Source organism: Arthrobacter humicola, assembly GCF_039531445.1.
GTDB classification, from domain to species: domain Bacteria; phylum Actinomycetota; class Actinomycetes; order Actinomycetales; family Micrococcaceae; genus Arthrobacter; species Arthrobacter humicola.
The window spans coordinates 57672-115342 of record NZ_BAAAQB010000030.1 but is presented as its reverse complement, the minus strand read 5'-3'; the positions used below and the strand labels follow the sequence as shown (position 1 = coordinate 115342).

General features: G+C 63.2%; 39 protein-coding genes, 2 tRNA genes and 2 pseudogenes (1 of these 43 only partly in view). 12 read left to right on the top strand and 31 right to left on the bottom strand.

Going from position 1 to position 57671, the window contains the following annotated elements; translation table 11 throughout:
- The 3 genes in view from ABD243_RS11325 to ABD243_RS11315 are tightly spaced (at most 2 nt apart) and all read left to right on the top strand, a layout consistent with a single transcriptional unit that may run on beyond the window.
- A protein-coding gene (locus tag ABD243_RS11325) for an SDR family NAD(P)-dependent oxidoreductase (RefSeq protein ID WP_344365535.1) crosses the window boundary here: on the top strand, positions 1 to 803 show its 3' portion. It extends 106 nt beyond the left edge of the window; only the last 803 of its 909 coding nucleotides appear in the window; its start codon lies beyond the left edge, outside the window; the stop codon is at positions 801 to 803.
- Positions 800 to 2008: an aminotransferase class I/II-fold pyridoxal phosphate-dependent enzyme gene (locus ABD243_RS11320; RefSeq protein ID WP_344365533.1), complete on the top strand. Its 1209-nt coding sequence runs from the start codon at positions 800 to 802 to the stop codon at positions 2006 to 2008. Before ABD243_RS11325 ends, ABD243_RS11320 begins: the two co-directional genes overlap by 4 nt.
- Positions 2009 to 2010: 2 nt before the next feature.
- A complete protein-coding gene (locus ABD243_RS11315; protein WP_344365531.1) occupies positions 2011 to 2796 on the top strand; it encodes a spermidine synthase in 786 nt (261 codons plus the stop codon).
- Here the strand turns inward: ABD243_RS11315 and rsmD are convergent.
- The 5 genes and pseudogenes from rsmD to ABD243_RS11290 all read right to left on the bottom strand — a co-directional run.
- Positions 2793 to 3383: pseudogene (gene rsmD / locus ABD243_RS11310) on the bottom strand (16S rRNA (guanine(966)-N(2))-methyltransferase RsmD); the annotation flags it as partial. The gene ABD243_RS11315 and the pseudogene rsmD overlap by 4 nt on opposite strands.
- A gap of 30 nt (positions 3384 to 3413) precedes the next feature.
- On the bottom strand, positions 3414 to 5666 hold the full coding sequence (locus ABD243_RS11305) for an ATP-dependent DNA helicase RecG (protein WP_344365529.1): 2253 nt from the start codon (positions 5664 to 5666) through the stop codon (positions 3414 to 3416).
- On the bottom strand, positions 5656 to 6672 hold the full coding sequence (locus ABD243_RS11300; RefSeq protein ID WP_344365599.1) for a DAK2 domain-containing protein: 1017 nt from the start codon (positions 6670 to 6672) through the stop codon (positions 5656 to 5658). Before ABD243_RS11300 ends, ABD243_RS11305 begins: the two co-directional genes overlap by 11 nt.
- Before the next feature lie 22 nt (positions 6673 to 6694).
- Positions 6695 to 7765, bottom strand: a complete 1071-nt coding sequence (gene thiL, locus ABD243_RS11295) for a thiamine-phosphate kinase (protein ID WP_425547184.1) — start codon at positions 7763 to 7765, stop codon at positions 6695 to 6697.
- 119 nt (positions 7766 to 7884) lie between these two features.
- On the bottom strand, positions 7885 to 10494 hold the full coding sequence (locus ABD243_RS11290; protein WP_344365527.1) for a zinc metalloprotease: 2610 nt from the start codon (positions 10492 to 10494) through the stop codon (positions 7885 to 7887).
- Positions 10495 to 10704: 210 nt separating this feature from the next.
- Between ABD243_RS11290 and ABD243_RS11285 the strand changes: the two genes are divergently transcribed.
- The 3 genes from ABD243_RS11285 to ABD243_RS11275 all read left to right on the top strand — a co-directional run bounded on the left by ABD243_RS11285 (position 10705) and on the right by ABD243_RS11275 (position 15676).
- On the top strand, positions 10705 to 11292 hold the full coding sequence (locus ABD243_RS11285; protein WP_344365525.1) for a YdcF family protein: 588 nt from the start codon (positions 10705 to 10707) through the stop codon (positions 11290 to 11292).
- 492 nt (positions 11293 to 11784) lie between these two features.
- On the top strand, positions 11785 to 12927 hold the full coding sequence (wecB, locus tag ABD243_RS11280) for a non-hydrolyzing UDP-N-acetylglucosamine 2-epimerase (protein ID WP_344365523.1): 1143 nt from the start codon (positions 11785 to 11787) through the stop codon (positions 12925 to 12927).
- 70 nt (positions 12928 to 12997) lie between these two features.
- Positions 12998 to 15676, top strand: coding sequence for a heparinase II/III domain-containing protein (locus tag ABD243_RS11275; RefSeq protein WP_344365521.1), 2679 nt, complete (start codon positions 12998 to 13000; stop codon positions 15674 to 15676).
- A gap of 21 nt (positions 15677 to 15697) precedes the next feature.
- On the opposite strand, the gene ABD243_RS11270 is transcribed toward ABD243_RS11275, so the two are convergent.
- The 9 genes from ABD243_RS11270 to ABD243_RS11230 form a co-directional block, all read right to left on the bottom strand.
- Positions 15698 to 17902, bottom strand: coding sequence for a heparinase II/III domain-containing protein (locus ABD243_RS11270; RefSeq protein ID WP_344365499.1), 2205 nt, complete (start codon positions 17900 to 17902; stop codon positions 15698 to 15700).
- A gap of 358 nt (positions 17903 to 18260) precedes the next feature.
- Positions 18261 to 22649 carry a glycosyltransferase gene (locus ABD243_RS11265; protein ID WP_344365497.1) on the bottom strand — a complete coding sequence of 1463 codons (4389 nt, stop codon included), beginning with the start codon at positions 22647 to 22649 and terminating at the stop codon, positions 18261 to 18263.
- A gap of 48 nt (positions 22650 to 22697) precedes the next feature.
- Positions 22698 to 23942 carry a UDP-N-acetyl-D-mannosamine dehydrogenase gene (gene wecC, locus ABD243_RS11260; RefSeq protein WP_344365495.1) on the bottom strand — a complete coding sequence of 415 codons (1245 nt, stop codon included), beginning with the start codon at positions 23940 to 23942 and terminating at the stop codon, positions 22698 to 22700.
- 14 nt (positions 23943 to 23956) lie between these two features.
- The gene (locus ABD243_RS11255; RefSeq protein WP_344365493.1) at positions 23957 to 25807 is read right to left on the bottom strand and encodes a CgeB family protein; all 1851 of its coding nucleotides are present in this window, start codon (positions 25805 to 25807) and stop codon (positions 23957 to 23959) included.
- Positions 25808 to 25869: 62 nt separating this feature from the next.
- The gene (locus tag ABD243_RS11250) at positions 25870 to 26694 is read right to left on the bottom strand and encodes an ABC transporter ATP-binding protein (RefSeq protein WP_425547183.1); all 825 of its coding nucleotides are present in this window, start codon (positions 26692 to 26694) and stop codon (positions 25870 to 25872) included.
- A gap of 49 nt (positions 26695 to 26743) precedes the next feature.
- Positions 26744 to 27640 (bottom strand): ABC transporter permease, encoded by an 897-nt coding sequence (locus ABD243_RS11245; protein ID WP_344365488.1) that lies wholly within the window; start codon positions 27638 to 27640, stop codon positions 26744 to 26746.
- Complete coding sequence (locus tag ABD243_RS11240) at positions 27637 to 29376, bottom strand: glycosyltransferase family 4 protein (protein WP_344365486.1); 1740 nt, start codon at positions 29374 to 29376, stop codon at positions 27637 to 27639. The genes ABD243_RS11245 and ABD243_RS11240 overlap by 4 nt, the downstream gene beginning before the upstream one ends.
- On the bottom strand, positions 29373 to 30632 hold the full coding sequence (locus tag ABD243_RS11235; protein WP_344365484.1) for a glycosyltransferase family 4 protein: 1260 nt from the start codon (positions 30630 to 30632) through the stop codon (positions 29373 to 29375). Before ABD243_RS11235 ends, ABD243_RS11240 begins: the two co-directional genes overlap by 4 nt.
- A 9-nt stretch (positions 30633 to 30641) precedes the next feature.
- Positions 30642 to 31067 carry a hypothetical protein gene (locus tag ABD243_RS11230; RefSeq protein ID WP_344365482.1) on the bottom strand — a complete coding sequence of 142 codons (426 nt, stop codon included), beginning with the start codon at positions 31065 to 31067 and terminating at the stop codon, positions 30642 to 30644.
- Positions 31068 to 31488: 421 nt separating this feature from the next.
- On the opposite strand from ABD243_RS11230, the gene ABD243_RS11225 reads away from it, so the two are divergent.
- Positions 31489 to 31989, top strand: coding sequence for a DUF3515 family protein (locus tag ABD243_RS11225; protein WP_344365480.1), 501 nt, complete (start codon positions 31489 to 31491; stop codon positions 31987 to 31989).
- 48 nt (positions 31990 to 32037) lie between these two features.
- Here the strand turns inward: ABD243_RS11225 and ABD243_RS11220 are convergent, their stop codons facing one another.
- From ABD243_RS11220 to murA, 4 genes are read right to left on the bottom strand one after another with little or no spacing between them, the layout of a single operon-like run.
- Complete coding sequence (locus ABD243_RS11220; RefSeq protein WP_425547180.1) at positions 32038 to 33168, bottom strand: D-alanine--D-alanine ligase family protein; 1131 nt, start codon at positions 33166 to 33168, stop codon at positions 32038 to 32040.
- Between the two features lie 17 nt (positions 33169 to 33185).
- Positions 33186 to 34268: an NAD(P)H-dependent glycerol-3-phosphate dehydrogenase gene (locus ABD243_RS11215; RefSeq protein WP_344365476.1), complete on the bottom strand. Its 1083-nt coding sequence runs from the start codon at positions 34266 to 34268 to the stop codon at positions 33186 to 33188.
- Positions 34265 to 35011, bottom strand: a complete 747-nt coding sequence (locus ABD243_RS11210; RefSeq protein WP_344365474.1) for a lysophospholipid acyltransferase family protein — start codon at positions 35009 to 35011, stop codon at positions 34265 to 34267. Before ABD243_RS11210 ends, ABD243_RS11215 begins: the two co-directional genes overlap by 4 nt.
- 10 nt (positions 35012 to 35021) lie before the next feature.
- Complete coding sequence (gene murA / locus ABD243_RS11205) at positions 35022 to 36347, bottom strand: UDP-N-acetylglucosamine 1-carboxyvinyltransferase (protein WP_091253277.1); 1326 nt, start codon at positions 36345 to 36347, stop codon at positions 35022 to 35024.
- Positions 36348 to 36967: 620 nt separating this feature from the next.
- Between murA and ABD243_RS11200 the strand changes: the two genes are divergently transcribed.
- Positions 36968 to 39532 carry a galactose oxidase family protein gene (locus ABD243_RS11200; protein WP_344365468.1) on the top strand — a complete coding sequence of 855 codons (2565 nt, stop codon included), beginning with the start codon at positions 36968 to 36970 and terminating at the stop codon, positions 39530 to 39532.
- A gap of 293 nt (positions 39533 to 39825) precedes the next feature.
- On the opposite strand, the gene leuD is transcribed toward ABD243_RS11200, so the two are convergent.
- Both leuD and leuC read right to left on the bottom strand, forming a co-directional pair.
- Positions 39826 to 40428 (bottom strand): 3-isopropylmalate dehydratase small subunit, encoded by a 603-nt coding sequence (leuD, locus tag ABD243_RS11195; RefSeq protein ID WP_344365466.1) that lies wholly within the window; start codon positions 40426 to 40428, stop codon positions 39826 to 39828.
- 92 nt (positions 40429 to 40520) lie between these two features.
- Positions 40521 to 41975: a 3-isopropylmalate dehydratase large subunit gene (gene leuC, locus ABD243_RS11190; RefSeq protein WP_344365464.1), complete on the bottom strand. Its 1455-nt coding sequence runs from the start codon at positions 41973 to 41975 to the stop codon at positions 40521 to 40523.
- A gap of 130 nt (positions 41976 to 42105) precedes the next feature.
- Between leuC and ABD243_RS11185 the strand changes: the two genes are divergently transcribed.
- Both ABD243_RS11185 and ABD243_RS11180 read left to right on the top strand, forming a co-directional pair.
- Positions 42106 to 42825 carry an IclR family transcriptional regulator gene (locus ABD243_RS11185; protein WP_026266447.1) on the top strand — a complete coding sequence of 240 codons (720 nt, stop codon included), beginning with the start codon at positions 42106 to 42108 and terminating at the stop codon, positions 42823 to 42825.
- Positions 42826 to 42838: 13 nt separating this feature from the next.
- On the top strand, positions 42839 to 43381 hold the full coding sequence (locus ABD243_RS11180; protein ID WP_344365461.1) for a DUF1697 domain-containing protein: 543 nt from the start codon (positions 42839 to 42841) through the stop codon (positions 43379 to 43381).
- A 6-nt stretch (positions 43382 to 43387) separates the two neighbouring features.
- Here the strand turns inward: ABD243_RS11180 and ABD243_RS11175 are convergent, their stop codons facing one another.
- The 4 genes from ABD243_RS11175 to ABD243_RS11160 all read right to left on the bottom strand — a co-directional run bounded on the left by ABD243_RS11175 (position 43388) and on the right by ABD243_RS11160 (position 47621).
- Entirely contained in the window at positions 43388 to 45799 is a 2412-nt protein-coding gene (locus ABD243_RS11175) for an FG-GAP repeat domain-containing protein (RefSeq protein ID WP_344365594.1), read from the bottom strand.
- A 227-nt stretch (positions 45800 to 46026) separates the two neighbouring features.
- Complete coding sequence (gene galE / locus ABD243_RS11170) at positions 46027 to 47046, bottom strand: UDP-glucose 4-epimerase GalE (protein WP_344365458.1); 1020 nt, start codon at positions 47044 to 47046, stop codon at positions 46027 to 46029.
- A gap of 302 nt (positions 47047 to 47348) precedes the next feature.
- Positions 47349 to 47421: transfer RNA gene (locus ABD243_RS11165), tRNA-Glu, on the bottom strand.
- Positions 47422 to 47549: 128 nt separating this feature from the next.
- Positions 47550 to 47621: transfer RNA gene (locus ABD243_RS11160), tRNA-Gln, on the bottom strand.
- A 347-nt stretch (positions 47622 to 47968) separates the two neighbouring features.
- Between ABD243_RS11160 and ABD243_RS11155 the strand changes: the two are divergent.
- Both ABD243_RS11155 and ABD243_RS11150 read left to right on the top strand, forming a co-directional pair.
- Positions 47969 to 48151, top strand: a pseudogene (locus ABD243_RS11155) (hypothetical protein); the annotation flags it as partial.
- Between the two features lie 52 nt (positions 48152 to 48203).
- Positions 48204 to 49364, top strand: a complete 1161-nt coding sequence (locus ABD243_RS11150; protein WP_344365455.1) for a hypothetical protein — start codon at positions 48204 to 48206, stop codon at positions 49362 to 49364.
- A 21-nt stretch (positions 49365 to 49385) separates the two neighbouring features.
- Here the strand turns inward: ABD243_RS11150 and ABD243_RS11145 are convergent, their stop codons facing one another.
- The 7 genes from ABD243_RS11145 to ABD243_RS11115 form a co-directional block, all read right to left on the bottom strand.
- Positions 49386 to 49760, bottom strand: coding sequence for a hypothetical protein (locus ABD243_RS11145; RefSeq protein ID WP_344365453.1), 375 nt, complete (start codon positions 49758 to 49760; stop codon positions 49386 to 49388).
- Positions 49761 to 49837: 77 nt separating this feature from the next.
- A complete protein-coding gene (locus ABD243_RS11140) occupies positions 49838 to 50344 on the bottom strand; it encodes a hypothetical protein (RefSeq protein WP_344365451.1) in 507 nt (168 codons plus the stop codon).
- An 85-nt stretch (positions 50345 to 50429) separates the two neighbouring features.
- Positions 50430 to 51149, bottom strand: a complete 720-nt coding sequence (locus ABD243_RS11135) for an HAD family hydrolase (RefSeq protein ID WP_344365449.1) — start codon at positions 51147 to 51149, stop codon at positions 50430 to 50432.
- A gap of 15 nt (positions 51150 to 51164) precedes the next feature.
- Positions 51165 to 52520: a UDP-glucose dehydrogenase family protein gene (locus ABD243_RS11130; RefSeq protein WP_344365447.1), complete on the bottom strand. Its 1356-nt coding sequence runs from the start codon at positions 52518 to 52520 to the stop codon at positions 51165 to 51167.
- Positions 52521 to 53298: 778 nt separating this feature from the next.
- Positions 53299 to 55440 (bottom strand): glycosyltransferase, encoded by a 2142-nt coding sequence (locus ABD243_RS11125; protein ID WP_344365444.1) that lies wholly within the window; start codon positions 55438 to 55440, stop codon positions 53299 to 53301.
- Positions 55437 to 55880: a hypothetical protein gene (locus ABD243_RS11120; RefSeq protein ID WP_344365442.1), complete on the bottom strand. Its 444-nt coding sequence runs from the start codon at positions 55878 to 55880 to the stop codon at positions 55437 to 55439. Before ABD243_RS11120 ends, ABD243_RS11125 begins: the two co-directional genes overlap by 4 nt.
- A 667-nt stretch (positions 55881 to 56547) precedes the next feature.
- A complete protein-coding gene (locus ABD243_RS11115; RefSeq protein ID WP_344365440.1) occupies positions 56548 to 57375 on the bottom strand; it encodes a glycosyltransferase family 2 protein in 828 nt (275 codons plus the stop codon).
- Positions 57376 to 57671: the final 296 nt, after the last annotated feature.

Here is a 57671-nt window from a genome sequence, read left to right as displayed (position 1 = left end):
TGGGCATGGGCCGGCTGTACGCCCTCCGCGCCGCCCGGGAAGGCGCCGCGGTGGTGATCCTGTGGGACATCGACGCCGACGCCCTGGCCAGCACCGCCGCCGAAGTCACCGCCCTGGGCGCCCGCGCCGTCCCCCGGACAGTGAATCTGGCGGACCCCGCCGCGATCGCCGGGGCCGCCCGGGAGGCCCGGGCCGAAGGGCCGCTGGCGCTTCTGGTGAACAACGCCGGGATCGTCCGCGGCGCGTACTTCTGGGACCACACCCCGGACCGTGACATCGCCCTGACCATGGACATCAACGCCCTGGCACCCATGTATGTCACCCTCGAATTCCTGCCGGACATGATGGCCGACGCCGGCCGGCCCCGCCGGATCCTCAACGTCGCCTCCGCCGCCGGCACGGTGTCCAATCCGCGGATGAGCGTCTATGCCGCGTCCAAATGGGCCGTCATCGGCTGGAGCGATTCGCTCCGGCTCGAGCTGGAGCAGCAGGGCTACCGCCACCTGGCCGTCACCACGTTTTGCCCCAGCTACATCTCCACCGGCATGTTCGAAGGGGCCCGCGGTCCCCTGCTGACGCCGCTCATGACACCGGAGGATGCCGTGGACCGGGCCTGGCGGGCCACCGTCGCCGGGCAGCCGCAGCTGATCGCCCCCGGGATGGCCAAACTGGGCAAGGTGCTCAAGGGCATCCTGCCGGTGCGGGCCTGGGACTTCGTGGGCGGGAAGGTCTTCGGGATCTACTCCACCATGGACAAGTTCACCGGCCGCGCCGTCCCCGACACGAAGGCGGGCCCCCGATGACCGCGCCGCTCCCCCTTCCGTGGCAGCGCGCCGCGACGGGCGCCAACCTGCTCTCCCCGGACGGTTCGCTGGGCGTGACGATCTTCGAGGAGATGACCACCCTGGCGCTCAGCACGGGTGCCATCAACCTCGGCCAGGGCTTCCCGGACGAGGACGGCCCCGTGGAGATCAAGGAGGCCGCCCAGGCCGCCATCGCCGCCGGCGCCAACCAGTACGCGCCCGGCAAGGGCATCCTGCCGCTGCGGGAGGCGATCGCCGTCCACCAGCAGCGGTTCTACGGGCTCGCTCCGGACCCCGAGACGGAGATCATCGTTACCACCGGCGCCACCGAGGCCATCGCCGCCTCGCTGCTCGCCCTGGTGGGCCCCGGCGATGAGGTGCTGACGTTCGAGCCGTTCTACGACTCCTACGGCGCCATCATCGGGCTCGCCGGCGCCACCCATGTCACGGCCCCGCTCCTGGCCCCGGACTTCATGCCGGACCCCGCCGCGCTGGAGGCCGCGTTCAGCGCGCGCACCAAGGTGGTGCTGATCAATAATCCGCACAACCCCACCGGTGCCGTGTTCCCCCGCGAGGTGCTTCAGCGCGTCGTCGAACTCGCCGAGAAGCACGACGCCGTCATCATCACCGACGAGGTCTACGAGCACCTCACCTTCGGCGCCCGGCACATCCCTGTCGCCACGCTGCCCGGAGCGGCCGAACGCACTCTGACCATTTCCTCCGCCGGCAAGACCTTCTCCTTTACCGGCTGGAAGATCGGCTGGCTCTCCGGGCCGGAGCATCTGGTGGCCGCCGCCCGGACCGTCAAGCAGTTCCTGAGCTACAGCTCCGGCACGCCCTTCCAGACGGCCATCGCGGTGGGGCTGGGCCTTCCGGACGAGTTCTACACCGGCATCGCAGACACCCTCCGGTACAAGCGCGACATCCTCAGCGAGGGACTCCGCGCGGCCGGCCTTGACGTCCTGACGCCGCAGGGGACGTACTTCGTGAACGTGGACACCTCTCCGCTGGGCATCACCGATTCCGTGGAGCTGGCCCGCAGGCTCCCGGCCCTCGTGGGTGTCGCCGCGATCCCGGTGCCGGTCTTTTGCCACGCCGACGGCGCCGAGCGCACCCGCAGCCTGCTGCGCTTCGCGTTCTGCAAGCAACTGCACGTGCTGGAGGAAGCGGCCGAGCGGCTGGCGACCCTGCGCGACAGGCTGTGAGGATGACCGAGCAGCAGCCCGGCGCCTCACGGTTCCTGCGGACCACGGGACAGCACGCCGAGATCGAATCGGATCCTTTTACCGACGGCGGCTTCGTGCTGAGCATCGGCGGCGCGGAGCAGTCCCACGTCAACCTGGCCGATCCCGGGGACATCTTCTACGAATACCTGCGTAGGATCGGGCACGTGGTGGACCTCGCCGCTCCGTGGGGCGAGCCGATCACGGCGCTGCACCTGGGTGCGGGCGCCCTGACGCTGGCCCGCTACATCCAGGCCACCCGCCCAGGCTCGGTCCAGTACGCCGTGGAACTGGAGCGGGAGTTGCTGGACTTCGTGCTGGCGCAGCTACCCCTGCCGGAGGGAACGCAGCTGCACACGGTGATCGGCGATGCCCGCGAGGCCCTCGCCGGGCTTCCGGCGGAGCTGCGCTTCGACGTCGTGATCCTGGACATCTTCTCCGGGCCGGAAGCACCGGAACATATCGCGTGCACCGAGTTCTATGAGGAGGCTGCAGCACGGCTGACGCCGCGCGGCGTCCTGATTGTCAACGTGGGCGACGAACCCGGGCTGACCCTGGTCCGCAGCCAGGTCGCGGCCCTGCGCCGTGCCATGTCGGACGTCGCGGCCTTCGCGGAGGCCGGGATGTTCACCGGCCGGTACCCCGGCAACATCATCCTGACCGGGACGCAGGGCCCGTGGCCGGAGGTCTGGACGGCGGCCCTCACGGCCCGCGGTCCGCATCCGGCCAAGGTCCTCGCCGGCGTCGAACTGGACGTCCTGTCCGATTAGTCCCCAGCCGCGACGCCGGGTTCGGCGAACCACAGGCGGGTTTCCCCGTACTTCTTCTCGGCAAATCGTTCCACGCCGTCGGGCCACTCCGGTTCGGGGCTCCTGGAGGAGCGTTCCACCACGACGACGGCCCCCTCGCCCAGGTGCGGCACCAGCTTGGCCAGCACGGCGGCGAGGGCCGGCTCATCCAGCGGGTACGGCGGGTCCAGGAACACCAGGTCCCAGAGCACGGCGTCGGCGGTCCGTTCCAGGAACGATTCGACCTTGGACCGGTGGACGAAGACCACCTTGCGGTGTGCCACGGTGTTGACCAGGTCCGCGTTCTTCTGGCAGACGGCGCTGGCCTTGGCGTCGAATTCGACCAGGTCCACAGAGTCGGCGCCACGGCTGCCGCTCTCCACGCCGAGTGAGCCGGAGCCCGCGTAGAGATCCAGCACCCGGGCACCGGCAATGACGTTGAAGGCGTCCAGCCGGGAAAACAGCGCTTCCTTGACGCGGTCCGTCGTGGGACGCGTCATGTTCCCGGGGACGCTGGTCAGGGGGCTGCCGCCGGCCGCGCCGGCGATGATGCGGCTCATGCGCGATCCCCCGTGGACCTGTTTGCCTGGCTCGTGGTGCTAGCCGCGTTCAAGGAACGCCTCCTTCTCGGGGTTCAAGTATTCGTCGATGGCCGCGGCGAGCAAGGGCTGGCCCGCCAGCGTGGGATCGGCGGCCACGATCCGCTGGGCGTCCTGCCGGGCCCGGGCAATCACGTCCTCGTGTTCGAGCACGCGCAACAGTTTCAGTGTGGAGCGCCCGCCGGACTGCGAGGCGCCCAGGATGTCGCCCTCCCGGCGCAGTTTGAGGTCCTCCTGGGAGAGCTCAAAGCCGTCCGTGGTGGCCGCCACGGCGTCCAGCCGGCGGCGGCTCGGATGACCCGGCTCCAGGGTGGTGACCAGCAGGCAGGTCCCGGGCAGGCCGCCGCGGCCCACCCGGCCCCGCAACTGGTGGAGCTGGGAGATGCCAAAACGGTCCGCGTCCAGGATCACCATGAGCGTGGCGTTGTGCACGTCCACGCCGACCTCGATCACGGTGGTGGAAACCAGCAGCTTGGTCCGGTTGGCTGTGAAGGAGGCCATGGTCTCGGACTTCAGGGCGGGGTCCTGCCGGCCGTGCAGTGGCGCGACCGGCACCCCGGCCAGGGCCGGCTCGTCCCGGAGGTGTTCCACGACGCCGGTGACGGAGGCGAGCTCCCGCGCGCCGTTCTCGCCTTCCAGGTCCGCGGCGGACGGTTCGGCCTCGCCCGGGGTGAAGTCGCCGTCGTCGTCCTCGCCGATCTTGGGGCACACCACGTAGACCTGGTGGCCGGCGTCGATCTCCTCCCGCGAGCGGGACCAGATGCGGCCGGCCCAGGCCGGGTGCTCGGCGAGCCCCACCACGTGGGTGGAGATCGGCGCGCGGCCCGCGGGGAGTTCGTCCAGGACCGAGGTTTCGAGGTCCCCGAATACGGTCATGGCCACGGTCCGGGGAATCGGAGTGGCGGTCATGACCAGCAGGTGCGGGGGTTTGCTCGCCTTGGCCCGGAGGGCGTCGCGCTGCTCGACGCCGAAACGGTGCTGTTCGTCCACCACGATCAGTCCGAGGTCGTAGAAGGACACGGTCTCGCTGAGCAGGGCGTGGGTGCCTATCACGATTCCGGCTGTCCCGGAGGCCGCGTCGAGCATGGCCTGCTTCCGCGCCGCGGTGGGCATGGAGCCGGTGAGGAGCGTGACCTGGACGGCGTCCGGACCGAACCCGCCGAGCATCCCGTCCCGGGAGAGCGGTCCGAGCGTGCGCCGGATGGATTCGTAGTGCTGGGCGGCAAGGACTTCCGTGGGGGCCAGCAGGGCCGCCTGACCCCCGGCGTCCACCACCTGCAGCATGGCGCGCAGGGCCACGATGGTCTTGCCCGAACCCACCTCGCCCTGGAGCAGCCGGTTCATCGGCGAGTCCTGCGCGAGCTCCTCGGAGAGCGTCTTGCCGACGGCGGCCTGCCCGGCGGTCAGCGTGAACGGCAGCTGGCGGTCGAAAGCCGGCAGCAGCCCGTCCGGTGCCGGGCGCCGGGCCGTCGCTTCCTCGGCGGCCAGCTGGGCCCGGCGGCGGGCCAGGGCCGACTGGAGGACCAGGGCTTCCTGGTAGCGGAAGCGGTCCCGGGCGCGCTGCCAGTCGGCCGGGGTTTGCGGTGTGTGGATCAGCCGGTAGGCGTCCGCGACCGGCAGGAATTTCTCCCGCGCCGCGATCTCCGCGGGCAGCGGGTCGCCGAGGGCCTCGAGCTCGAGGGTGTCCAGCAGGGTCGAGATGACCTTCTGGATGGACCAGCTCGTGAGTTTCGCCGTGGCCGGGTACACCGGGATCGGCATGGCCGCGAGCTTCTCCGGGTCCAGGCCCGGGGTGTCGGGGTCCTCGTCGAGCAGCAGGAAATCGGGGTTGGTCAGGCCCAGGGAGCCGCCGTAGCGCGTGACCTTGCCGGAAAACATGGCGCGCCGGCCCGGTTGGAGCTCGGCCTTGGCCCGGAACCCGTTGAAGAAGCTGACCTTGAGCGTGCCCGGCAGTCCGCCGCCGGCCCGTCCGGAACCGGCGGTCCCGGCGTCGTCGGAAATCACGACGTCGGTGAGTGAACCGCGCCGGGCGCGCATGGCCCGGGTGCTGTTGGAGATCACCCGGGCGATCAGGGTCACTTCCTCATCCAGCGGGACCTCGCTGATGGGTGTCAGCTCGCCGCGGCTGAGATAGCGGCGCGGGAAGTAGTTCAGGAGCCCGCCGACGGTGGTGATGCCGAGGTGCTTTTCGATGACAGCCGCGGAGCGCTTACCGATCCGGCGTTCCAGGCCCAGTTCAAGTTCAGCGTGCATATCCGTCGGGGTTTCGGGTTTCAGCGGCCAGGACCGGGGCCACGGCGGCAGCGGTGACGGCGGCCTCCGTCTCCGGGTCGCGCGGCAGGGCGAGCTCGCTCACGGAGATGTCCGTGGGCTCGCCCAGGGATCGGATCAGCGCAACGGCAGGTTCGGCATCCAGGACGTGGACGTGGACGCGCCAGCGGTAGTGCCCGGCAGCATCCACGGCGCCGCCCACCTGGCTCATGATCACGGAGTCGCCCATTTCGTCGAGCCGCTGCCGCATCATGGCGGCGTCCAGCGGGGACAGGGAGATGGTGCACATGAGTTCGACGCCGTCGTCGCGGGGCATGCCGACGTGGATGTGCGGATCCTGGACGTCGTAGCCGTGCAGGCCGTCCAGCAGTTCGCTCTGAAGCTCCTCGCCCAGCACGGCGGAGCGGAGGCAGTCCAGGATCAGGAGCATGCCCACGCCGCCGGCGTCCACCACATGGGCGGCGTGCAGGGCAGCGAGCTGGTCCTCCGTGTGCACCACGGCGGCCAGGGCTGCCTCGACGGCGGCGTCCAGGGCCAGGCCGAGGGTCTGGTTGCTGTCATCGCCGTCGTGCGCGGAGTCCACGGCGGCCACGGCGCGGGCAGCGGCTTCCATCACGGAGAGCATGGTGCCGGGCACGGGATCACTCAGCGCGGACCAGGCCCGGAGCTGGGCCCGGTTCAGGGCCGCAGCCAGCAGCGGCGAGCTGATCCGGGTGTGTCCGGCCAACGGTTCGGCGGCGGCACAGAGGAACACGGCAAACAGTGTTCCCGAGTTGCCGCGGGCCTGTTCCATGGCCGCCTGGCCGGCCTGCGCCAGGACGGCGCCGACGTCGGGCTGGGCGGGGTCAGCGGCACGGGCCGCAGCCCGGGCGGTCAGGTAGAGGTTGGTGCCGGTGTCGCCGTCGGCCACGGGAAAGATGTTGATGGCGTTCAGGCGGTCGCTGTGGTTTCCGAGCGTTGTCTCCGCCTTGCTCAACCACCGCTTCATCGCTTGCGCGTTGGCGGCAATTTTAGTCTGCAAAGTGATCCCATCCCACAGCGTCAGCGGGCCTGCCCGCGATCTTTACTCCCGTGCTTTCAGTTGGTGCAGGGGTCTCTACCGAGCCTATCGCAGTGAAACCGGCAGGGAGCTGAACCCCCGCGGGGAATGTGGCCAACAGCCCGTGGTCTTCGCCCCCGCCCAGGACCCAAGGCATCGGGTCTGCCCCCAGCAGCTCCGAGGCCGGCAGCAGCGGAACAGCGAGTTCCTTCAGTGCGGCGGCGTCCAGGTTCAGCACGGCATGGCTGGCCGCGGCCATGCGGTTGCCGTCGCGGACCAGGCCGTCCGAAATGTCCATCATGGCCGACGCGCCGGCGTCACGGGCCGCAGGGCCCGCGGCGAGCGGCGGCAGCGGCCGGCACTGGGTGTCCATGAGGGCTCGCTGTGCGGCCGTCAGCTCCACGACGCTGATCTCCGATTCCAGCAGCGCCAGACCGGCGGCGGCGCGGCCCACCGTTCCGGCCAGGGCCACCGTGTCCCCCGGCCGGGCCCCGGAGCGCAGGACCGGCTCCTTGCCGTCCAGGGTGCCCACGATCGCCACGCTGACCGCCAGTTCGCGGCCGCGGCCCAGGTCCCCGCCAGCCACCGTGCAGCCGCGAGCGCCCAGCTCCCGGATGCCGGCGGTGAGGCCGTCCGCGAAATCTTCCACCCAGGACACCGGGGTTTCCGGCGGCATGGTCAGGCTCACCACAAGGGACGTGGACCGGGCACCCATGGCGTTGATGTCGCTGAGGTTTTGCGCGGCGGCCTTCCAGCCGACGTCGTACCCGCTGGTCCGGTAGCCGTTGTTCCATTGCAGCCGGAAGTCCTGGTCAGCCACCTGGGTGTCGATGCTCAGGATCGTCCGCCCGTCCGGCGCCGCGACAATCGCGGCGTCATCCCCCGGCCCGAGCAGCAAGGACGTGGGCGCCTCCGGCCCGCCGGCGGGCTCCGGAACAATGAGCCGCGGGAAGATGCGCTCCAGCAGCTGCGACTCCGAGAGCCCGGCGACGGTCAGGCCGGCGTCGGCCGGCAAGGGTTCGGGCGCGGGAAGGTCGGACACGGAAGTTACAGGCACGGGTGATTCGGGCGCGGGAGTTTCAGGCACAGCCCTACGCTACCGCGACGGGCTGACACCGCCGAACGGCGGCGCCGGTCCGTACAGTCGCTGCCCCGCGCCTGCTAGAAGGTCGTCTTGAGGCAACCAAACTGGGTATTGCCCGTCGACATCCCCGCTACGCCCAGCCCCCACGCGCACACGGTGTACGTGCCGCGTTTGGTGACCGGCATGACAACCCGGTAACCGTGGTTGCCGGAGACCTGGAACACCGAGTTCACGTCTGCCCTGTACTGGTTGGCCACGTAGGCCGTTCCCTTGGTGGTGCCGTCTGGGGACGTGACGTACAGGTGGACGGGAATGCTCGCCTGCGTCATGCCCGGGTCCATGCCCCAGCCGCTCGCCACCAGTGCGGATCCCGTTCCGCCAAGCTGGACCTTGAGGGACTCCAAGTATCCGATGGGTGCGGGAGTGGCTGCGACACGCACCGTCGAGCAGCCCAGGAAGCTGTTACCCAGCGGGAAGACGCTGACGGCCAGACCGTAGGCACAGATCTTGTAGTCGCCTGGCGCCTTGACCGGCAGCGCCACCTTATAACCGTGGTTTCCGGTGGTACCCATAACCTGGTTGACGTCCGCTCGGGCCTGGTTGGCGGTGTAGGCGGACCCGGTGGTCACTCCGCCTGGGTCGGTGACGTAGAGGTGGACCGGGATGGAGGCCGCCGGAGTTCCGGGATCCAGGGTCCACCCGGTCGCAGTGATCGTCGCGGTTGTCGCGTCCGTCTTGGCAACTGTGCTCTCCAAGTAGCCGGCCGGCGCCGGTGTTGCCCGTGGCGTCAGGTATTTGCAGCCCAGCAGGCTGTTGCCTTGGCTGAACGGGCTGACAGCCAAGCCGTAGGCGCACACCTTGTACTCACCGCTCAGCGTCACCGGGATGTCTGTGGTGAAACCGTGGCTTCCAGTCACGCCCATCACCAGGTTGACGTCTGAGCGGCTCTTATTGGCGGTGATGGCCTGGGACGTCGTCTTCCCCGCCGGATCCGTCACGTAGAGGTGGACGGGAATGGACGCGGCAGGCGTCCCGGGATCATAGCTCCAGCCGGCGGCGCGCAGCACCGTGATCCCGCTGGCCTTGGTGAGCGTCAGGGACTCGAGATAGCCGGCCGTGGGTGCTGTCGCGGCAAGGGTCAGTGACTGGCAGCCCAGGTCCGCGTTCTCAGAACTGCCCACGGCGGTCACGCAGACCTTGTATACCCCGGCAGCGGTGAGATTGAAGGACCGGGTGAACCCGTGGTTGCCGGTGACCTGCATGACCTTGTTGACGTCGGCGCGGGCCTGGTTGGCTGCCACGGCGTAGCCCGTTGCGGCACCGCCGGGCGGGGTCACGAAGATCTGGACCGTGGACGATGCTGAAGGCTGAGCGGCGTCGTACGCCCAGCCGGCGATGTCGAGGCTGGCCTTGGCGCCGGAGCGGTTGATGGCCAAGGACTCGACGTAGCCCACGGCGGGCGCTCCGGGCGGTCGGATGGTCACGGTGGCAGCGGTGTCGCTGACGGAATCGATGCTCACCTTGGTGCCCGCGTGGGTGCTAAAGGTCTGTCCGGCCTGCCAGGCCTGGGTGTTGCTGTAGTAGCCGTTAAAGGCGGTCGCACGGGTATCGGGCGGCAGCAGGATCGAGGAGTTGCCGCCACCCTGCTGGGTGATTTTCACACCGCGGTTTCCGTTTTGCGCGACGACGGCGTCGTACCCCACCGGGGCCCGGAGTTCCAGGAAATAGACTTCGCCGGATTTAGGGTCCGTGAACTTTGCCGCCCGGTTGGCACCGGTTCCGGCCCACGGTGTGAGGGTCACCGTCCGTGGGGTAGACACTGTGCCAAGGTTGGCGATCTCGTTGCCGTTGCCGAACCGGCCCATTTCCCAGAAGCTGGCGCTGATCTCCGGCATGATGTCCCAGTGCGAGATGCCCATCAGGTCCAGGTTGTCGCCGTAGGGCTTGATGCTGCAGGAGGGATCCGCAAACCCGGCGAACGGCCCGGCTGCCACGTCCATGGCGCCGCTGCCGCACAGCAGGCTGTTGGCGTGGTCCATGCCCAGGGCATGCCCGAATTCGTGTGTCAGCACCGGAGTGGAGAGCCGGCTGTTCTGCGGCATGAGGATGCGGCCACCAATGTTGCCGTTGCTGTAGGTCATGCCCGCGGCGCCATTGGTGAGATAGGAACCGGGGATGAAGATCACCAGTGCCGTGTAGGAGCTCTGCGTCCAGCCCAGCTCCTGGGAGACGGTGTCCACGATCTGCGACGGCGACTGGGTGGATGTCGCCGCTGACTTATGAAGCAGGCGTGAGGAGCTCAGTGCAATGTCCACGCGGCCCGCCGTGGCGGCGGCCCAATAGCGGTTGGCGGCGCTGAGGGAGGCTTTCGCGGCGGCCATCGGCACCGCGGCGTCCGTTTCGGCTGCAGTCTTGTCGGCCAGCTGCACGGTCACGAGGGTGGTTTTCATGGTGCCCGCGAGCGGCGCGCTCACGTAGGTGTATTCGGACTTCGCGCGGCCCGCGGGGGGCTCCGGGCGCACAAAGTCGTCCACTCCCGGCGCCGGGCTGGGGTCCGCGACTGCGGCGACGGCAGTTGGAGCTGCCGCGTCAATCTGCGTGGCGACCGCGGCTACAGCCGCCTGGGGCAACGCTGCTGCCAGCATCACGGCGGCAATCACTGTGGCCGCTATGTTCAGTTTTCGCAAGATTGCTCGCTTAGGTGTGAGACCGCAGGTGGAGACCTTGTGGTGGGAGCGACGTAAGGTGCCTATAGCATAAACGCCAATTCACGCCTGTCACTCCACTAGCTTTGATCCCAAAAATCACAACTGCATCACGCATTTTTCTTTGCAAGTTTTTGCGCAGTAGTGGCGCACCATTTCGCCACCTGAAAACCGCGTGCCAAACTCTTAGCCGTGCCTCCTTCCGTCGCCGCGGTGAATACCGCCACCCGCAGGGTGCTTGCCTTCGCCGTCGGAAGCCTCCTACTGTTGCTGATCATTGCCGTCCAGATGTTCGTCAACGTGGATCCGCTCAGCGTTCACCGGACGGACGCGGTCATCATGCTGGGCGGCGCAGCCTCCGAGCGCCTTCCCGTGGCCCGCCAGTTCCAGGCCGAATTCCACATCCCGGTCCTGGTGATCTCGCACACGGACACCTTGGGCAACCGGGCGGCGGACGAGGCGTGCAATGCAGCCGCCTTCCCCAACCCGGACGTCGTCTGCTTCAGGCCGCCGGACCTGGACACGCGGGGCGAGGCCCGTGCCATCTCCCGGCTGATAGAGGCCAACGGCTGGAAGTCCGTCACCGTGGTGACGTCCAGTTATCACGTCACCCGCGCCGGTCGCCTGATCGAACAATGCACGACGGCGGACATCCAGATGGTTGCCTCACACCCGGATCTGGATTTCATCCACTGGATCCGGCGGTTTGTCATCGAAACGGGAGGCCTGATCGATGCCACCTTCTGGCCGGAATGCGCCAATCAGCGGGCGGAAATGTAACAATTGAACCTCATCAGGTCCAAGCCGTGCGCCTGATGGACGGTTTATTGAGGCGAGGAGGACGATACGTTGGAGAACCCTGTCGAGGGCACTCCCCCGCTAGTCGCCACGCCGCGGCACTTGCGCCGCCGGGCTTTCCATACGGAAATCCCAGACACCTTGCTGGTCCCGGGCGCGGAACCCCTGCCGCTGGCGACCGAACCCGCGGCGGCTCCCACGCGGCCGACGGAGGGCTCGGCACCTGAGAGTGTCAGAAGCGGCAGTCCAGCCGCCGTCCGCCAGAAGCCTAAGTCGGCAGAAGTATCACGGCAACGAAAACGCATCGTGGCGCTCGTCATCGCGATTCTGGTCGCGCTCAGCATACCTGCCCTGGTCTTGGCACTGATCTTCGCCCGTTGATGGTCCCCGGCTGTAGTCCGAGTTCACGGCCCGGCAACACAGTCGCGTAAGATTCAGTGGCAAACCAACTCACGATTCCTTGGGGGACTTTCGATGCCCAGCATCATGCCGATTTTCGGGACCCGGCCGGAGGCCATCAAGATGGCACCTATCGTTGCTGCCCTGCAACAATCTGATCATTTCGATTGTGTCGTGACGGTGACCGGGCAGCATCGCGAAATGCTCGACCAGGTCAACGAACTCTTCGGCATCGTGCCGGACCACGACCTCAACATTCTCCAGCAACGCCAGTCCCTGTCCGCGATCATGACCCGTACCATTGACGGTCTCGACAGGCTCTTCGCCGAGAACAAGCCGGACGCAGTGATTGTCCAGGGCGACACGACTACTTCCACGGCCGGAGCGATCGCTGCGTTTTACCACGGCATTCCGGTGGTGCACGTTGAGGCGGGGCTGCGCAGTGGAGACCTTTTTTCGCCGTTCCCGGAAGAGGCAAACCGCAAGATCACCAGCCAGATCGCCAGTCTGCACCTGGCGCCGACTGGGACGAGCAAGGCTAACCTGCTGGCCGAGGGAGTGAATACGGACAATATCGTCGTTACCGGCAACACCGTCATCGATGCTCTGCTCACCACCGTGGACAAGCAGATCGCTTTCACCGATCCGCAGCTTGAGGACCTCGCTGCCAGCGGCCGGAGGATCCTTTTGGTGACGACCCACCGCCGCGAGAACCAGGGTGATGCCATGCGAGGCGTGGGAAGGGCACTGGCCCGGATCGCGGCTTCTGATCCGGAACTGGTTATCGTTTTGCCCGCCCACAAGAATCCCGTGGTACGTGAAGCCGTCCTGCCGGCACTCGAGGGCCTGTCCAACGTCATGGTGACCGAACCCTTGGCCTACGGCGAATTTACGCGGATGCTCTCCCTGGCCCACGTCGTCTTGACGGATTCAGGCGGCGTCCAGGAAGAGGCTCCGAGCCTTGGCAAGCCCGTTCTGGTCATGCGGGATAACACGGAGCGCCCGGAAGCCCTCGAAGCTGGAACGGTTGCGCTAATCGGCACCGACGAGGAACGAATCGTCAGCGAGGTCTCACGCCTCCTGCAGGATCAAGACCATTACGATTCCATGGCCAATGCGGTAAACCCTTACGGCGACGGGAAAGCGGCCGAACGAACCATCGCAGCCTTGGAGCACATGCTTAATCTCGGCGACCGAATTGCCGAATTCGGCTTGTGACGGAACGGCTAATCGCTGGGCCGGTGACGGAATTTCGTGTATCAAAGCGCAGTAGAAGACTGGAGAACCGATGGTGCGGTCGATCAATTTCGAGGTGATGAAGGAAGCGGTTGCCCGTCAATTGCCCCAAGGATCCGATGAAGCCTCCCGATCGCGAGCCGAGCGGCTGCAGCGCCAGGGCGAGATCGTCAGCGCAAGATTTGGGGTACTCGACTACAACGGTGGTGAGATCTGGGCTGACTCGACCAAGAGGTCGCAGGCCAGATTTGTCCACGGCTTCCTTTTCTTTTCGGATTGGCACGGTACCGTGCTCCGTGATGCAGAAGTTAGCCAGTCTGCCGCGGAGGCCGCAATCGGGATTGTCCGGGCGTGGGCCAGCGAGTACGCGGATGGAACCAAAATCCCTGCTGTCTCCCACCACGACGAAACGACGGCTCAGCGACTGATCCAGTTAACTGCACTAATTCACCAGCTCGATGACCTTGTGAACGCGGAAGACTACATCTGGCTAACTGACCTGGCCGTGAATACAGCGGAACTTCTTGCCTCTGACGAATTCCATGCCAGCGGCAATAACCATGGCATGTTCCAGGATCTCGCGCTTCTTTACTTCAGCGTGATGTGCGAGGAAACACCTGATGCGGATCGCCAGCGATATTTTGACGTATCGACACGGCGCCTCCACGCCTACTTCTCTTCGTCGTTCAATGCCGACGGGGTGCACCTAGAAAACACGCCGACATACCACCTTATGGTGTGCAAACACGTGCATGGGGTCCTGGAAATTCTTTCGAAGGTCAACCACGAGGACGCCGGGTATTATCGCCGCCTCCTCTCAACTGCAACAGGGTATGCGACTCACGCACTCATGCCGAACGGCATGTACCCACCGGTCAGTGACACGACCCAGCAATTGGAAACACGGGCCGCCCGGCAGAATATCTTTAACAGCGAAGAATTTGCTTATGCAGCGTCGGCCGGCAAATTAGGATCCAAACCTCAACAAAGGACCATGGTCCTCCCGGATTCAGGCTATGCGATCTATCGAAGTGCTTGGGGCGATCCGAATGCAACTTTTGCGTTCTTTTCTGCTGCCTACAACGCAAATTATCACAAGCACTCCGACGATTTGAGTCTATTTCTGCGCAGCGACGGAGTGGATCTACTCTCCGAAGCCGGCGCTTATGGCTACGATTACAAGGATCCGCTGACCAAGTTTGGCTACTCCTCCTATGCTCACAATTGCCTTGTGGTCGATGGTGTATCGCTGCCCCGCACCGACGAGTCCAGCCACCTGACCACCCTCGAAGCGCATGAAGTTCGAGAAGACGGCTACCGGGTCACCGGGCGGACGCAACGTCTTAAAGACACGACGCACAGCAGAACCATCGACATCCGCGAGGAAGCCGGAATCCCCCAGTTTGATGTTCTCGACGCCGTAGAAAGTCAAGGGGAACATTCATTTGAACTGCTGTGGAATCTCGGCCCGGAGGTCGAGCCAGTAGTTCACGGAAACGGTTTTGAACTGTTCCACAACGGCCGCAAACTGCTGGATCTTCAATTCGACGCGGATGTACCCACATTCGTGTCGGTGCATAAGGGCGAAAAGCGGCCAAAATATCTTGGCTGGCGGTTTCCACGCTTTGGCGAAGCTATTCCCTCGAATGTCGTCAAGATTTCTTTCACAGGACGCAGCGCCCGTCTCCACAGTCGCATTAGGCTCGCCGGCTTTAACTACCTGGACCGCGGACTCAACGAGGCATCGTCGGAGTGGAAGCGTAGCGGGGACCGTGTCGGGCTGAACTATCTTTCAGTGCCGGCGACCTCCCAATCGGGCTCGGGGAAGCTTGCGGTTGTGTTCACAGCCATACACCAGCCTGGAGACTTCACGTTCAACTACAAGAAGTCCATTGATCAGACCGGCGCGAACGCCCTCTACATTCTCGATGATTTTGGGGACCAGGGAGCCTACTATCTGGCCGACCACGGCGACCGGTCCATTTTCAATGCCACACAATCGCTGATCCGTGCCGAACTGCACCGTCTGGGATTGACGGCCGCGGATCTAATCACTGCAGGCTCATCCAAGGGCGGCAGCGCAGCAATGCTCCACGGGATAGCCGCCGGCGCCGGACGTATTGTTGTCGGCGCGCCTCAAGTGAAGATCGGTTCGTTCCTCCAGACACCGCACCCGAATATCCTGCGGTTCATCATGGGAGACACCGACGAAGACTCAGTGCGCGCCTTGGATCAGGTATTGTTCGACGCGATTGACAGCCTGGAGGACTCAACGAGGATCAGCATTGTTGTAGGCGAGGCGGACCACCATTATCGCAACCATGTTCTCCCGCTCAAAAACTACGCGGATAATCACGGCAAAAGCGTCGAGGTGACAGTACTCCCGGGATTGCCGCACGCAGAAATTGGCAGTGTTTACAGAGCTTTCCTGATCGCAAACATAGAGCAGGAATTGCTAGGGAGCCGGGAACGTGTTGTAACCCACCTGTTCCATCACGCCGGTGACGACTCCACGTCCTTGCACTTGGACGTGCACGCGCCATCCGGCTGGGAGATTGCCAGTCGCCTCTTCTGCGGTTCCGACGCCGTAGACAGGACCCCCTTCGGAGAAAGCCGTACTCTCCGGTGGAGTTCGCTTCCGCCGGGCCGCTACCGGGCAAGGGTCTTTCTGCGAAACCCCGAAAACAGTGACGTGCCCCCATTTACCACCGGATGGTTGACCGTTTCATAGCCATAGGCCTGCCGGGAACAATCAAGACGCTGTGGCCGAAAGATTCAGGTTCTGCACCTGGGGCATTGAAAGCTTGACGATGGTTAGCGCCCGGCCATCGGGGCCTTTCTCGGGGGCCGGCACGGCGGTAAGGACGGAACCTGCCGGCGCGCCCGTAAATGCCAGAACGAGAGTCTGCCCATCACGATTTAGTACGGCCCGGTTAGACCCAACGGTTACCGTCGCATCCGTGACCCACTGCCACACGAGATCCATGGGCTTGTCGGCGCTCACAACATCGTGTATCACCATCGAGGCCGCCCCGTGAGAGATGGAACGGGTTGCCGCGGATGTTCCGGGCAAAGCTTGCCGGAGGTCTGCCGATGCTGTCGATGCGGAGGGCTCGGTTACCTGGCCGACCGCAGTTGTCGGCTGGTTGACACCCTGCATCATCAACGTCGAGTGGGAGGATGTGCTCGTCTTCCAGTAGGTCCATCGAGTGGGCTCGGAATAGTAACCTGACGGCGCGTTGTCCAGTCCCCCCGGGTCTACTGACCATTGAACACCGCGGCGGAAGAAGGAGATCACGCCCAAATCCAGGTGCGCATGATTGGCTGCGTTGACGCCTCCCTTGAGCGTGGCCGTGCTGCCGGGGAGCTGCAGGACTGCAAGCCCCGTTTGGGGATACAGTTCCGATTTCTTGGCTGGCAGGCTGCCCGGTGTCGATGCCCACCACATGAGGTATGCATCCGGTTTCTGCTTGAACTTCTTCGCTACCCAGGCCGCGACTCCTGAATTGTTTCTTACGTGGGCGTCCCAGGCAGGCATTAATGGGCTGAGCTCAGCGGGCTCCGCATCTGCGAACGGTGTCGGATGGTCCGTGGGGTCCGTACTATTCATCGCGTAGGCCGAAACTTTCGCCAACGACGGCATCGCCACCGGCACGGCTGAATACACGTTGGGCAGGGACGAGTACAGAACGGCGATCGCCCGGCTTTGGTAGGTCCAGTAGCCGGGCCCCTCCTGGGTACCGCCATCTGCCGTGATCAGGTGCAGCGCCGGCTGAATGGAAACGAGGGATTCTCTGGCCAGCGCCGCAGCCCTGGCTGGAGACTTCTTGAGGAATACCGCGGCCGCGATGAAGTTGGCCGAGTTATGGATCGCCGCGATGTTGGTTGGGGCATCGACGAAGTTCTCCTTGTCGGCCTGTAAGCATGTTTGAGGGCCGAGCCAACGCACTAGTACTGTCTCTTCCATACCGGTCGACTTCGCCCAGTCAGTCGCCGTTGCTGCCGCAAGCAGGAGGTGGGATGACGTCAGTGTGTTCATGCCAGCGGGCCCGGCTGCCAGGATTTGTTTAGCCTCGGATGCCAAGGCGTTCCGCGACGCTTGGTCCCCGCCGGAAAGCCAGCCGTATCCAAGTCGCGCGACCCGGGGGACATAGGCGGTTCGCAGGTCCGACAGCTGCAAGTGGGTCGCAGCTTCGGACGAAGCCGAGCGAAGCATTTGCGCATGTATGGCGGCGAGCGAAGCATCCGCACCGATACGGCTCTTGGAGTTGGCGATCAGCTTCGCAGACGTCGCTACACCAGGGCCGGTAGTCGGAAGCACGGGCGTGAATGCACTGCTGGCAGAGGGCAACGCGCAACCGCCCGGGAATCCTATCCACCCCGGAGCGGACGGAATCGTGCCCGCAGCGTTCTGCATCGCGGCAAGCCAAGCCGAAGACTTGAGGTCTACGGCCGGAAGCGGTTTACCGATCACCCCAAGCTGGGCAGCCGTGTCCGCCGCCAACTGCGTGGTGAAGGCACTCGTCCTGTCCTTGGTTGCCCCGTAGGCAGTCGGAGTAATCCGGGCCGCTGCGAGATCATCGAGAGCTGTGTTTGCGACCGTTTGTTGGGTCGCCCGCAGACCCTTCAGCACCGTCAGCTGTTCGGCCGTTTTTCGGACCGTTGAGGCCCTGAGCGCCTCGGCCTTCATCTGCACGGCGACGACGTCCATGGCTGATTGGGTTGTAGCTGCCGTCAGCGCATCCCCCACCGGCTTCAGGGACGCGGTACCCGAAGCGATGGCGCTCTTGACCGTCAGGGCATTCGATCTGGCCAACTGTGTCATGAATGGGCGCGCGTCGACGTAATTCTGTGCGGCCGCATACGAGATCTGGCGCAGGGCAGCCCTTTGCTCGCTTAGAGTGGCGGCCGAAGCCGGGCTCATCGTCAACACGGAGATCAGGACCGAGAGCGCCACGCCAGCCGAGGTAATGCTAACCCATCTGGACGTGGGTCCGGCCGGCACGCCGTTTGTCGCCTGACACGCAAGATAGCGGCGCGGTGATTTCACTAGACCTACTCCATGGAGACGGAACTTCTTCTTATGCCTGGTGGTTCCCAATTGCGGCAACAACCCCTTCCGGAGCTATTGCAAATGGATCACGCCTTGCGCGTCCGTCATCAGCCTATTTGCCGGACGAGTCATGGAAGAAAGCATGCGACGAAGTTTTCGCGCAGGATTAGCCCATGATGCTCGAACCCGGGAAAAGATCCTGCCCAAACGCAAGAGGGTCTGGGCAGGATCCCGCACTGAAGCTGGCGATGGTGGGCTTCAGTTAGCCTCGGTGATCCCCGATGATGACGTTCGACAATGCCGGAAGGATTGTGCGGGCATCAAATTTCGAGGCGACGAAGTCCCGGGCGCGCTCGGCAGCATTGCTCCAAGTCTCCTCGTCCAGACCCGCAATGAATTCCGCCATCTCCGTCTCATCACCGTGCAGCCAAGAAGCTGGGTAAATCTGATCCGCGCCAGGCCAGGCCAGGCTCGCGGGCACGGCCCCGGACGCGGCACCGTCGGGAAGCGTCAGATGGAAGGACTCAAAGTCGCTCACCGACAGCACGATACCGATCTTGCGGTACCAAGCCGCCATGTCGTCACCTTGCTGATCAAAGGTCACAGCTCCGGCAAGAAGCGGATCCGCGTCAATCTTGCGATACTGCTCCTCGTAGAAAGACATCTCTTCCGACCTGTTGACCATCCAGGCGAAGTCCTCGGGGCGTTTGCCCTTGATGAAAAGCCGGTAGCGATCGTCCTGCATCCGCAGCAGCCTCAGGACTTCGAGCGCTTTATCCAGACGTTTACGGGCAGGGACGATGCCGACAAATCCCAAGTTGAATCTTGCGCCAGCGAGCTTGTCCTGATGGAGCGATTCGATATCGACGGCGTTGGGAATGACTCTGCTCTTATGAGAAGGGACTCCGTGGTCGCGAACCGCGACATCCAAAATATGTTTCCCCACGAAGATGACTTCGTCTACGTCAGGGAATGAGACTTCCCTGACATAGGGCCGGAAGATCTCTTGAAGGTGCAGCCGGGTCACCAAACGCTGGTGAGATGCCTTGTTTTTCGAATACCAGACCGCGTTACCGAGCGTCCACTCGCAGAAGATGACGTCTGCCTTGGCGAGCAATCGGTGGCTCTGCGCTTCGTCGTGCTTGTTGTGGTCGAGCCACTTGTCAATCGTGACACTGTGACCAAGCTCCTCCAGCTCTGAGATTATGCCGTTGGCAAATTTCAGGTCGTGTCCCGCGATCAGTACCTTCTTAGGCCCGGTACTGGTTCCGACTATCGCCGCAGGCGGGTCGACCACCAGTTCCCGCCGAAGACACAAGTCCCCGTCGCTCTGGGACCCGTCAAGGGTTCGGAGCTGCGGGCCGGATCCATTCCCGGGGCGACGCTGGGCCAGTCCAAGTCCCGGGATCTGGAGGTCATCGCTGGAAATGGAGACCGAGCCCCATCTTCCGAAGCTGGCGGCAGACAACATGTCCTCGAACACCGTACGGTCGCAATGGCCCGTTCCTGGGCTGCCGATAAATGAGATACCCGCGGACGCCGCGCGTTGTGCTGCATCGTCACTGTCGCTGACGATCTGTATCGGCAACTCCGTTTGGACGCCCGTATGGGTGCAGTAGATGCGGGCCGGTTGCACTGTCTGTCGACTCAGCAACGACGCGATGCCAGCTGTCAGTTCGGGAACAACGACCGCGTAAGGGGGAAGCTCGGGCGCCAGCACGACGATTCCCGCCGTACGTAGGACATAGGCAAGCCTGTGAGCGGCCGTGTGTGCGCGGTGCACGTGCCGGTAAGCCAGCCACGCGTCCCGAACACGGGCCGGCTCATTGCCCATCCATTCCTCGATGAGCAGATTTGCCTCTTCCGCCCCGTTCACGACGGGAATCAGTCCGTTCATGACATGCTCGACGCCGACGCCCGTCCCGCTGATTACGGCTGACCCAGACGCAGCAACTTCCATCACCCGCCGCGAAAACATGGTGGGTGAGCCGTCGACAGAATTGACGTTGATATGCACCGGATGTGCCTTGTAGGCTTCGACCATTTCGGCATATTCAAGTCCGCCCCGGACAAAGCGTCCCAGATGATCAGGGAAGCGGTACGGGCTGTCCGGATTCAGATGCTGCCTGTCGTAAATAGACAGTCCATAGTTCTTGGCGACATCGAGTATTGTGGCCAGCTCTTCGGACCGGTTCTTGTACCGGTCGCCATAGTAGGAGCCCGCGTAGGCCACAGAGTGGTCGTACGGACGGAGCGGCGGAACAATGTTATGCAGCCGCGGTTGGGCATAGAACGGAAGCGAAGCAACCGTCTTCTGCCTGGAACCAGCATTTTCCTTGTACCTGCGTATGCAATCCGCGTCGGTGGTGAACACGTGATCAAAGTACGTGGACGTCTTCCGGAAGCGGTTGAAGTGAACCGGGTCCTCTTTGTTCCAGAAGATCGTCGGTACACCCGTTGCGTTGCAGTGCCCCAAGATTGTCTTCAGCGTTGAGAAGGACTCCTCATCGTAGTAACCGACCTTCCGGTGCCACAGTCCGTCAATTCCCTCCCAGGCAGACTCCACGAAGAGCGCATCCAGGGGCTGGGCAGCGATCTGTTCGCGCCAGGACTCGGGGCGGAGTTCAACAAGCGTAGCCTCGCCCCGCAGGCCGGCCAGCGTGAACTCGTCGGAAATGATGCCGATAGTCAGCTCGCGAAGTCCGCGGCCAGACGGCACCGCGTTGGCGGTCCTTGCCCTGCCGTGCGCGTCGATAGCCCTCTTGCCCGCGGCTTTCCACGTACGCTCGTTGATGGCCCATAGCCGGGCTCGTCTGCCCATCGCGGCGCGGAGTTCTGCATCCTGGGTCAGCCTGCTTATCGCTGCCGCAAGGGAAGCAGGCCGTCCGGCCTCGCTGAGAAGTGCCCGCTCCTGACGTGTGCCTGCAAGATCTCTCGAGGGTCCCAAGTCGCTGAGGATCAACGCTTTGGCGCTGGCCATGGCTTCGAGGGGCTTGAGCGGGGACACCATCTCAGTCACCGGAAGCCGCCGCCTGGGGCAAGGCATGATGTCGAACAGGCTTACGTAGTCCGGGATCTCAGTTGCCGCCACACGGCCGGTGAAGATGACATTGTCGCGGATCCCGAGCTCCGCTGCGTGACGCTTCAGCTCGGGCAGTTGCGCTCCGTCGCCGACCACCACCACCTTGACGTCCAGCCCCTCGGCCAGAACAAGCTTGCTGGCTTCCAGCAGGTCCTCAAGGCCCTCGTAGGGAACCAGGCTGCCAGCGTAACCGACGACGGTCGTCCCAACTTCCAGTCCCAATTTTTGACGCAATGCGTCAAGGGGAGGCATAGGAGTAAACGTCTCGGTGTCGACCGAATTCGGCATGAGACCAATCGAATCCGCGTCGACTCCTCGTTGCACCAATTCATCTCGCAGTTGGCTCGTGATGGCCAAAACGGAATCTGCCTCTTTGGCAACGAGGGTCTCGAGTTGAACGGCGAGTCTGAAGCGATCCGTCTCGCCCCATTCCGGGTTATTTGACAGCTGTGTTATTTCCCAGAGGCCCCTCACCTCATACACAAACGGTATGCCCAGTCTGCGGGCGGCCATCAGCGCGGGTAGTGCCGTGACGTAATTTGAGGCGGCGTGGATGACCGAAACCCGATTGCGCTGGGCTTCCCGCACATAGACGTCGACGGCCTCGGTCAGGTAATAGTCCAGGCGGTCGGCGGTCCAGCTCGGTCCGGGACTGAAGATATGTGCCACGCCGTTGATCTCGCGCTCAAATCTGGCCGTTGAGTCAACTGGCACATCAACTTTGGAATCCCACGGATAGCCGGGGCGGGCTACGACGAGCACGTCCTCTCCGTTGGCCTTGAGGCCGGCGACGACGCCGGCCGTTCGCGTGGAGTAGCCGTTGCTATTGAAATGGCCGGTGCTGTGGGCGCAGTACATGATCCGTTTGCGCTCCGCGAGATAACCAATGTTGGGTTGGCGCGGCGAAAGAGCGGGTTCCCGGCTCAGAAGTTCGCACTGGCCCAGGATGTTCTGGATCAGTGCCAGCTCCGTCCCGGTGACCTCGTCCAGCAGCTCAGCATTCCGCAGAATAAACTGGGCGGGCTCCGCAATGGATCCCATGACGAAGTAGTCGTGCGAAATCAATTTGATTGCAGCGGCCTGGGACGGCGTGGCCATGAAGTCACTCAGCAACTGTTGCCGCGTGACCGGAGCACTCGCGGACGCAACCACGGTCCCCAGCGCCGTATCCGCAGTCCGCGATGGCGCTCCGCCGACGGCCCGGTTCCGTAGCAAGCTGTCTGTTCCCCCGGGCCGCCCGGCTCCCGCAACGGCGCTGGATAGCAACCGGGCCGGCGCACCGATGGCACGTCCCAGCCGGAGACTCTTGGACGACCTCAGGGCCTTGAGCGCAGCCTTGAGCTCGTTGCGGCTCTTGTTCGCCGCGCTCAGTTGGGACTTTGCATTGTCCCTGGCCCGCCGCATAGCCCGGAGGTCTTTCTCCAACGCCTCGACCCGCTGGCGGTCGCTGGCTTCTCCGGCCAGAAGCCGCTCATAGTCATGAATAACAGAGTCAATGTCCTGCAAGTACCGTTTGCGTTTCGCCAGCTGGACCGTGGTCAACTGGGCAACTTCGTCTGAATACTTCATTACTTCGCTTCGCGTCCGCTCGCTTGTGTGGTTGCCGCCGTCGGTCTTCTATTGCCAGATGCCCCGGGTGTCCACGAGCGCCTTATTGGCCGTAGACGCCGGATCGACTTCCTTGAAGACGTCGTGGTCGACCAAGAGCACGATGGCGTCGGCAGCGGCAATCGATGGTTCGAGTTCTTCGAGTGAAACGTTGTGGAGGCCCGACAACTGTCGCGGCAGGCTGTCGACGTGTGGCTCCACAACCAGGATCTCGGCTCCGTCCAGCTTGAGGCTCAGCTTCTGAACAATGGACACAGCGGGAGATTCGCGGAGATCGTCGATGTTGGCTTTGAATGCCAGTCCCAGCACGGCGATCTTCGGCGAAATCTTGTCAGCCACGGCCTCCTGGACTTTTTGGATCACCCAGTCCGGCTTGGAGTCGTTGGTCTCCCGGGCCTGGCGGATTAGCCGGGCTTCGTCAGGCGCCGCCGCCACAATGAACCATGGGTCAACCGCGATGCAGTGACCGCCGACGCCGGGACCCGGCTGAAGAATGTTCACCCGCGGGTGATGATTTGCGAGCTTAATAAGCTCCCAGACGTTAATCCCGAGCTTGTCGCTGATGACGGAAAGTTCATTCGCGAAGGCGATGTTCACGTCGCGGTAAGAGTTCTCCACGAGCTTGGCCATTTCGGCCGTAGCGGCATCGGTGACGAGGATTTCGCCCTGGCAGAAAACACCGTAGAGGGCCCTGGCCAGCTCTGCCGCATGGGGCGTCAGGCCGCCAACGATGCGGTCATTAGTGACGAGCTCGATCATGATGCGGCCGGGGAGAACGCGCTCCGGGCAGTGGGCCACATGGATGGCCTTGCCACCCTGCCCGTCGAGGCTGAGATCGGGCCGCAGTTCCACGATGTATTCGCCTAGGAGCTGAGTGGTGCCGGGAGGGGACGTGGATTCCAGAATGATCAGCTCGCCGCCTTCGAGCTGCGGGGCAATACCTCGGGCTGCGGCCTTGATGTAAGTGACATCCGCCGTGCGGTCCGGGTTGAAAGGCGTCGGAACAGCCACGATGTAGGCCTGTGCTTTGGGGGTTTCAGTGGCGGCACTTAGCTTTTGCTGGCTCACGGCACCGGCTACGTAGGACGCCAGATCGGGTTCCACGAAGGGGACCTCGCCGCGATTGACCGATTCGACAGTTTTGGGATTCACGTCGACGCCGACGACGTCGATTCCGTTGCCAGCAAGGATGGCGGCCGTAGGGAGGCCGATGTAGCCGAGCCCAATGACCGCTACTTTTTCAATGGTATTCATAGAGAACCCCCTAGTCAGACAGAGACTTCGTCTCTGTAGTTTCCAAAAAATTTGATTGTCCCGCTGGACAGCAGTTGGGCATCGCCTACCCGCCAGGTGTGACCGCTAGACAGCCGCTGCTGGCAATAATTGAACCGGTCGGAAGAGTAAATGACGCCACCGTTCCCTGTGAAGTCGTTGAGGAAGCGCGTGTCTTCGCCTCCTGCCAAAGGGGCGAATGGCGTGCTGTGGAATATCTCTGCCGAGCCGAAAATCGTCGGCCCCATGATGGACCGTGTGTAGCGGTGCTCCCACTCCGGGAACCGGAGGATAGTCGCGTTCTGTTCGGCCAAGAACATGTAGTGAGCTTGTTTCCCTACTACACCGGCGCCAGAGTACTCCAATGCGTAGAGCTGGTCGCTCAGGTACTCGACCCCGTAATAGTCGTCGTCATCCATCTTGGTCATGACGTCGCCGGAGCCGGCTGCGACGCACATGTTGAGGCACTCTCCCAACGGAACTGAGAGGTCAGCTGTCAACAAGATCATGTTCTCCACGCCGAACTGATCCTTGAGCCGGTTCAACAACCCGAAATCAGGCTCAAAGCCATGAAGCAGGAGCACAAGTTCCACGTCGACGCCGGTTTGGCCTCCGATAGTGCGAAAGACGTGCTCCAGTTGCCATGGACGAATGGTGGACACAAGTGCGGAGATCGATGCCCGCGGTTTGCGATTCACGAGTTCCGGGTTGACTGCCGCCATCACCTGCGCGGCACGGGCGCCGTAGGTGTGGTCCCGCCATATTCGGCGCTGACCGCGGTGGAGCTGGCGATCCCCCAGTTCGGGGTTCCGGTGGAGTGCCCGCAGAAGATTTTCCGCCTCAGCCTGGGTATGGACACTGAAGATTTCATCGGATGCAAAATATGAGTCGATGGCGGGGCTGGGAGTCGTGACGAGATTGGAGCCGGATGCCACAATCTCAAATACCCTCCTGGAGCACATCGTCGGTGAATCCACGACGGAATTCACATTGAGAAATGTCTTGTACGCCTTGTAGGCCGTGAGCATTTCGGCATATTCAAGGCCTCCGACCACGCGGCCGGCAAAAGGTTCGGGAAACTGATACTTCGCGTCGCCACCAATCTGCCGTGAAAAAATCTCCAGGCCCGTATCCATTGTCGATGACGCGGAAACGGCCGCGGTGAGCAGCAAGTCCAATTGTTCACGACGTTCGGGGTACTTCTCCGTGAAATACATGCCGCCAAACGCCACATCCCGTTCATGCCACCCGAACTTGGGCCTAACCGGGTTGTGCAGCGCAGGCTGCGCTGCGAACGGCAGTACCGCAACGCGGTCGTGGCCCAGATCCTCCCTGTAGGAGTCCAATTTGTTGGCATCGCTGGTGAAGACGTGGTCGAACAGCTTCGCAGCCGCCAAGAAATCGTCGTAGTGGGGAGGGTCTTCCTTGTTCCAAAAGACGGTCGGTATATTGTGTTCGTTGCACCATGTGGTCAATTCGCGCAGTAACGACGGCCCCGTGTGGTCCGGGCCGGTTACCTTACCTGTCCAGAGTCCCCCGTTCCCCTTCCATGCTGATTCGACGAACAGGAAGTCCACTGGTTCTTCTGTGAGCTGATCCTGCCACGTCTTCGGCGTCAAGGGAACGCATTCCCACTCGACGCCGAAGGCCGTCGAGGAGAAGTCGTCCAGGATTACGCCAACACGCGCACGGCGGCGCCCAGGGTCTCGGTGCGGCTTGCTTACTGAGGGCTGGAATTTCAGCCGCCGCTTCTTGCCGCGTCCGATCCAAGCTCCCTCGGCGCCCCGGACGGTTTCAAGCTTTCTGTGGCCCGCCTCGAGCGCTTCGCGCGCCAGCCAGAGCCGCACTTGCTGCGGGCCGCCCGCTCGGAGATGCCACAGGAACCTCCGCAGAGTCTTGACGTTCGCCCTCACGCTCCGGCCCGCCGAGCAGAGTTTCGGTCGCTGACGTCGGCGATTTCAAGATCCTGAATCATGCGGCGCCGCAGCTTCAATGCACCAACGCGGTCGCCAGCGGCCATCTTCTGGGTAAACAACCGATACCACTTGATCACGGCAGCTGGTTCTCCGTCGGAAATCAATTCGCCTTGATCGATCCAAATAGCCCTATTGCAGAGATCTGAAATTGTCGCCATGCTGTGACTGACCAGAAACACCGTGCCTGCCTGGTCCAGCAATTCCATCATGCGTTTACGGGTTCTGTCCTTGAACTGCGCATCGCCTGTGTTCAATGCCTCATCGATGATGAGGATCTCGGGATCGATACTCGCGGCAATGGCAAACCGCAGCCTCGATGCCATCCCGGCCGAATAGGACTTCATCGGCATGTGGATCGCATCTTCCAGGCCGGACAAGTCGACGATGGCGTCGTACTTCTCGTCGATCTGACGGCGGGACATTCCCATGGCGAGACAGCCCAACACAATGTTTTCGTCGCCGGACAGGCCCGGCAACAGCGCCGCATTAACACCCAGCAGCACTGGCGTGGACGTGGCATAGACAGCACCGGAGGTGGGCGGGACCTGGCCTCCAACGAGCTTGAGCAGGGTACTTTTGCCAGAGCCGTTCCGGCCGATGATGCCCACAGACTCACCGTGTTCCACCACTAGTGACAGCTCTTTGAGGGCGGTTACCTCCACGGCCTTGGACTGCTTGACTGCATTCTTGAGCCCGGCCCAACCGGACGACGAAGACAAAGCGTTTTGCCTTGTCCGGGACGTGGTCCGGTAGGTCATGCTCACCTTGTCGATGACAACGGCAGGGGTTCCTTGAACGAAGTTAAGGTCAGAGTTCTCGGCCATATGACTCTTCCCCCTTCCAGAAGAAGACGATTCCGAAAGCCGCGGCCGCTACTGACCAAAGGGTCAGAATCACCCAGGCCCGCCAGGGACCGACACTTCCGTTTAGCAGGCATTCCCGTGCCAAATAGAGAACGTTATAAAGGGGGTTGTATTCCATGACCGCCTTTATGGCCGGCGCCCCATCGAACCGGTCAATCGAAAAGAACATGCACGAGGCATACATCCATAGCCGCATCGCGTAGGAAACGAGCTGACTGGCGTCATTGAAGATTGACACGACCCTGGCGAGGATAAGCCCGATGCCCAGATTGAAGATGAACTGAAGGACGACGATTGGTATAAGCATCAGCCAGCGCCACGAAATTTCTTCCGCCGGCGGCAGGATGATAATCAGAATGAGCATCGTGATGAGGACGGGAATGTTTGATAGCAACTCTCGCAAGTTGGCTGCTAAAACCACACTGGCACGGGGAAACTGAAAGGCCTGGATAACGTTCTTATTTGCCGAAATGACACGCGACGAGCTTGAAATGGCCCGGGTAGTCATCTGGAAGAGAAATACGCCAATGATAAGGAAGGCGACGAAATTCTCAATTCCGCCCCCGGACTTCAGCAGCACCCCCATGATGAGGTAAAACATTAGCCCGTTCAGCAACGGGCCCAGCACCAGCCAAGCCAACCCGAGCCGGTCCTGCTCATTCCCGGTCTGCACCCGTGACCTGGCATCGTAGTAGACGAAGTGCCTGTAGTCCCAGAGAGCAACGAGGTAGTCAAGCAACGGCGGGCGCGCACCCACACGGCGAAGGCCGCGCAAGTTCACGGAAGTATTTACCGCGGTAGGTTGCGGCGTGTGGGGGGCGGTTGCCGTCTCGGTACTCATCGACGGACCACCAATAGTCGCTCATATGCCGTGTTCAGGGACAGTGCGTTGGCCCTCCAGGTTCGTTTGTCCAGCACGTCTTGCCTTCCTGCCCGTCCCAAACGGGTCCGCAGCTCGTCGGAGTTGATCAACGACTCCAATTTAAGGGCGACGTCTTGGCTGTCTTCCGCATTTGCGAGCAGGCCGTTGACGCCGTCAGTCACGATTTCCATCAGTGCTGGCAGCCTGCTGGCTACAACAGGCCGGGCGCATGCCAGCGCTTCCACCGGTTTGAGAGGGGTGACGGAACGCGTAACTTCGAGGTCCTTGCGCGGGACTACAAACACGTCCAGCGCTCGATGGTAGCCTACCGCCCGTTCTTGAGGCACTCGTCCCGTAAAGATGATGCGATCGCTGAACCCGCTCCGACGAGCCTGTGCCTGAAGTAGAGGCCTAGAAACACCATCCCCCACGATGAGCAGACGCACATCCGGACGTTTCCGTGCGATCAGCGTATAGGCCTCAATGAGGTCATCAATCCCCTCATAGGCCACTAGGCTGCTGACCGTGCCGATATAGAACCCGTCCTCAGGCAGCCCCACTTCGCGGCGCGCGTCGGCCGCAGCCACCGGCTGATGGAGGAAGGCTCCGCCGACCGCGTTAGGAGCGATGATTATTTTCTCGCCAGGGATGCCCGCGGCGACAATGTTGGCCTTCATGGCATGCCCTAGCGTCACCACCAAATCGGCGTCGCGCATGACATCGGTTTCCCGGGCCTGGAAAAGCCTGTACTTTTCGCTGCCCCGTGCTTCAGGTCCCCGCGTGGCGGCCCAGGTGTCCGACAACTGCCCCCGGACCTCGTACACCCAGGGAATACCCAACGCCTCGGCCACCGCCTGGACCACCATTCCATTGACGAAGTGCGTGGTGGTATGGAGGACGCTGGGCCTGAACTGCAAGGCAACCTGCAGAAGTTCCTCAGCCTGCTGCTGCAGGCGTGCGTCCATCGTCAGTGCCAGCCGTGACGGCAGGAGGCGCCGGTAGCGGACACCGTCCACTACGTCACAGGCACGCGCCAGGAATTTGCCCACCTGCACGGGATACCCGATCCGCGTAACAGCCAATACATCCCAGCCGGCTTCCTGCTGGGCCGCCATGATCGAGTGGGACCTCTGGGCGTAGCCGCTGCCGGTGTGTGGAAGGGAATTGGTAAGAAAATGCAGGACCCGGCCAGAGACCGGTGTGAAGTCCTGCCGCTGCAGCAAGGGCGCCGCGCCAGCGAACACTGCTCTTTCGCCGGCGAGGCGAGCCTGCAGCCGCCGTCCTGCGGCGCCGGAGCCGTCGAGGGCCGTAACGGCGTCACCGAGGTTTCCGTCATGCCACAACCTGCGGGCCCGTGCAGATTTGAAGCCGGGCGCACGGCTGGCCCGGGCCAGCAGCGTGTCCGAAATCTCGGTCAAGCCACCAGACAGGGCAATCTCGGCCAAACGCCGGTCCCGTTCTCCGTTGGCGCGCCCGCTGACGGCGAGTTCGAGACGACGCTTGACATCGTCGTCGCTTCCGTTGCTCAGCGCTGCCAGAACCACTGGCACTGCCACCGAATCTTTCGGAAAGACAGCTGCAGCAATCCTGCCCAGGGGGCGCACCACGGAGGGCATACGGCGTGCCGCTTGAAGGTACAAAAGGAAAGGATCATCAACGAGATGCTGGCTGATGACGGCCGCCGCAAGCCGCGCATTCTTGAAGAGCTGGATCATGCGCCGGTGACGGTTCCCGCAAGGAGTTCGGAGATTAACTCCATGTAGCGGCCGGCAAGGTGTCCATATTCTGCGTTGGTCTTCACCCACTGCCGGCTGTCCCCGTTGCGCACAAGCCTGCTCCGATCTGCGGCGAGTTCACGCCACAAATCCGCCAGAGCTTCCGGAGAGCTGGGAACAATGTCCCCGGCTTCGGCGTCCATGACAATCCGGGCCGCTTCGCCGCGCACCACAGCAGTAATGTGGCGGCCGATGGCCAGAACCTCGTAGGTCTTGGACGGAACAGTGGTTTCGAAGGATTTCCAGTCGTCGCGAAGGGACACGAGGCACGTATCGGCAGACGCATACCGTTCCAACATGGCATCCCCCGTCAGGGGAGAATGAAACGTGACCGGCGCCCTTAGCGCCCGCGCCAGCTTTTCCAGCGCCGGCCGCTGCGTCCCGTGTCCCACCATATGCAGGTGCATGGAGTCCCCCACGAGGGCACTCGCCCTGATCGCCACATCAAGCCGCTGACTTTCACCGTGGTTCCCCAGATAGAGGGCCTCGAATACGTCCCGCTCGGGTTCCGGCGGACCCACCACAGGGATGGAGTCCAAGTGAACGCCGTTGCTGACTGTCGCTACATTTCGTACGCCTCGCGCCCGCAACGTAGCTGCGAACCCCTCCGTTACCGTGACCACCAGGTCGGCACGGTGTTGGACAAAATCCACGACCCGCTCAACGACGCCTTTCACGCTGCCTTGGACCAACCGGGCGTCACGGGCAAGGTCCGGCCAGGCATCTCGCATTTCGACGATCAATGGCACGCCGCGGACCTTGGCCACGACGTATCCGGCCGCCAGGGTAGGCAGTCCCGGCGCCGTAACAATGACGACGTCGGGCTTCCGAACCATAAACGCAGCCGGAATCGAGAGGGCAGCGGAAAAGCACTGGTCCAGCAGACGAGCCGCCCGGGAGTTGCCGTGGCGAAGGTAGGGAACGCGGAGAATCTTCTCGGTAAACTGCCCTTTTTGCAGCCGGAACGGCCTTCCCGCCATCCGACGAGGCAGGGCCCGCCGGCCGAAGGGATAGTGAGCAACCGGCGTCACGACGTCCACGTCCCAGCCCGCCCGGGAAAACTCCTTGATCATGGCAGTCCAGCGGCGCTGAGGTGGGCTCTGCTCCGGCCAATAGGAGTGAGTCAGCAGTGTTATGCGCAGGCTTTCCTTACGCGTGGCAAAGGAAAGGCGATCGGCATCGACTTCATCTTGCATCTTCGTTATCTACTTGGCGGTTCTCTGAATGGTGCTGGCGCTCCTGCGGCCCATGAACCGCAAATAGGCAAAGCCCAGCCCCAGCAGGACCATCACGGTGATGGCCTGCACGGCCAAGGGGCTGCCGGTGGCAACGGCCACGGCGGCCTGTACCTCGGACTTCACCATGGCCGGGTGCTTGGTGGGCGTGGCGATGACGGCGGTGGCTGTGGACGGCGCTGGCGTCGGGGTGGGTGAGGGGGTGGGTGTGGGCGTCTCCGACGGAGTGTCGTCGGCGGCGGGAGCCGGGGCAACGGGGGCTATGGCGGGCGGCGTTTCCACCACGGGCGCAGGCGTTTCGAGGGGCACAGCCGGCGGGACTACCGGCGCCGGGGCGGTGTCCACCGGCGGCGGTGAATCCACGGGCGGGGGCGGGTTGTCCACCGGCGGCGGCACGATCACAGGTTCGGTCGGCGTAGTCGCCGGATCCGTCGTCGGCGCTGTCGGACCCGGGTCAGCGGGCGCCGGAGAAGGCGAAATCGCCGTAGCCAAGGGGCTAGGGATCACCAAGTCATCGGCGTTGGCGGGCGCCGTGCCCATGACTGAAGCGGCGAGGAGCAAAGCTCCCAGCCCAGTGCCTATAGTGCCTATAGTTTTCTTTCGGCTGCACGACGTCATCGACAGTCCCTCCCCCACAGTGCGAGATTGAATCAGGTGTGCCTTATGCGGCCAACACTAACGTCATTGTCGGCAGAGCCCCAGAGGTGCACGAGGTCCCAGTCTACTCGAAGGCTGGAGTCAGGTTGTTCAAAGAAATGCTACCCGCCGAACATAAACTGTGGCAGGAGCGCCACGCGGGGCGGGTTAAGCTGGATGAATGCTCCCGTTCAGCCGCCTTGTTTCCGCGCGTTTTCCCCTTCTTGTGGCGGCTGCCGCAGCCGGCCTGGCGTTGACATCCTGCTCGCCGGTAGTCGACGTCACGCCCGCGAAAGACGCCGCGAACGCGGCCTGTGCACCGATGATGCTGGCCCTTCCCGATGCCATTGGCGACGCCAAGCTGCGCAAGACCAATGCCCAGGCGACGGCGGCCTGGGGAGACCCGTCCCTGGTGATCCTGCGCTGCGGTGTCAACGTTCCGGGTCCCACGACGGACCGCTGCGTGAGCGTCAACGGCGTCGATTGGGTCATCAAAGAAGGCAACCCGGTGTGGACCCTGACGACGTTCGGCCGCGAACCAGCCACGGAGATCCTCATGGATCCGGACAAGATCAGCTCGGCCACCGTGCTGGCGGATCTCTCCCCCGCGGCGCTGAAGGTTAAGGCCACCCGGAACTGCGTCGGCCAAGAGGACCTGCAGAACCTGCCGACCAGCAAGTAAGGGACCCGGCGCCGTGACGCCGGGCCCGGCGCTAGTGCCCCGCGGGGCCTAGCGCAGCCCCGTCTTGCGGTGCAGCGCGAGGTAGATCAGCTCGTCGATCAGTTCCGCATAGCCCAGGCCAGTGGCCTTCCACATCTGCGGGTACATGCTCTTGGGCGTGAACCCGGGCATCGTGTTGATCTCATTGATGATGAGCTCGCCCTCAGGCGTGTAGAAGAAGTCGACCCGGCTCAGTCCTTCGGCGCCGACGGCGTCGAAGGCGACAGCGGCCAGTTCCCGTACCCGGGCGATTGCCTCGTCGGGGAGGTCGGCCGGGCAGCTGAGCGCGGCGGCGTCGTCGACGTATTTGGCGTTGAAGTCATAGAACTCGTGTCCGCCGCCCGCCACGGAAATCTCGCCCGGCATGGACGTCCGGGGAGCATCGGTCCCCCGGCCTTCCAGCACGGCGCATTCAATCTCGCGGCCCGTGATGCCGGCCTCGATGACCAGTTTGGGGTCGTGCTCGCGGGCGGCCTCGATCGCGGCATCCAGGCCCTCGAGCGAATCCACCTTGGAGATGCCCATGGAAGACCCCGCCCGGGCCGGCTTGACGAACACGGGGAAGCCGAGCTGGTCCACGCGTTTGCGGACGGTCTCGGGATCCGTGAGCCACTGCCGGTCGGTCACGGCGATGTACGGTCCCACGTGCAGTCCGGCCGACTCAAAGACCACCTTCATGAAGTGCTTGTCCATGCCGACGGCGGATGCCAGCACGCCGGCGCCCACGTAGCGGGTGTCGGAGAGTTCCAGGAGGCCCTGGATGGTGCCGTCTTCGCCGAACGGCCCGTGCAGGAGCGGGAATACGACGTCGACGGCGCCGAGTTCCTGCGGGACTGCGTTCGGGGAGGCGACGATCAGCTGATGCTCGCCGCCAATCTCGGCCAGCGCCACGGTCTGCGTCGACGGCGCCACTTCAGGCAGCGACGTCGCCGAGAGCGACCATTCGTTGGTGTCCCCGGAGGCCAAAACCCACTGGCCGGTCTTGGCGATCCCGATGGGGATGACGTCGTACTTGTCCTTATCGATCGCACCGAGGACGCCGGCGGCTGTCACGCAGCTGACGGCGTGCTCGCTGGAGCGGCCGCCGAAGAGCACCGCGACGCGGGGTTTGGACTGGCCTGTGCGGGCTTCTGTGGTCATGTTGTTCTCTGACACTCTCAGTAATCGCCTTCGGGTTTCAGGTCCCGGGACAGCAGCAGCGGACCCAGTTCGTCTACGGACAGTTTTCCGGCCAGGACGGCGACGACGGCTGCCGTGATCGGCATGTCGACGCCGAGCTTTCCGGCAAGTTCGTGGACCGCCTGGCTGGACTTGATGCCTTCCGCGGTCTGCTTCATCTCGGCCGTGACCTGATCGAGCGTCAGTCCTTTGCCGAGCAGCCGGCCGGCAGTGTGGTTCCGGGACAGCGGGGAGGAGCACGTGGCCACGAGATCGCCCAGGCCGGCGAGCCCGGCCATGGTCCGGGCCTCGCCGCCCAGGGCAAGGGTCAGCCGGGAGGTCTCCGCCAGGCCGCGGGTGATCACCGAGGCCTTGGTGTTGTCCCCCATTTTCTTGCCTTCGCAGATTCCCACGGCCAGGGCAATGATGTTCTTGACGATTCCGCCGATTTCGACGCCGACCACATCAGTGGTGGTATAAGGGCGGAAGTAGGGCGCGGTGCAGCTGCGGGCAATCCAGCCTGCCGTGATCGGATCCGTGCAGGCCACAACGGACGCAGTCGGCTCGTCCCGGGCGATCTCCATGGCCAGGTTGGGCCCGGAAACCACGGCGACTCGGTTGGCGGGCAGGTCCAGCTCCGCGCAGATGACCTCGCTCATACGGGCGTCGGTGTGGAGCTCAAGGCCCTTCATCAGGGATACGACGACGGCGCCCGGCGTCAGGTGCTTCTTCCAGGCCCGCAGCTGCGGGCGCAGGGTCTGCGCCGGAACGGCCAGGATCACCAGTTCCGCACCGGCAAGGACCGCGGCGACGTCCGTGGAGGCCGTGATGCTGGACGGCAGCTTGATGTCCTTCAGGTACTGCTCATTGACGTGCAGTGCGTTGATCTGGTCGACGACTTCCGGACGTCGGCCCCAGAGGCGGATGCTGCGCTCGACTCCGGAGGCGGTGGCCGCATCGGCGACCACTTTGGCGAAGGTGGTCCCCCATGAGCCTGCCCCCAAGACAGCCACGGTGGTGGCGGAATCCGTTTCCCGGAAGGCCGGCGCCGGAAGATCCGCCGTCACTGATTCCGCGGTCATGTGGTGACGTCCGGGTCAATGCGGCCGTGGGTGGGCTGGTTGTGCGCTGCCGGGTCCCAGCGCTCTGCCGGCGGCTGTTCGCCGCGCAGTCCGGCCAGGAGGCCGGTTATCGCGTTCATGATGACGTTCGTGGCGGCGGTGAGCGTCGCCCGGTCCAGCGGGCGGCCTTCGAAGGCGCTCAGGTCCACGGGATCCCCTACTACCAGGCGGGACGTCTTGCGCGGGAAGAGGTACAAACGCTTGGCGTAGCGCGGCAAGACCTCTTGGGCACCCCAATGGGCCATAGGCACCACGGGGATGCCACTCTCCAGCGCCATGCGCGCGGCGCCGGTGTGGCCCTTCATCGGCCACAGGTCAGGGTCCCGGGTCAGGGTCCCTTCCGGGTAGATGATGATCGCCCCGCCCTCGTCCACGATCTCCTTGGCGAGTTGAAGCGAGCGGTTCGCTCCCGCCGTCGTGCGTTCCACCGGGATCTGCTTGGTGGACCGCAGGATCGCCCCCAGAACCGGAACCTTGAAGAGGCTGGCTTTGGCGAGGAAGTGCGGCATCCGCTTCTGGTTGTAGAGCATGTGCCCCACTACCAGCGGGTCGATCTCCGTGCAGTGGTTGGGGGCGGCGATGAAACCCCCGGCGGGCAGCTTTTCCAGGCCTTCCCATTTCTTGCGCATCAGCAGATTCATCACCGGCCGGACGATCCCGGCGACTGTCACAAATGTGGCGTGGCTCTTGGCCGTTTCCTTCACAGGGCCCCCGCTACTTGGCCGACGTGATGTCGAAATCGGCGCCGAGGCCCGCGAGCTTCTCGGTGAAGCGCTCGTAGCCGCGGTTGATGATGTCAATGCCTGTGACGCGGGAGGTGCCGGTGGCGGCCAGTGCGGCGATCAGGTGGCTGAACCCGCCGCGCAGGTCCGGCACGTCGATGTCGGTGCCCTTGAGCTGCGCCGGTCCGGAGATCACGGCGGAGTGCAGGAAGTTGCGCTGGCCGAAACGGCACGGCACGCTGCCGAGGCACTCGCGGTGCACCTGTATGTTGGCGCCCATGCGGATGAGGGCCTCGGTGAAGCCGAAGCGGTTCTCATACACGGTTTCGTGCACGATCGAGACGCCCTCGGCCTGGGTCAGGGCGACGATGAGGGGCTGCTGCCAGTCGGTCATGAAGCCCGGGTGAACGTCCGTTTCGAGGACCAGCGGGTTGAGCTTGCCGCCGCGGTGGTAGAAGCGGATGCCGTCGTCGCCGATGTCCATGCCGCCGCCGACCTTGCGGTAGGTGTTCAGGAACGTCATCATGTCGCGCTGCGTGGCGCCTTCAACAAAGATGTCGCCGCGGGTGACCAAGGCCGCGGAAGCCCAGGAGGCCGATTCGTTGCGGTCGGAGAGGGCGCGGTGGTTGTAGCCGCCGAGGTCCTGGACGCCTTCGATCCGGATGGTGCGGTCAGTCTGGACGCTGATGATCGCGCCCATTTTCTGCAGCACCGCGATGAGGTCAACGATTTCCGGCTCGGTGGCCGCTCCGGAGAGTTCGGTGATGCCCTCGGCGCGCGTGGCGCTCAGCAGGACCTGCTCGGTGGCGCCGACGGACGGGTACGGAAGGGCAATTTTGGCACCCTTGAGGCCGTTCGGGGCGGAGATGTGGATGCCGCCGGGGCGCTTCTCCACCACGGCGCCGAACTGGCGCAGGACATTCAAGTGGTAGTCGATCGGACGGTCGCCGATCTTGCAGCCGCCCAGGTCCGGGATGAAGGCCTCGCCGATGGCGTGGATCAGCGGCCCGCACAGCAGGATCGGGATGCGCGAATCGCCGGCGTGGGCGTCGATCGCCGTGCTGGAGGCGGTCTTGGCACCCTTCGGGTCAAGCGTCAGATCACCGGTGACGGGGTCCTTATCAACCCTGACGCCATGGAGTTGGAGCAGGCTCGTGACAACCTCGACGTCCTTGATTTCCGGGACGTTGCGCAACACCGATGGTTCATTGCCCAGCAGGGCAGCCACCATGGCTTTGGGGACAAGATTCTTGGCCCCGCGAACGGTGACGCGGCCAGTTAGCGGGACGCCTCCGCGGATTGTCAGAACACTACTCATATACCGGTTTCCTCACGACTACTCGCCCCCAAATCCTTACAAAGGCTCCAGCTAAGCATAGGAGTATCCGTTACCGATCCGAAATACGGAGCCCTTCGGCGGGGCGCGCGGCGGCCTAAACTGCCCGCATGCGACGGCGCTTTCGGACACGCTCACGGTGCCCAAGGAGAGTGGAACGCAGACGGGGCGCGGATGTCGCTGAATGACTGGGCGGGGTGCGCAACTGCGGGGGCGCGGCTGTTCGGCTCGAGTAGCTACCTGCCCGCTCAAACGATGTAGCGCCAAGGCGTCCTTCGAGGGCAGCCCCTCGGCCTTCAATGCTGCGGTCCGGCAGGGAGTACCTGCGTTGCAGCCCACCGAACGAGGGACAAGCATTCTGAGAATGCGCGCTCACGAGCCACCATGCCTGCACTCTGCATACGCACGTCCGCCGCCCAAGGTTTTCCCATGCTGCCCTCCATAGAGTCTGTCGTGCCACGGGGAAAGGTACCGCAGGGAGGCTCAAATGGATCGTTGGATGACACGCAGACAGCACCTCAGAAACGCTCGCCGTCGAACTTCATCCGTCTGTGGACTCTCGGAATCCAACTCCTGAAATGTGGCAAGTCATGCCGGGAGGGATGCGTACCATGATCCGGCCGCGGCGACGGCTGTCGATCCCGCGGGTGTTGCGCGAACATATTCGCCGGCTGTTCTTGGTTCTGGTCGGATCCGTCCTGATGATGGCTTTCGTGGCGCTGGCTCTGCACGTGCCCGCGGGCACGACCGGCTCGCACCTTCACAGCGCGGGGCTGCTGGCGACGGCGGCGACCCCGGACAGCTCCACGGACCTGGCCGGAACGCACATTCACAACGCCGTGCTGCCAACGGCTGCCCTGGCGGCGGCTCCGGCTCCCCTGCCTCGAACCGGATGGACGGCTACGGCCAGCGATGAAGAGGTCCTCGGCGAGAACGGTAAAGCCAGCAATGTGCTCGACGGCAGTGCTGCCACCATCTGGCACAGCAGGTGGTCCCCGGCGCCGAGTGCACCGCTGCCGCATACGATCACGATCGACACCAAGGCGACGCAGAGCATCTCGGGACTCCGCTATCTACCGCGTTCTGACCTACCTAACGGGCGGGTCGGCAGCTTTGAGATCGCGGTGAGCACCAATGGCACCACTTGGAGCGCCCCGGTGGCTCGCGGCACCTGGCCCGACACCGCCACGGAGAAGGCAGTGACCTTCACCGCGGTGAGCGCCCGGTACCTCCGGCTGACCGCGGCCACGGAGGCCGGCAATCGGGGTCCATGGAGCAGCGCGGCGGAGATAAATCTCGTGGGCGGTCAATCCACGCCTCCAACGGGTGTGCTGCCACGCGACGGCTGGACGGCCAGCGCCAGTGATGAAGAGGTCCTCCGCGAGAACGACCGGGCCAGCAACGTACTCGATGGCAGCACGGCCACCATCTGGCACAGCAGATGGTCCCCGACGCCGAGTGCACCACTGCCGCACGCCATCACGATCGACACCAAGGCAACGCAAAACATCTCGGGTCTGCGCTATCTCCCGCGTTCCGACCTCGCGAACGGGCGGGTCGGCAATTACTCGATCGGAGTCAGCTCCAACGGAATCACTTGGAGCACGGTCGCCACCGGAACCTGGCCGGACACCGCCGCGGAGAAGACCGTGACCTTCACCGCGGTCAGCGCCCGGTACGTCCGGCTGACCGCCATCACGGAGGCCGGCAACCGGGGTCCATGGAGCAGCGCGGCAGAGATAAATCTGCTCGGCCCTTCGCTGGGCTCCTGGGGTCCGACGATCAGCTTCCCGATCGTCCCGGTGGCGGCGGCCATATTGCCTGGCAACCGGCTACTTACCTGGTCCGCCTATTCACCCACGGCATACGGCGGCAGCAAGGGATATACCCAGACGTCAATCCTGGACCTTACCACCGGAGCCGTAAGCAATGACCAACAGGTGGCCAACACCGGCCACGACATGTTTTGCCCGGGAGTCTCGCTGCTGCCGGACGGACGGATCCTGATCAGCGGCGGCAGCAATAGCTCGAAAACCACCCTTTATGACCCGGTGACTAACGCCTGGACTCCGGGGCCCGACATGAATATCGCCCGGGGATACCAAAGTAATGTGACCACATCGACCGGCGAAGTCTTTACCATTGGTGGGTCATGGTCTGGCGGTACCGGCAACAAGAACGGCGAAGTGTGGTCGGCCTCAGGCGGTTGGCGAACGTTGCCGAATGTGCTGGCCGATAACATCCTGACCGCCGATCCCCAAGGTATCTTCCGTTCCGACAATCATGCCTGGTTGTTTGCGGCTCCGGATGGCCGGGTGTTCCAAGCGGGGCCGAGCCGCCAGATGAACTGGATCTCCACCAGCGGCGCGGGAAGTATCACCTCTGCGGGACTGCGCTCGGATAGCCCGGACGCGATGAACGGTGACGCTGTGATGTACGACATTGGAAAGATTCTGACCGTGGGCGGGGCAACCGCCTACGAGAACGCCCCAGCCACGGCGGCGGCGTACACCATCGATATCAACAAGCGGGTCATCGCATCCCGGACCGGAGACATGGCGGTCAGCCGGTCGTTCGCGAACGGGGTCGGGCTTCCCGACGGCCAGGTTCTCGTGGTCGGCGGTCAGGCTACCCCGGTTGCGTTCACTGACACGGACGCCAGAATGACTCCCGAAATTTGGAATCCGGCGACGGGGCAGTGGACGACACTGGCCCCGATGTCCAACCCCCGGACATATCACAGCGTCGCCCTACTACTCCCAGATGCTCGGGTTTTCGTCGGCGGTGGGGGACTGTGCGGCAGCTGCACGACAAATCACATGGACGGCGAAATCTTCACGCCGCCCTATCTGCTGAACGCCGATGGCAGTGCGCGCACCCGGCCGAAAATTGTGGCGGCACCCACCACCGCCGCGGCCGGCAGCACGATTGCCGTCACCACCGGAGCGCCGACCACAAAGTTTTCCCTCATGCGGATGAGCACGGTAACCCACACCGTAAACACCGACCAGCGGCGGATCCCGATGACAGCAACCGCCGTTTCAGGCAACACGGCGTCGCTTACATTGCCAGCGGATCGCGGAGTGCTGGTGCCGGGTACCTACATGCTCTTCGCTATGGATAGCTATGGGGTCCCGAGCGTCGCCGCTACGATCAGGATCAGTTGATGACGCCTGCACGGCAGCATCACGCCACGTGGGAAGGGATTGGCCAGGATCCCGGCACCGACGCCGGACTAAAGCCCACCAGAGCGGCAGGCATCTTCCAGTTGCAGTGGCATAGGAGCGGTGACTCGTGACGCTGGAGTGCCAGGCTGGCAGTGCTACAAACGTGGGACCGCGCAAAAGGCGAATGCCGCCGTCGAGTCCTACGACTCGACGGCGGCACATCATCACCGGGCTCAGCGGCCGGCGGCGTCCCGAAGTCCGGGGCCCGGAGCAGGAGACACTGCCCCGGGGTCTTAGGACAACCGGGCGGGCAGCGTCTTGGGCTTGAAGGAGGGCCGGGTGGCCTCGTACGCGGTGATGTCTTCTTCGTGCTGAAGGGTCAGCCCGATGTCGTCCAGGCCTTCCAGAAGGCGCCAGCGCGTGTAGTCGTCAATCTCGAACGGCGCCACAATGTTGCCGCACTGCACCGTCTTGGAGACGAGGTCCACCGTGACCTCGGTGCCGGGGGCGTTCTCGAGCTCCTTCCAGATGAGCTCGATGTCGTCCTGGGCCAGCTCGGCGGCGAGCAGGCCCTGCTTGCCCGAGTTGCCGCGGAAGATATCGGCGAAACGGGAGGAGAGCACGGTCTTGAAGCCGTAGTCCTTGAGCGCCCAGACGGCGTGCTCACGGGACGAGCCGGTGCCGAAGTCGGGGCCGGCCACCAGGACGGATCCTGCGTTGAACGGCGCCTGGTTCAGGATGAACGACGTGTCCTTGCGCCAGGCGGCGAAGAGCGCGTCCTCGAAGCCGGTGCGGGTGATGCGCTTGAGGTACACGGCGGGGATGATCTGGTCCGTGTCGACGTTGCTCTGGCGCAGCGGGACACCGATACCGGTGTGGGTGGTGAACTTTTCCATGGCGGATCCTTCTCAGGCTGTATGGATCGAGGCTGGGTGGATCTGGGCTTCAGGGCCGGGTTTGCGGCCTGCGCTTCAGATCCGGGGACGGGCTAGGCGACGCCGGTTCGGAGCGCCGCGGACTCCGCAGCGGGGTCCAGATCCGAGGGCGAGCTCAGCGTGCCGCGCACCGCCGTCGCCGCCGCCACTACGGGCGAGACGAGGTGGGTCCGGCCGCCCTTGCCCTGGCGTCCTTCGAAGTTGCGGTTGGAGGTGGAGGCGCACCGCTCGCCCACTTCCAGCTGGTCCGGGTTCATGCCCAGGCACATCGAGCAGCCGGCGAACCGCCATTCGGCGCCGAAGTCCTTGAAGACCTTGTCCAGGCCCTCTGCCTCGGCTTCCAGGCGTACCCGGGCCGAGCCCGGAACAACGAGCATGCGGATGTTGGGGTCCTTGGTGCGGCCGCGGATGATGTCCGCTGCGGCACGGAGGTCTTCCATCCGGGAGTTGGTGCAGGAGCCCAGGAATACCGTATCCACGCGGATGTCCTTCATCGGCGTGCCGGCCTCGAGCCCCATGTACTGCAGGGCGCGTTCGGCGGCGGCCTTGGCGTTTTCGTCGCCGAAGTCGTTCGGCGAGGGCACCTTCGCGGACAGGGATACGCCCTGGCCCGGGTTGGTCCCCCACGTCACGAACGGTTCCAAGGTGTCGGCGTCGAGGTCCACCTCGACGTCGAACACCGCGCCGTCGTCAGTGCTCAGCGTGTTCCAGTATTCGACGGCTGCGTCCCACTCTGCGCCCTGGGGCGCGTGCGGGCGGCCGTACATGTAGTCGTACGTGGTCTGGTCCGGAGCCACCAGCCCGGCGCGGGCGCCGGCCTCGATGGACATGTTGCAGATGGTCATCCGGGCTTCCATGGACAGGGCCCGGATGGCGGAGCCGCGGTACTCGAGCACGTAGCCCTGGCCTCCGCCGGTGCCGATCTTCGCGATGACGGCCAGGATGATGTCCTTGGCGCTCACTCCGGGGCGCAACGTGCCCTCGACATTGATGGCCATGGTCTTGAACGGCTTCAGCGACAGTGTCTGGGTGGCCATGACGTGCTCCACCTCGGAGGTGCCGATGCCCATGGCGAGCGCCCCGAAGGCGCCGTGCGTTGAGGTGTGCGAGTCGCCGCAAACCACGGTCATGCCCGGCTGCGTGAGGCCCAGCTGGGGACCCACGACATGCACGATGCCCTGCTCGGCGTCGCCGAGGGAGTGCAGGCGGACGCCGAACTCCTGGCAGTTGTTGCGCAGGGTCTGGATCTGGGTCCGGCTGGTGAGGTCGGCAATTGGCTTGTCGATGTCCAGCGTGGGAGTGTTGTGGTCCTCGGTGGCGATGGTGAGGTCCGGGCGGCGCAGCTTGCGGCCGGCGAGCCGCAGGCCTTCAAATGCCTGCGGCGACGTAACCTCATGCACCAGATGGAGGTCGATGAAAAGGAGGTCCGGCTGGGCGTTGGCTCCTTCGCCGTCCCCCTTGCGCACCACGTGCGCGTCCCAGACTTTCTCGGCCAGTGTCTTTGCCACGGCCTTCTCCCTTCACTGCGGTGATTAATGTGCGTTCCTGCGGGCTGTTGCTTCCACTGAACCAGCACAGCCAAGTAATACGCCAGCGCATTGACTTGCATCTCAGATAATGAGACGTCAATATCATTACATGGACAATTCTAGTGGAGTCGGTGTCATCGATAAAGCGGCCCATGTGCTTGACGCACTTGAGGCCGGCCCCACCACCTTGGCGCAGCTGGTTGCTGCGACCGGGCTGGCACGGCCTACCGTGCACCGGCTGGCCCTCGCCCTGGTGCACCACCGGCTCGTGAGCCGCGACATCCAGGGCCGGTTTGTCCTGGGCAGCCGCCTGGTGGAACTGGCGTCCGCCGCCGGCGAAGACCGTCTCATCGCCTCCGCCGGGCCCGTGCTCATGCAGCTGCGCGACGCCACCGGCGAGAGCGCCCAGATCTTCCGCCGCCAGGGTGACTGGCGCGTTTGCGTGGCCTCCGCCGAGCGGCCGATCGGCTTGCGCGACACCATCCCCGTCGGCACCCAGTTGTCCATGAAGGCCGGCTCCGCCGCCCAGGTGCTGCTGGCGTGGGAAGATCACGACCGCCTGTTGGAAGGCCTCCAGTCCGCGCGCTTCACCCCCACCGTTCTGGCCGGAGTACGACGCCGAGGCTGGGGGCAGAGCCTCGGCGAACGCGAGCCTGGTGTCGCCTCCGTTTCGGCCCCGGTCCGCGGACCGTCCGGCCGCGTGATTGCCGCCGTCTCCATTTCCGGTCCAATCGAGCGCCTGACCCGCCAGCCGGGACGGCTGCACGCCGAAGTGGTCTGCAACGCCGGCCGTGTCCTCACGGAAGCGCTCCGCAAGACCAACGACTAAGTATGCTGTGCCCATGAAAAGCTATGCGGTGTTCCTGCGGGGCATCAACGTGGGCGGTATCAACATCAAAATGGCCGACCTCAAGAACGCGCTCAAGTCCCGTCCCTTTGCCGGCGTCAAGACCTTGCTGGCCAGCGGCAACGTGGTGCTGGCCAGCGAGCTGGACCAGGCCGGCGTCAAACAGGAATTCGAGGCGTGCCTGCGGGAGACCTTCGGCTATGACGCCTGGGTGGTGGTGCTGACGGCAGACCGGGTGGCGGCCCTCGTGGAGGCCTGCCCCTACCCGGCCGACGACGCATCCACCCACACCTACTTGACCCTCGCCTCCGATACCGGCGTGCTCGCAGAACTCTTCGAGTCCGGCCGCGCCTTGGACGGGACCGAGCTCACGCAGCTGGGTCCGGAAGCGCTGGCGTGGCTCGCCCCCACCGGCGGAACCCTGGACAGTCCTTTCAGCAAGCTCTCCTCGAAGGCCAAGTACAAGGCCGCCACCACCACCCGGAATCTTCGGACCATGGTCAAAGTCCGCGACGCCGCGGCGACGTTGCGGGACTGATGCCCGTTACGCTAGGCCCCAAAAAGGTTCTGCCAACTGTCGAAGCCGCCAACCGCCGGGCGCTAACCTTTCCGGAACGGCGAAGCCGCCTTCGCGCAGGCCTCGGTGCAATTGCAGCGTTCCGTCGTCGTGACTTGTCACGACGTCAAGAATGCCGTCGCCGTCCCAGTCCACCACATGGCACCCGCGGACCGTGGGACCGAATCCGGAGTCGGCGCGGAGGGGCTCAGCGTGCTTGCCGCCCCCGAGTGACCGTGCAACGTACAGCCAGCCATCAGCCCCGACAGTGACGAGATCGGCGGACGAGCGGACGGTTGATTTCTGGATTGCATCGACCTCCACGATGTTGGTGCCGTCCTCCACGCAATATAACTTGCCGCCGCCGCTGACCACCATGTCCGCGTAGTTGCCACGAAGAATTTCCCTCCGGGTCCGCGCCTCCATGTCGAGAACGGTCGCCGTCCCGCCGCTCATGTGCACTATCGAATTCAATTGCGGAAGATACGTGATCCCACTCGTCTTGTAGCCAGGGGCCGCGCTCCGGTTCAGGAGTTTGTATCTGAAGACCAGATCCCCGCTCGCCTTGTTGAGCCTGATGACGCCATTATTGGTGCTTACGTACAGGATGCCGCGAACGACGAGCGGGCTGTTTATCTCGACTTCTCCTAGTAGGGGCTTCTGCCAAACAAGCCGTTTCTGCCTGACATCCCAGGCAAAAACGTGCGCTGGTTTGGTGTCGTCCACTGAACCGTAGCCACCTTTGATCCCGGTGGTCCCATAGACGATGTCGCCTTCGCCGGCAAGGCCGAGGACCGATTGGCCCGGTATGGGACCGCTGATCACAGTGATGTCTGAATCGTTTAAGGGATTAATAATTGCCAGAGCGCCGGTGTTATATCCATACTCAGCCACGGTGCCAGCCACCACCTTGCCGCCGGCTTGGGCCCAGGCAAAAGGCCGGGACTGCAAATGCACATCGCGAAGTTCAATGAGCTCCGTGACACTCTTGGTTTGGGGATTGAATTTGAAGAGACGGCCCTGAGTGTACGACCCCACGTAGATAATGGATTCGTCGTATGGGTACATCCCCTCGATCTGGGCAATTCCGGCGTCGCTAGGTGAACGCCATGTTTCCCCCGACATCAGGTCCACTGATCCGATCCCGTCGCCCAGGTACCCGCCTAGATATATCGTGGCCCCGGACTTGGACGGCGCTAGCGCCTGCACCTTCAGCGGCGTGTCGGCCAAGTCAACGTTGACGGACTGGACAACCTTTTTCCCGCCAATTGATACCCGGACGTATTCATACTGGTTCCCCACTCCGCATAAGACGTCTACCAGGGTGTCTCCGTCCGAAGACTCGACGCGCAAGGCATGCGGAGCGCCGGGAACGGCGCACACGGCCTCCGCCGCCAGGGTTCTGGAGTCGATCCGGATCAATTCAAAGATGGCCCCCGTGTTCCGGATGACGTAGATGTCGCCTCCAGACGGTAACGCCGCGGAGGCACGCATCACGGGCGACCAAGTCCACGGCGGCCGCTTCCATGCTGCCGTTTCCAGATCAAATACCCTGAATAGTTCTTTGTGAGTGTCACCTTCGTAGTAGACGAAGAGAACGCCCGAATGGGCAGCGATGGAATATACAAAGCCCTTCGCGGCAGCGTCTGGAAGCAATATCTCCCGCAACGCCGCCGGGCTGTCCGTCGGCCACGTCACGATTCGAGGATTCAGAACGCCGGTCCCCGCATAGACGTTGTCCTTGTTGTCGATGGCCAGGCATCGAACATACTGTGCCCCCGCATGCACACGTGGCGTATGGACAGTCTGGCGCGTGGACGGGTCGAACCGGGTTGCACTCCCCATCGGGTAATTTCCACTCCAGATCCTGCCCTTCGAGTCGACAGCCGGAGCAAAGGCAACGGTTCTTGTCCCCGGTGCGCCGCTGTAGCAGTCGGTGACGAGCCCCGACAGACTTACACTCTTGGCCATTGCCGAAGGTCCAAAAGCAACCAGGGCCTCTGCAGAAGGTTCGTAGACAACCCTGCCGGCACCGCCTCCGCCGCCAGGGAAGGGCGTTGACGAGAGCTCAAGCTTTCCCGTGGCTGCATCGATGACTTGTATCTGGCCCCCAAGTCCTCGGCAGGCCGCTGCGAGCTTCAGGGCGCCGGCTTTGTTCCTGAAGAAGGTTGCGTTGGGTCTCGCGTTGGTCCTGAAAACGTTTGGATACCGGCGCGGGACGGCAGCAGGCTCATTTGCGATGGCTGACAGCGGAACGTCAGTGCCATCGACCCCGTCCAAGGAGTTGGCCGCAACGTTCTCTGGCGCGGCGTTGCGACCAGCAGCTATTGCCACCCCCGCCCCGAAAACCACAGCCAGGGACAGAAAAGTGCGGCGCCCCACTACGCCTTCTGGATACATCACGGATGGCCTGTCCTCGACAAGGATCTACCAGTCGATTCGCAACGATAATAACACCCAGGGCTTGGGAATCGGATCGCGCACCAGACTCTCCGCAACAGCAGCGACGGAAGCCGTCAGCCGATTCCAGTCCGCCACGCCAACTGCCCGCGATGGCAAGGACGGATGGGGCCGTACTGGTTCCCGGACTGTTCCGCGGAACTACTTGCCATGAAGCGATGGCGCCATCAAACAGCCTTGGAGTATCCGAAAGGGTTTTTTCGCTGCCAACGCCAGTGATCCTCGCACATTTGGGCCAAAGTCCTGTGGGCCGACCACCCCAGGTCTGCCAGAGCCGCCGCTGGATCTGCATAGCTGATGGCTGCATCGCCCGGACGCCTGTCAGCGAATTCGTGTTTGACCTTATGGCCTGCGGCTTCGCCGAACGCTGCTATTACTTCCATTACGGAAGATCCGCGGCCAGTACCGAGGTTCCACCGGAACACACCACATCGGCTGTTCAAAAAGCCCAGGGCGGCAATGTGTCCCGCCGCGAGATCCATGACGTGAATGTAGTCTCGGATCCCGGTGCCGTCCGGAGTCGGGTAATCAGCACCGAACACAGTGACCTTGTCGCGGCGACCGACGGCCACCTGCGCGACGAAAGGCAAGAGATTATTTGGCATTCCCTGGGGGTCTTCGCCTATGCGACCGGACGCGTGAGCGCCCGCTGGATTGAAGTAGCGCAGCAGTGCTATCCGCCAGCGCGGGTCGGCAGCACCGAGGTCAGAGAGGATGTCTTCTATCTGTTCCTTCGTGCGGCCATAGGGATTACTTGCGTCCAGCGGCGCACTTTCGTTCAAGGGGACTTGATCAGAGGCGCCGTAGACGGTTGCCGAAGAGCTGAACACGATCGTTCGGACCCCAGCTCGCTCCATACCGTGGAGGAGGTTCAGCGTTCCTACAACATTGTTCTGGTAGTAGAGGAGCGGCTTCGCGACTGACTCGCCCACAGCCTTTAGCCCGGCGAAGTGGATGACGGCGTCAAATCGAAACTCTGCCAGCACGGCATCTAGACCAACCACGTCTAGCAGGTCGATCTGCCGAAACTCGACGGTCCGTCCCGCGAGCTCCTCGACCCGGCGAAGCGACTCCGCATTGGAGTTGCACAAATTGTCCAGAACGACCACGTCGTGGCCGTCCTCCAGCAACGACAGAGTAGTATGCGACCCAATGTAGCCGGCGCCGCCAGTAACCAGAACCTTCATTCGGCTCAGTCTAGGGGCTCGAACCCGGCAGGAGACAATTCAACACGAGACAACAGCACGAACCCGGAACGGGTAGAGGATAAGAGCTCCATGAGAAGCAGCACTGTGGTTCATATAGAGCGCAATGTGCGAACGTGCCTGACAAGCCGGCGGAGGACCGAGGCAGTCTCTACAACTGATACCAGAGGCCACGGCCAGCCGGCCAGGGGATTGCGCGAATTTTGGCCGCTAACCCCTATGACCCGGCACGATCCAGGACAAGCAAAACGGCCCCGGGCTGATGCCCGGGACCGTTTCCGTTGTGACCCCAGCGGGATTCGAACCCGCGTTACCGCCGTGAGAGGGCAGCGTACTAGGCCGCTATACGATGGGGCCGTGTACTTCCAGAACAGCATTTCTGCCATTCAAGCCAAATGATTGTTTCATACACTTGACCGCCGTTTCAAATCGGCCAACCGATTCGAAACTTCCGAACATCCGCGGAAATCCGAGGACTTTCAGAGCTGGGATACCAGGACTCGAACCTAGAATGACGGTACCAGAAACCGTAGTGTTGCCAATTACACCATATCCCAATGGCACTTACGGTCCGGATGTTTGGGCCTAAACCCTCGCTCCCGGCGCCTCAGCACGAGTAATTACTTTACCCGAGACTTTTCACTTGCACAAATCGGGGATGCGGCACCGGCGCAGGCGGCCTTCGGCGCACTGAACCCGGCAGTCGCGGTCGCAAATCCCGGGCCCACCCTTGCCAATCCGGCGGAAACAAGTTTACGCTCGGTAAGTTACCAATGAGTAACCACCCCTCCCCCACTCTGCTGCGGGCAGCTTTGCGACTATTTTCCAGTGTTAGCTGCATCACAGCTTCCGGGGTGGCCGGTGGCAGAGCAGCTGCCGGCGAGACCGTCGAGAGGATTCATCTGTGTCACAGAGTCGTGCCGCCGCCAGTCAGACCCGCGCCCGGACCCGCGGGCAGCAAATTGCCATCGCCATCCTGGCGCTGCTGCTCATTGCCGTACTGGGGTTCTATACCCTCGTCACGGGACGCATCACGGACGGGTCGGCCAAGCTCAAGGACGGCGCCGGCCAGGCCTCGGCCGGGGCTGATCAGTTGAAAGACGGGGCCGGTAAGCTCGCCAACGGCGCCAGCCTGGCCGATGCCGGGGCCGGCAAACTTTCCGCGGGGCGGAAAAGGTCTACTCGGGCATCAGCAGCCGGCTCGCCCCGGGGCGGACAAGCTCCAGGCCGGCGCCGGGGAACTGGCCGAAGGCGCCGTCAAGATCGAGACGGACGTCAACGGCAAGCTCGCCCCCGGCGTCTACAAGGTCGACGACGGTGCGCAGAAGCTCGCGGCAGGGGCCGTGCAGTTGTCCGCCGCCCTGACCCCGACGCTGGCAGGCAACGCCGGGAACAACCTCGCCGACGGCGCCACCCAGCTCGACGGCGGCGCCGCCCAGCTCGCCGGGGGCATCGCCGCACTCGCCGCAGGCACGGACCAGCTCAAGGGCTACCGTGGCGCCAACGGCAATCCGGAAGCCGGAACCGGGACCGCTGCCCTGGCTCAGGCGCTGGAACTCCTGCAGGCCACGGCCAACGACCCTGTCCAGGGCTTTGTTCCTCTGTCCGTCGTGAAAGACAAGATCGCCAAAATCACCGCGGGCGCGCGCAAGCTGGATGCCGGCGCCACCCAGCTGCAGGCCGGTGCGCAGCGGCTGCAGGACGGCGCGGGCCAATTGCATGCGGGTACGGGAAAGCTCACAGCCGGTTTCGCCACGCTGGCCGGCAAGCTCAACAGCCAGGACCCGGCCAACCCGGGCGTGGTGCTGGGCACCCGGCTACTGGCCGACGGCACCTCCAAGATCCGTGTCGGGATGGACGGGGTCCCCGGCGATCCCGAGCACCCGGGCCTGCTCAAGGCCGCCGCCCGGATGACCGACGGCAGTTCCCGGCTGGCCGACGGAACCGTTGCCCTGAACGCCGGCATCAAGGGAACTCCGGGCGATTCGGCCAACCCTGGCCTGCTCAACGGCTCCCAGGCGCTGGCATCAGGGGCCTCCGAACTCTCGGCCGGGAACACCAAGCTGGCCGACGGCTCCTCACGGCTTGCCACAGGCGCGGACAAGCTCGCCGACGGGAACGCCCGGATCGCTGACGGCACCGGCACGCTCTATTCCGGTGCTGCAGCGGTATCTCCCGGTACCGTGCTCCGGCAGTCCGGCGCAGCGATGGCGCTGGGACTCGTCGGGGTGCTGGGTCTGGGTTCCGTGGGCGCCTTCCTGGTGCTGCGGAGGAAGGGCCGGGCGGTCGCGGCTGCCTAGACAGACTCAGCCAACGTTGGACTAGGGTTTGCCGGCAGCCGGGGTGCTGGGGGCAGCCGGCTGGGCCTGGCCTGGGGCCCGGCGCGCCTGTCCGTTCGCACCGTTGGGCCGCCCGTTCTGCGACCTTTGCGTGAACTGGTGTTGGGCATCCGATTTTCCCCACGAGTAGCCAATGTAGCCCCCTCCGCCGCCAGCGAGGACTACCGCAATCCCCGCGGCCACCAGCACCTTTGGCATGCTCCACCACTTCTTCTTCAGCGGAAACTCCGGGGCGGAGACCGCTGGAGGACCCGCCTGAGGCACGGCCATAGTGGGCGGTGCCTGCAGGGCCTGGGGGGCCCGGGGGGCGATGTATGCCGGGCCCGGGGCTCCGACTTCGGTGGTGTGTTGTTCCACGTGGTATCTCCTCAACGATAGAAGTTTCGGCCCCAAGTAAACGACACAAGGCTGAGCGAATACTGGGGGTCGGCTTATCAGTCCGCTGCCGGCGGCAGGCGCAACAGATCACTGGCGTTGAGGAGCTTGAGCGCGAGGGCCCCGGCGAGGACAGCGAAAGGAAGCTCCACGAAGACAGCCTCAAGGACGGCCGTGGTCAGGGCTGCCCCCGGGGCGGCGGTGGTGACATCGAAGAAGGCGTCAATGCAAAGACTCGTGCTGAAGGCCGCAGTGGTCAGCACCGCGTAGTGGCTGCGACGGAGCAGGAACAGCAGGGTCAGCAGAGCGCTAAGGCCCTCGAGAGCATCCAATCCGAGCCACGCGACGTTCCAGTTGCGCGCCACTGTCTTGGAAGGCATGACGCCGCCGAGGTAAACGATCCAGACTACGTAGAAAAGGACCGCCCCGACTCCGCAAGCTATGGCCGCGCGGCGCCACCCCATCCCCCAGACACGCTTGAGGATCTTGCTACGGACAGCCAGCGCCACGAGCACGGCGATGAGCACCAGTCCAATCCGGAGGACGACAAAGTGCGGCGGTCCCACGGACAAGTCCTCCCAAACGGAGAGCTTCGTCGGGGCCATCAAGACCGGGGTCCCCGGGACAGCGTCACCGTCCGGAAACAGGGAGCTATGCACCGCCCGCCAGCAGGTCCAACAGGGAGCGGACCTGGCGTCCGAGGAACCCCGGGGCCGGCTCCCCGCCGCGGTTCAGCCAGACGCCGAGGAGGCCGGCCGCCGTCGAGCCTTCCGCGTCGAGAAGCCGGTTGTCACCGATGTACAGCGTTTCGCCGGGGCCCGTGCCGATGCGCCGAACGCCCTCAAGATAGATGGCTGGGTCCGGTTTCGCGACGCCGACGGTATCCGTGCCGACCAGCACGTCAATCCGTGCCAGCCCGGCCGCGTCCAGCTTCACGCGCTGGTAGTCGTGGACGTTGTTGCTGACGGCCCCGTAGGGAATGCCGGCGGCGTCCAAGGCGTCCAGCAGCGGGCCGACGTCGTCAAACGCCCGGACGTAGCCGTGCTGGCGGCTCGCATAGGACGTCACCCAGTGGTGGGCTTGCTCGCCGTCGGCCAGTTCGACGCCGAAGTGCTCCAGCGCCGCCCGGCCGCGGAGCAGCCGCTGCTCGTTGAACGTCAGCTCACCGGCCAGGTAGCGGTCGTAGAAGTGGGTGGTCTCATGGGTGAAGATCCGCCCGAACGTCACCCACCCGGCCTCATCCAGGCCGGGCAGGAGGTGCTCGCTGACGTCACGGAGGGCCGTCGTCATGGCGAATTCGAGGTCCACCAGGGTGTCATCGATGTCGAACAGGACACCGCGGATGCCCGTGAACGCTTTGCGCAGAACCATGCGATTTGCCCTAGGCTAGGTGACGCCGAGCAAAGAAGTTCCCGGAACGTCTGAAGATCTTAGTCCGAGGGCTCTGAATGTCCAGCCGGCGCTCTCCCACTCATCCTTGCCGAGGACATTCCGCCCATCAACAATTTGTTTGTTGTTGACAAGCGACTGAATCCCTTGCGGATGCAGATCCCGGAACTCCTGCCACTCCGTGAGCACCAGGACCACGTCCGCCCCCGATACGGCTTCCGCCAGCGTTGAGCAATAGTTCAACCTTGGGAATCGCTGTGCCGAGTTAGCGTTCGCTTTAGGATCGTAAACACTCACCTCAGCGCCTCCACTGAACAGCCGAGCCGCAACGTCCAGCGCAGGCGAATCCCGGACGTCGTCACTGTTCGGCTTGAACGCCGTACCTAATACGGCAACGCGCTTACCTTCGAGTCCGCCCAGAAGCTCCTCGGCCAGGTAGACCACGCGGTCCCGTCGCCGGAGATTGATCTCATCGATTTCGGAGAGGAACCGCATGGTCCGGTCAAGGCCGAGCTCACTCACCCGCGCCTGTAAGGCTCGGATATCCTTCGGCAGGCAGCCACCTCCGAACCCCACGCCCGCGTTCAGAAACCGGCGTCCAATCCGGTTGTCGAGGCCAATCGCATCCGCCAATGTACGGATGTCGCCGCCGACCGTCTCCGTCACTTCGGCAAAGGCATTAATGAAGGAGATCTTTGTAGCCAGAAAGGCGTTGGCCGCCACCTTGACTAATTCTGCAGTCTCAAAATCAGTAGCTATGTACGGGGTCTCTCGAGAGATCGCGTCTGCATAGACTTCACGAAGCGCGGCGTGGGCCTTCGGTGAATCAGTGCCTACTACGAGACGATCCGGCCGCAATGTGTCCTGAACGGCAAAGCCTTCACGTAAGAACTCCGGATTCCAAGCAAGATCAATCTCAATTCCTCGAGCCTTGAACTCATCTATGAGCGATTTCAGCCTGCGCGCAGTTCCCACCGGCACCGTCGACTTGCCGACAATCAGAGCATCACGGGTTATGGCATTGACTAGCGAACTAACGGCGGCATCGACATAAGTCATATCCGCTGCATCTTCGCCGGCGCGTTGAGGCGTTCCGACCGCGATGAAGTGTACGTCGCCGAAGGCTCCGGCCTCCTCAATTGATGTCGTGAAGCGCAATCTGCCGGAATCTATGTGCTTAAGCAGGAGCTCAGGCAATCCAGGTTCGTGGAAAGGCAATTCGCCGCGACTCAGGGAGTCGATTTTTTTAGGGTCAACATCTACGCCCAGAACTTCGAAGCCAAGTTCCGCCATGGCTGCCGCATGCGTCGCACCTAGATATCCTGTGCCTATTACGGTAAGCCGCTTCCCCATAGTGAATCTCTTCCTTGTAGTGAACTCATTATCTCCTGGGCGGGCACATTTATCCACGTGCCGCCCATTTCCAAATCTGACTCGAACTCTTCGTTTTTTGGGGCTATGCAGTGACGGCGGCTAGCAGTACAAATCTAGGGCCGGGCAACTTCCAAGCCCAGACGTGCTGTGCCTAGGAGATATACCAGGTCTTTCCACTCCTGGCTTTCTTGATCATAGTCCCCGGGGATCCTGATTGAATCGGCGTCGAGATCTTCCGCAAACAGAACTGCGGCAGCCAGATAAGGGCGAATGCTGGAAACGTGGCCCCGTCGACCATCGGAATGCAGCCATGCGTTCGACGACATAGTCAAACCACGCAGAGTTCGAAGTGACCCTGCCGTTTCATCGGACCGTTCGATGCGGAGGTACGTGGTGTCATCACGAGTCGTCTCGTCCGTCGACGCTGCCTCGATGCCCGACCAGGAAAGGTTCAATGGGCGGGACCCGCCAGGCAACGCCTTCGGATAGTACTCGATCGGAGAAAAGACGACAGGCACAGGACTCGCTATCGACCGCATGGCAGAGTCCACCGCGGGCGAAAACTTATGCGGCAAATTCACCAGACCACCCATGGCGGAGCTGAACACTAGAAACGCGGCTACTGCCTCACGATCGGGGTGCCGATTCTTTGGGGCAGCATCAAACCAAAACGATCTAAACCGAGGTTCACCATCGTAGTCGTCGGCCGTCACGTTAAACCCGGTGTGTCCAACGTACTCACCGTTCCATGTGACTATCACAATGCCGCTCCCCGAAGTTGACGAGAACTGTTGAGCGCATCCAGAAGCGCCCCAGGCTCGATTGAGTCCCCCGACACTTCCATCTCCGCCCAGTCACTTTCGATCTGCGCCATGAATGCCTCCACAACATTCGTGAATCTCGAAAACACGACGGTCTCCTCTAAGCCTCCGCAAGCGAATCTCCGTGTCCAACCCGAGTGCGACCATTTATCGCTGGGCTCGAGCTTCCTAATGAGACCGAACGAGGCGCCGTCCTCAGCGCCTTGGCGCTCTACGAAATCTTCGAAAGCCTGACGGATCGCCCCTTCCATGATGTCCCCGGGAGCGGCAGGAACAGGCTCTTTCCTCGCATCGACTGAGCCAGTAAGTTCGCCCGTAACATGGAACTGGGCCCCCACGCGCCGAAGCAGAGCTAGTTCCCTCAGCGAAGCACCAACCATAACGCCCGAGTACTGAATGAGGTTCTCATCCCCATCGCGTTCCACGACAACGTGCGAGCAACGGCCAAGCAGATGCTGCTTAATCGAATCGGGAAGGCATTCCAACGAGCCTCGGAACGACACGACTCTCTGCACGAGCGAATCCGGCAGGAAGGGCACCAAAGCATCCAGGTCTTTCCCTAGCCGGACTGGAACATAGTCTTCGCTTCCTCGTTCGGCACTCAACTTGTCAGCGCCCCATCTTGTCGTGACATAGGAGAACAGCTGCCGCGTCTGCCGAGCGGAGGTCTTCTGGACCGATCCATCGCTCACCGTGATCTGACCGTCGTGAACCCTGCGCAGCATCATGATCTCACCCGAGTGCTTCAAGGCCACGCCGGAGCGGACCATTCGAAGCGCCAGGTTGTTGTCGACGCCACTGGAAAGCGATTCGTCGTATCTCAGTCGTCTAATGATGTCGGTTTCGACAAGCCACGTACCATGTCCCGGTGCGCCTCCTGTCGCAATGATGGTTCCGTCATTGAGAATTTTTGAGGCAAAGAGCTTCATCTCGCCTGTCGAATCGTCAAAGTTGACGAAAGAACCGAAGGACCCGTGTGTTCCAGCGACTATGTGCTCAAAGTGTTTCTCCAGGCGCCACGGAGTCATGAGGTCATCATCGTCGTGGACGGCGGTATAGTACCCGCGCGCCTCGTCGGCAGCTCGGTTGCGCGCTGCGGCTATACCCGAATTCTCTTGAAAGAAATATCGGATGCGGTGATCGTCGAAACTCTCAACAATCTGGCGAGTATTGTCTGTTGAGCCGTCGTCTACCACTACGATCTCGAAATCCTGCATGGTCTGGCAAAGCACTGAACTAATACTCTCGGCCAAGAAGTTCGCTCGGTTAAGAGTCGAAATAGCCACGGTTACTAAAGGCTTTGCATCAGAGGGACGATGCAGCCAGACAGGCGTATTCCGGACGAATGTCTTGTCAGTATAGACAATGTTCTTATTGAACTCGATAGCACTCGAAGCAGCCACGGATTTTTCGTGCGTCTTCCGAGTCGGTGGATGCCACATGTGGTACATGCGAACGCGTTCGTCATCTACCCACAGAAGACGTTGGCCCGCACGTTTCGCTCTCGTGGCGAAGTCGATGTCTTCTCCTCCATAGGTATGCATGCGTTCGTCCAAACCGCGAATGCGCATGAAGACTTCGCGAGGTACGGCCATCATGCCTCCCATGCCCCATCGTGGCCGGAGCCTAGAAACTCGTTCGAACGTATCCCACTGGTAACCCAGACGCTCGATGTCGCCATCCGTCCATTGCTCTGGCAGATCGCGGCACTGGAGCAGCAGGCACAGAGAAGGATCATTAAGGATCCAGGTTCCGATGGTTTCCATTGATTGAGGGCTGAATACCATGTCAGCATCAGTTGAAACAAGCACCGCACCCGAGGAAACGGCAAAGCCTGCATTCAGAGCCCGTGAACGGGACCATGTCCCATCCGTCGACGTGTAGACATAGCGGGCCCCCAACGACTCCATCAGAACGCGGGTGTCTTCATAAGTATCCGAGCCGTAATCGGAGACAATGACTTCTCCGCGTAAGGCACCAAAAGATGCCTGAATGGATCGAACAGCAAGTTCGAGCCGTGTTAGACCCCAGTTACTGAATCCGATCACGACCGATACGTCAATCGACTTTTCGATCATTTGAACTTGCGTCCCCCACTTTTGAGAATTCGATTCCGCTTCAACGAGCCTTCGGATTCTGCGTAAGTCGATTCCATGAAGAACGCGCTACCTCCGAAAGTTCCGTCGGGGACAGGTTCGCGCCCCGGCCATGTGAGTAGTGTGAAGCAGACTTCCGCTGGCTTATCCAGAAACTCCAACATCACGGGCGCGCTGAACTGGTCGCGCGGTGTTCCTGGAAGGTAGGCGAACATCTCGCCGAGGATGGTCGAGAAATACACTCCCTTGCACGACTCAGCGACGTCAATACCTTCTGCGTTCCGTGCCTTGACTACGACGGCGATGGACTTTTCCTCCACGCCCTGCATACTTTCCAGGGACAAGCTGATTCGACTGATCCCCTCCGTAGCTGGCAGTGAGATCTTCGCTGTATTTTTTTCGATATCAAGAATCTGACTCATTACCCATACCCTCTCCCCTCTAGGCCCGAGCGTCCTACGGCAAACCAGCTAACAGCATAGCCGAGACGGGCACCGCCCAATTACACGGGCTGCGATTCGGTAACAAGGCGGATGAGTGGAACTGAGGGGACTATCTCAAACACGGTATATCCGGCGTTTCATTCAGTAGTTTCCGCTGCGGGGAATCGGTTGCTCAAGGCGGGTTGTTGGGCCAGACGCAGAGTCAGGGGCCCTTCGCGAAGGCTGTGAACGCAAGAATGCCCACGCCCGGGCGGCCTCAAGGCAGTCCGCGACGTGGGGCGACTACTGGGTGGGGCATCCAGTACGCTGTCGAACTTGTACTGCGTACCCCGGCCACGTCGCGCTGGTCGTAGACCGACTGCCGCAAGACTCGCCTTCGACTACGACGACTTCGAGGTCACCGACACCAGGTTCGCCGCGTAGTTTGTACACCAACGCTGTCAGGGAGTCCCTGGTAAGTTCGCGGCGATGGCGGCGACCAGTCCGGCGTGGGGCATCGGCGTTCGCCAAGTCTGCCACGGATCCCACCGACGGTCAGACCGCGGAAGAAGCCCAACCGGCCCCGTCCTCCACGGAGGAGGCTTGCCGACCAGCCAGTCCCGGACCAGCGACCCTAATCCTCACAGTTCATTGGCCAACGTGGCCATTAGAGGTGTGAATGTGGGTCTTCACTGACCCTGAATGCGTCAGCGGCGGCCCGGTCCTCCACACAGAACGGGAGCACAGGGACACCGTGTCCGCTTACTTTGTAGTGATGGAGGCGACCGATCTCCGGTTCAAGGGTTTCGAACCAGCCGCGACTGATCCCATGGACAGAAGCCATAGGGACAGCGGCGTCGTATCGGACGATCGACTTCACCCGGGTGTCCCAACCCTGGCCCTGAGCGACGATGTCTTCCCGCGCCCATCGTTGAGTGTGCTGCTGGAGGATCGGACGCGCAGGGTCACGCTCCTTGAAGTCAAAGTTAAAGTTCAGGAACCTCACGCGCGGCATCTTCGCCGCGGTCGTCACGTCCGTGATCTTACGTCCTCCGGGTAGGACGATGAATTCGTCAACATCTATTACGGAAACCCATCCCTCACCTCGGAGAGCATACTTATTGAGAGCGGCGGGCAAGTATAGGTACTGACGCATGGACAACGGATCCACTATCGGGAGTCCCCATTCAGCGATGCGGTCAAGGTGCAGTTCCCGCCAGACCTGTGCCCGGGACAACTTCTCCTCGCCTGCCAGCCCGTCGTAGTACTCGTCCAGAGCGGGTCTGACTTCAACGGTGATCTTTGCCGGTACGTTGAGAATCCGGAGGACGTGCTCGCTGTCGTCAATCGGGTTGTCAAGAATGACGTGGAACTCATCGAAACCGAGCCATGAATGATACTCCACCCATTCTCTCAACCTCGGAGCATCACCACGGGACATGGTCAAGATCGTGTGCTGCAAATCCAATCCTCCGGTGTATTTACGTTGTGCCATCAGACTAACCTTGAGGAGGTAATCCAACTATCGGGCGCTTTGATTCATAGAAGACCTCCGCTTAGCCGCGTAGCCACGTGGTGCGCGGCGGTAGCGGGCAGAGTGCTATGCCCGTCTTCTCGGAGCCCACCCAACGTAGCCAGTTGACGACGCGCCTGTGACGGCCGGGAACATCGATGAGTCGCCAACTCGTCCGAAGCCAAGAATCTTTGACGCTGGTCGGTCTTTACCGTCACAGGCGTGGGGCATCTTGCTACTCGGCCCGCCCTCGAGGAGCCGATGGCATAGTCGGATGG

What these genes read in the sequence shown, in the direction of transcription:
- ABD243_RS11320 (WP_344365533.1), top strand. Translation starts at nt 800, where the DNA reads ATGACCGCGCCGCTCCCCCTTCCGTGGCAGCGCGCCGCGACGGGCGCC.
- ABD243_RS11315 (WP_344365531.1), top strand. Translation starts at nt 2,011, where the DNA reads ATGACCGAGCAGCAGCCCGGCGCCTCACGGTTCCTGCGGACCACGGGA.
- ABD243_RS11305 (WP_344365529.1), bottom strand. Translation starts at nt 5,666, where the DNA reads ATGCACGCTGAACTTGAACTGGGCCTGGAACGCCGGATCGGTAAGCGC.
- ABD243_RS11300 (WP_344365599.1), bottom strand. Translation starts at nt 6,672, where the DNA reads ATGAAGCGGTGGTTGAGCAAGGCGGAGACAACGCTCGGAAACCACAGC.
- wecB (WP_344365523.1), top strand. Translation starts at nt 11,785, where the DNA reads ATGCCCAGCATCATGCCGATTTTCGGGACCCGGCCGGAGGCCATCAAG.
- ABD243_RS11275 (WP_344365521.1), top strand. Translation starts at nt 12,998, where the DNA reads ATGGTGCGGTCGATCAATTTCGAGGTGATGAAGGAAGCGGTTGCCCGT.
- ABD243_RS11265 (WP_344365497.1), bottom strand. Translation starts at nt 22,649, where the DNA reads ATGAAGTATTCAGACGAAGTTGCCCAGTTGACCACGGTCCAGCTGGCG.
- wecC (WP_344365495.1), bottom strand. Translation starts at nt 23,942, where the DNA reads ATGAATACCATTGAAAAAGTAGCGGTCATTGGGCTCGGCTACATCGGC.
- ABD243_RS11250 (WP_425547183.1), bottom strand. Translation starts at nt 26,694, where the DNA reads ATGACCTACCGGACCACGTCCCGGACAAGGCAAAACGCTTTGTCTTCG.
- ABD243_RS11245 (WP_344365488.1), bottom strand. Translation starts at nt 27,640, where the DNA reads ATGAGTACCGAGACGGCAACCGCCCCCCACACGCCGCAACCTACCGCG.
- ABD243_RS11240 (WP_344365486.1), bottom strand. Translation starts at nt 29,376, where the DNA reads ATGATCCAGCTCTTCAAGAATGCGCGGCTTGCGGCGGCCGTCATCAGC.
- ABD243_RS11235 (WP_344365484.1), bottom strand. Translation starts at nt 30,632, where the DNA reads ATGCAAGATGAAGTCGATGCCGATCGCCTTTCCTTTGCCACGCGTAAG.
- ABD243_RS11225 (WP_344365480.1), top strand. Translation starts at nt 31,489, where the DNA reads ATGCTCCCGTTCAGCCGCCTTGTTTCCGCGCGTTTTCCCCTTCTTGTG.
- ABD243_RS11220 (WP_425547180.1), bottom strand. Translation starts at nt 33,168, where the DNA reads ATGACCACAGAAGCCCGCACAGGCCAGTCCAAACCCCGCGTCGCGGTG.
- ABD243_RS11215 (WP_344365476.1), bottom strand. Translation starts at nt 34,268, where the DNA reads ATGACCGCGGAATCAGTGACGGCGGATCTTCCGGCGCCGGCCTTCCGG.
- murA (WP_091253277.1), bottom strand. Translation starts at nt 36,347, where the DNA reads ATGAGTAGTGTTCTGACAATCCGCGGAGGCGTCCCGCTAACTGGCCGC.
- ABD243_RS11200 (WP_344365468.1), top strand. Translation starts at nt 36,968, where the DNA reads ATGCGTACCATGATCCGGCCGCGGCGACGGCTGTCGATCCCGCGGGTG.
- leuD (WP_344365466.1), bottom strand. Translation starts at nt 40,428, where the DNA reads ATGGAAAAGTTCACCACCCACACCGGTATCGGTGTCCCGCTGCGCCAG.
- ABD243_RS11185 (WP_026266447.1), top strand. Translation starts at nt 42,106, where the DNA reads ATGGACAATTCTAGTGGAGTCGGTGTCATCGATAAAGCGGCCCATGTG.
- ABD243_RS11180 (WP_344365461.1), top strand. Translation starts at nt 42,839, where the DNA reads ATGAAAAGCTATGCGGTGTTCCTGCGGGGCATCAACGTGGGCGGTATC.
- ABD243_RS11175 (WP_344365594.1), bottom strand. Translation starts at nt 45,799, where the DNA reads ATGTATCCAGAAGGCGTAGTGGGGCGCCGCACTTTTCTGTCCCTGGCT.
- galE (WP_344365458.1), bottom strand. Translation starts at nt 47,046, where the DNA reads ATGAAGGTTCTGGTTACTGGCGGCGCCGGCTACATTGGGTCGCATACT.
- ABD243_RS11150 (WP_344365455.1), top strand. Translation starts at nt 48,204, where the DNA reads ATGCCGGGGCCGGCAAACTTTCCGCGGGGCGGAAAAGGTCTACTCGGG.
- ABD243_RS11135 (WP_344365449.1), bottom strand. Translation starts at nt 51,149, where the DNA reads ATGGTTCTGCGCAAAGCGTTCACGGGCATCCGCGGTGTCCTGTTCGAC.
- ABD243_RS11130 (WP_344365447.1), bottom strand. Translation starts at nt 52,520, where the DNA reads ATGGGGAAGCGGCTTACCGTAATAGGCACAGGATATCTAGGTGCGACG.
- ABD243_RS11125 (WP_344365444.1), bottom strand. Translation starts at nt 55,440, where the DNA reads ATGATCGAAAAGTCGATTGACGTATCGGTCGTGATCGGATTCAGTAAC.
- ABD243_RS11120 (WP_344365442.1), bottom strand. Translation starts at nt 55,880, where the DNA reads ATGAGTCAGATTCTTGATATCGAAAAAAATACAGCGAAGATCTCACTG.
- ABD243_RS11115 (WP_344365440.1), bottom strand. Translation starts at nt 57,375, where the DNA reads ATGGCACAACGTAAATACACCGGAGGATTGGATTTGCAGCACACGATC.